The organism is Xenorhabdus thailandensis (assembly GCF_037996785.1).
GTDB classification, from domain to species: domain Bacteria; phylum Pseudomonadota; class Gammaproteobacteria; order Enterobacterales; family Enterobacteriaceae; genus Xenorhabdus; species Xenorhabdus griffiniae.
The window spans coordinates 173,014-230,052 of record NZ_JBBMXF010000004.1 but is presented as its reverse complement, the minus strand read 5'-3'; the positions used below and the strand labels follow the sequence as shown (position 1 = coordinate 230,052).

57 protein-coding genes and 10 pseudogenes (1 of these 67 only partly in view) are annotated in these 57,039 nt (G+C 42.8%); 27 read left to right on the top strand and 40 right to left on the bottom strand.

Features of this window, described 5'->3' with window-relative positions:
• Positions 1 to 329, bottom strand: a 329-nt coding sequence (locus AAC853_RS02105; RefSeq protein ID WP_340613550.1) for an MFS transporter, incomplete at its 3' end; no start/stop codon positions are given.
• A gap of 2 nt (positions 330 to 331) precedes the next feature.
• Here AAC853_RS02105 and AAC853_RS02100 point away from each other — a divergent pair.
• The gene (locus tag AAC853_RS02100) at positions 332 to 865 is read left to right on the top strand and encodes a TetR/AcrR family transcriptional regulator (RefSeq protein ID WP_340613549.1); all 534 of its coding nucleotides are present in this window, start codon (positions 332 to 334) and stop codon (positions 863 to 865) included.
• Between the two features lie 56 nt (positions 866 to 921).
• Here the strand turns inward: AAC853_RS02100 and AAC853_RS02095 are convergent.
• Positions 922 to 1,116, bottom strand: a pseudogene (locus AAC853_RS02095) (ATP-dependent Clp protease proteolytic subunit); the annotation flags it as partial.
• A gap of 95 nt (positions 1,117 to 1,211) precedes the next feature.
• On the opposite strand from AAC853_RS02095, the pseudogene AAC853_RS02090 reads away from it, so the two are divergent.
• The 3 genes and pseudogenes from AAC853_RS02090 to AAC853_RS02085 all read left to right on the top strand — a co-directional run.
• Positions 1,212 to 1,690, top strand: a pseudogene (locus AAC853_RS02090) (ISAs1 family transposase); the annotation flags it as partial.
• Between the two features lie 45 nt (positions 1,691 to 1,735).
• Positions 1,736 to 2,026 (top strand): gp53-like domain-containing protein, encoded by a 291-nt coding sequence (locus tag AAC853_RS17755; protein WP_422824167.1) that lies wholly within the window; start codon positions 1,736 to 1,738, stop codon positions 2,024 to 2,026.
• Between the two features lies 1 nt (position 2,027).
• Positions 2,028 to 2,450, top strand: a complete 423-nt coding sequence (locus AAC853_RS02085; protein WP_340613548.1) for a tail fiber assembly protein — start codon at positions 2,028 to 2,030, stop codon at positions 2,448 to 2,450.
• A gap of 26 nt (positions 2,451 to 2,476) precedes the next feature.
• Here AAC853_RS02085 and AAC853_RS02080 read toward each other — a convergent pair whose 3' ends face one another.
• The 10 genes from AAC853_RS02080 to AAC853_RS02035 all read right to left on the bottom strand — a co-directional run bounded on the left by AAC853_RS02080 (position 2,477) and on the right by AAC853_RS02035 (position 8,380).
• Positions 2,477 to 3,073, bottom strand: a complete 597-nt coding sequence (locus tag AAC853_RS02080) for a tail fiber assembly protein (protein WP_422824166.1) — start codon at positions 3,071 to 3,073, stop codon at positions 2,477 to 2,479.
• A complete protein-coding gene (locus AAC853_RS02075; protein ID WP_340613546.1) occupies positions 3,070 to 4,269 on the bottom strand; it encodes a phage tail-collar fiber domain-containing protein in 1,200 nt (399 codons plus the stop codon). Before AAC853_RS02075 ends, AAC853_RS02080 begins: the two co-directional genes overlap by 4 nt.
• Positions 4,266 to 4,874: a phage tail protein I gene (locus tag AAC853_RS02070; RefSeq protein WP_338884833.1), complete on the bottom strand. Its 609-nt coding sequence runs from the start codon at positions 4,872 to 4,874 to the stop codon at positions 4,266 to 4,268. The genes AAC853_RS02075 and AAC853_RS02070 overlap by 4 nt, the downstream gene beginning before the upstream one ends.
• Positions 4,867 to 5,775 (bottom strand): baseplate assembly protein, encoded by a 909-nt coding sequence (locus AAC853_RS02065; RefSeq protein ID WP_340613545.1) that lies wholly within the window; start codon positions 5,773 to 5,775, stop codon positions 4,867 to 4,869. The genes AAC853_RS02070 and AAC853_RS02065 overlap by 8 nt, the downstream gene beginning before the upstream one ends.
• A gap of 11 nt (positions 5,776 to 5,786) precedes the next feature.
• Positions 5,787 to 6,137: a GPW/gp25 family protein gene (locus AAC853_RS02060; RefSeq protein ID WP_338884831.1), complete on the bottom strand. Its 351-nt coding sequence runs from the start codon at positions 6,135 to 6,137 to the stop codon at positions 5,787 to 5,789.
• A complete protein-coding gene (locus AAC853_RS02055) occupies positions 6,134 to 6,769 on the bottom strand; it encodes a phage baseplate assembly protein V (protein WP_338884830.1) in 636 nt (211 codons plus the stop codon). The genes AAC853_RS02060 and AAC853_RS02055 overlap by 4 nt, the downstream gene beginning before the upstream one ends.
• Before the next feature lie 154 nt (positions 6,770 to 6,923).
• Entirely contained in the window at positions 6,924 to 7,406 is a 483-nt protein-coding gene (locus tag AAC853_RS02050; RefSeq protein ID WP_340613544.1) for a lysis system i-spanin subunit Rz, read from the bottom strand.
• Positions 7,407 to 7,463: 57 nt separating this feature from the next.
• Positions 7,464 to 7,667 carry a tail protein X gene (locus tag AAC853_RS02045; RefSeq protein ID WP_340613543.1) on the bottom strand — a complete coding sequence of 68 codons (204 nt, stop codon included), beginning with the start codon at positions 7,665 to 7,667 and terminating at the stop codon, positions 7,464 to 7,466.
• Between the two features lie 219 nt (positions 7,668 to 7,886).
• Complete coding sequence (locus tag AAC853_RS02040) at positions 7,887 to 8,123, bottom strand: DinI-like family protein (RefSeq protein WP_338884826.1); 237 nt, start codon at positions 8,121 to 8,123, stop codon at positions 7,887 to 7,889.
• Positions 8,124 to 8,140: 17 nt separating this feature from the next.
• Entirely contained in the window at positions 8,141 to 8,380 is a 240-nt protein-coding gene (locus AAC853_RS02035; protein WP_338884824.1) for a hypothetical protein, read from the bottom strand.
• 685 nt (positions 8,381 to 9,065) lie between these two features.
• Here AAC853_RS02035 and AAC853_RS02030 point away from each other — a divergent pair.
• Positions 9,066 to 9,686: a phage repressor protein CI gene (locus AAC853_RS02030; protein WP_422824163.1), complete on the top strand. Its 621-nt coding sequence runs from the start codon at positions 9,066 to 9,068 to the stop codon at positions 9,684 to 9,686.
• Positions 9,687 to 9,757: 71 nt separating this feature from the next.
• On the opposite strand, the gene AAC853_RS02025 is transcribed toward AAC853_RS02030, so the two are convergent.
• Positions 9,758 to 10,306, bottom strand: coding sequence for a GNAT family N-acetyltransferase (locus AAC853_RS02025; protein WP_340613542.1), 549 nt, complete (start codon positions 10,304 to 10,306; stop codon positions 9,758 to 9,760).
• A 16-nt stretch (positions 10,307 to 10,322) separates the two neighbouring features.
• Complete coding sequence (locus tag AAC853_RS02020; RefSeq protein WP_340613541.1) at positions 10,323 to 10,817, bottom strand: bactofilin family protein; 495 nt, start codon at positions 10,815 to 10,817, stop codon at positions 10,323 to 10,325.
• Between the two features lie 1,050 nt (positions 10,818 to 11,867).
• On the opposite strand from AAC853_RS02020, the gene AAC853_RS02015 reads away from it, so the two are divergent.
• Positions 11,868 to 12,683: an AraC family transcriptional regulator gene (locus AAC853_RS02015; protein ID WP_338884819.1), complete on the top strand. Its 816-nt coding sequence runs from the start codon at positions 11,868 to 11,870 to the stop codon at positions 12,681 to 12,683.
• A 300-nt stretch (positions 12,684 to 12,983) separates the two neighbouring features.
• Here the strand turns inward: AAC853_RS02015 and AAC853_RS02010 are convergent, their stop codons facing one another.
• Together AAC853_RS02010 and AAC853_RS02005 are read right to left on the bottom strand one after the other, a co-directional pair.
• Positions 12,984 to 13,652, bottom strand: a complete 669-nt coding sequence (locus AAC853_RS02010) for an epoxyqueuosine reductase QueH (RefSeq protein WP_340613540.1) — start codon at positions 13,650 to 13,652, stop codon at positions 12,984 to 12,986.
• 120 nt (positions 13,653 to 13,772) lie between these two features.
• Positions 13,773 to 14,522: an SDR family oxidoreductase gene (locus AAC853_RS02005; protein ID WP_340613539.1), complete on the bottom strand. Its 750-nt coding sequence runs from the start codon at positions 14,520 to 14,522 to the stop codon at positions 13,773 to 13,775.
• A 457-nt stretch (positions 14,523 to 14,979) separates the two neighbouring features.
• Between AAC853_RS02005 and AAC853_RS02000 the strand changes: the two genes are divergently transcribed.
• Positions 14,980 to 16,584: an AMP-binding protein gene (locus tag AAC853_RS02000; protein WP_340613556.1), complete on the top strand. Its 1,605-nt coding sequence runs from the start codon at positions 14,980 to 14,982 to the stop codon at positions 16,582 to 16,584.
• A 49-nt stretch (positions 16,585 to 16,633) separates the two neighbouring features.
• Here AAC853_RS02000 and cobT read toward each other — a convergent pair whose 3' ends face one another.
• The 16 genes and pseudogenes from cobT to AAC853_RS01920 all read right to left on the bottom strand — a co-directional run bounded on the left by cobT (position 16,634) and on the right by AAC853_RS01920 (position 31,042).
• Positions 16,634 to 17,707 (bottom strand): nicotinate-nucleotide--dimethylbenzimidazole phosphoribosyltransferase, encoded by a 1,074-nt coding sequence (gene cobT / locus AAC853_RS01995; protein WP_340613538.1) that lies wholly within the window; start codon positions 17,705 to 17,707, stop codon positions 16,634 to 16,636.
• A 115-nt stretch (positions 17,708 to 17,822) separates the two neighbouring features.
• On the bottom strand, positions 17,823 to 18,581 hold the full coding sequence (cobS, locus tag AAC853_RS01990; RefSeq protein ID WP_273570466.1) for an adenosylcobinamide-GDP ribazoletransferase: 759 nt from the start codon (positions 18,579 to 18,581) through the stop codon (positions 17,823 to 17,825).
• Complete coding sequence (gene cobU, locus AAC853_RS01985; protein ID WP_340613537.1) at positions 18,578 to 19,123, bottom strand: bifunctional adenosylcobinamide kinase/adenosylcobinamide-phosphate guanylyltransferase; 546 nt, start codon at positions 19,121 to 19,123, stop codon at positions 18,578 to 18,580. The genes cobS and cobU overlap by 4 nt, the downstream gene beginning before the upstream one ends.
• Positions 19,120 to 20,670 carry a cobyric acid synthase gene (locus AAC853_RS01980; protein ID WP_273570464.1) on the bottom strand — a complete coding sequence of 517 codons (1,551 nt, stop codon included), beginning with the start codon at positions 20,668 to 20,670 and terminating at the stop codon, positions 19,120 to 19,122. Before AAC853_RS01980 ends, cobU begins: the two co-directional genes overlap by 4 nt.
• 36 nt (positions 20,671 to 20,706) lie before the next feature.
• Positions 20,707 to 21,465 (bottom strand): cobalt-factor II C(20)-methyltransferase, encoded by a 759-nt coding sequence (locus AAC853_RS01975; protein WP_340613536.1) that lies wholly within the window; start codon positions 21,463 to 21,465, stop codon positions 20,707 to 20,709.
• Complete coding sequence (gene cbiK, locus AAC853_RS01970) at positions 21,462 to 22,253, bottom strand: sirohydrochlorin cobaltochelatase (protein ID WP_273570462.1); 792 nt, start codon at positions 22,251 to 22,253, stop codon at positions 21,462 to 21,464. The genes AAC853_RS01975 and cbiK overlap by 4 nt, the downstream gene beginning before the upstream one ends.
• Before the next feature lie 23 nt (positions 22,254 to 22,276).
• Positions 22,277 to 23,062: a cobalt-precorrin-6A reductase gene (locus AAC853_RS01965; protein WP_340613535.1), complete on the bottom strand. Its 786-nt coding sequence runs from the start codon at positions 23,060 to 23,062 to the stop codon at positions 22,277 to 22,279.
• Complete coding sequence (locus AAC853_RS01960) at positions 23,059 to 23,784, bottom strand: precorrin-3B C(17)-methyltransferase (RefSeq protein ID WP_189759941.1); 726 nt, start codon at positions 23,782 to 23,784, stop codon at positions 23,059 to 23,061. The genes AAC853_RS01965 and AAC853_RS01960 overlap by 4 nt, the downstream gene beginning before the upstream one ends.
• Positions 23,778 to 24,908 (bottom strand): cobalt-precorrin 5A hydrolase, encoded by a 1,131-nt coding sequence (gene cbiG / locus AAC853_RS01955; protein ID WP_422824165.1) that lies wholly within the window; start codon positions 24,906 to 24,908, stop codon positions 23,778 to 23,780. The genes AAC853_RS01960 and cbiG overlap by 7 nt, the downstream gene beginning before the upstream one ends.
• Positions 24,889 to 25,695 carry a cobalt-precorrin-4 methyltransferase gene (locus tag AAC853_RS01950; protein WP_422824162.1) on the bottom strand — a complete coding sequence of 269 codons (807 nt, stop codon included), beginning with the start codon at positions 25,693 to 25,695 and terminating at the stop codon, positions 24,889 to 24,891. The genes cbiG and AAC853_RS01950 overlap by 20 nt, the downstream gene beginning before the upstream one ends.
• Entirely contained in the window at positions 25,685 to 26,269 is a 585-nt protein-coding gene (locus AAC853_RS01945; RefSeq protein WP_340613534.1) for a decarboxylating cobalt-precorrin-6B (C(15))-methyltransferase, read from the bottom strand. Before AAC853_RS01945 ends, AAC853_RS01950 begins: the two co-directional genes overlap by 11 nt.
• Positions 26,266 to 26,886 carry a cobalt-precorrin-7 (C(5))-methyltransferase gene (locus tag AAC853_RS01940; RefSeq protein WP_340613533.1) on the bottom strand — a complete coding sequence of 207 codons (621 nt, stop codon included), beginning with the start codon at positions 26,884 to 26,886 and terminating at the stop codon, positions 26,266 to 26,268. The genes AAC853_RS01945 and AAC853_RS01940 overlap by 4 nt, the downstream gene beginning before the upstream one ends.
• Entirely contained in the window at positions 26,883 to 28,046 is a 1,164-nt protein-coding gene (cbiD, locus tag AAC853_RS01935; protein ID WP_340613532.1) for a cobalt-precorrin-5B (C(1))-methyltransferase CbiD, read from the bottom strand. The genes AAC853_RS01940 and cbiD overlap by 4 nt, the downstream gene beginning before the upstream one ends.
• A pseudogene (locus AAC853_RS01930) lies at positions 28,039 to 28,679 on the bottom strand (cobalt-precorrin-8 methylmutase). Before AAC853_RS01930 ends, cbiD begins: the two are co-directional and overlap by 8 nt.
• 12 nt (positions 28,680 to 28,691) lie before the next feature.
• A complete protein-coding gene (gene cbiB / locus AAC853_RS01925; protein ID WP_340613531.1) occupies positions 28,692 to 29,651 on the bottom strand; it encodes an adenosylcobinamide-phosphate synthase CbiB in 960 nt (319 codons plus the stop codon).
• Complete coding sequence (locus AAC853_RS01920) at positions 29,648 to 31,042, bottom strand: cobyrinic acid a,c-diamide synthase CobB (protein WP_340613530.1); 1,395 nt, start codon at positions 31,040 to 31,042, stop codon at positions 29,648 to 29,650. The genes cbiB and AAC853_RS01920 overlap by 4 nt, the downstream gene beginning before the upstream one ends.
• Before the next feature lie 747 nt (positions 31,043 to 31,789).
• On the opposite strand from AAC853_RS01920, the gene cobA reads away from it, so the two are divergent.
• The 5 genes and pseudogenes from cobA to AAC853_RS01895 form a co-directional block, all read left to right on the top strand.
• Positions 31,790 to 32,551 (top strand): uroporphyrinogen-III C-methyltransferase, encoded by a 762-nt coding sequence (gene cobA / locus AAC853_RS01915; protein ID WP_340613529.1) that lies wholly within the window; start codon positions 31,790 to 31,792, stop codon positions 32,549 to 32,551.
• Complete coding sequence (gene cobD, locus AAC853_RS01910; RefSeq protein ID WP_340613528.1) at positions 32,544 to 33,617, top strand: threonine-phosphate decarboxylase CobD; 1,074 nt, start codon at positions 32,544 to 32,546, stop codon at positions 33,615 to 33,617. Before cobA ends, cobD begins: the two co-directional genes overlap by 8 nt.
• Positions 33,610 to 34,470, top strand: coding sequence for a GHMP family kinase ATP-binding protein (locus AAC853_RS01905; protein WP_273570450.1), 861 nt, complete (start codon positions 33,610 to 33,612; stop codon positions 34,468 to 34,470). The genes cobD and AAC853_RS01905 overlap by 8 nt, the downstream gene beginning before the upstream one ends.
• Positions 34,471 to 34,536: 66 nt before the next feature.
• Positions 34,537 to 34,890, top strand: a complete 354-nt coding sequence (locus tag AAC853_RS01900; protein WP_340613527.1) for a tRNA-binding protein — start codon at positions 34,537 to 34,539, stop codon at positions 34,888 to 34,890.
• Positions 34,891 to 34,920: 30 nt separating this feature from the next.
• Positions 34,921 to 35,010 (top strand): annotated as a pseudogene (locus AAC853_RS01895) (VOC family protein); the annotation flags it as partial.
• On the opposite strand, the gene AAC853_RS01890 reads toward AAC853_RS01895, so the two are convergent.
• The 3 genes and pseudogenes from AAC853_RS01890 to AAC853_RS17955 all read right to left on the bottom strand — a co-directional run.
• Positions 34,982 to 35,776, bottom strand: coding sequence for a ShlB/FhaC/HecB family hemolysin secretion/activation protein (locus AAC853_RS01890; protein WP_422824161.1), 795 nt, complete (start codon positions 35,774 to 35,776; stop codon positions 34,982 to 34,984). The pseudogene AAC853_RS01895 and the gene AAC853_RS01890 sit on opposite strands and share 29 nt — an antisense overlap.
• 283 nt (positions 35,777 to 36,059) lie before the next feature.
• Complete coding sequence (locus AAC853_RS01885; protein WP_340613526.1) at positions 36,060 to 36,254, bottom strand: hypothetical protein; 195 nt, start codon at positions 36,252 to 36,254, stop codon at positions 36,060 to 36,062.
• A gap of 808 nt (positions 36,255 to 37,062) precedes the next feature.
• Positions 37,063 to 37,161 (bottom strand): annotated as a pseudogene (locus AAC853_RS17955) (DUF1281 domain-containing protein); the annotation flags it as partial.
• A 612-nt stretch (positions 37,162 to 37,773) separates the two neighbouring features.
• Here AAC853_RS17955 and AAC853_RS01875 point away from each other — a divergent pair.
• From AAC853_RS01875 to AAC853_RS01855, 4 genes and pseudogenes are all read left to right on the top strand, one after another.
• The gene (locus AAC853_RS01875) at positions 37,774 to 38,319 is read left to right on the top strand and encodes a hypothetical protein (RefSeq protein ID WP_340613525.1); all 546 of its coding nucleotides are present in this window, start codon (positions 37,774 to 37,776) and stop codon (positions 38,317 to 38,319) included.
• A gap of 388 nt (positions 38,320 to 38,707) precedes the next feature.
• Positions 38,708 to 38,851, top strand: a pseudogene (locus AAC853_RS17745) (IS3 family transposase); the annotation flags it as partial.
• Between the two features lie 632 nt (positions 38,852 to 39,483).
• A pseudogene (locus tag AAC853_RS01860) lies at positions 39,484 to 40,143 on the top strand (IS630 family transposase).
• A 272-nt stretch (positions 40,144 to 40,415) separates the two neighbouring features.
• Positions 40,416 to 40,751, top strand: coding sequence for a hypothetical protein (locus tag AAC853_RS01855; protein WP_338883097.1), 336 nt, complete (start codon positions 40,416 to 40,418; stop codon positions 40,749 to 40,751).
• Positions 40,752 to 40,830: 79 nt separating this feature from the next.
• On the opposite strand, the pseudogene AAC853_RS01850 reads toward AAC853_RS01855, so the two are convergent.
• From AAC853_RS01850 to AAC853_RS01840, 3 genes and pseudogenes are all read right to left on the bottom strand, one after another.
• Positions 40,831 to 41,324, bottom strand: a pseudogene (locus AAC853_RS01850) (conjugative transfer ATPase); the annotation flags it as partial.
• A gap of 369 nt (positions 41,325 to 41,693) precedes the next feature.
• On the bottom strand, positions 41,694 to 42,167 hold the full coding sequence (locus AAC853_RS01845) for a hypothetical protein (protein WP_340613523.1): 474 nt from the start codon (positions 42,165 to 42,167) through the stop codon (positions 41,694 to 41,696).
• A 332-nt stretch (positions 42,168 to 42,499) separates the two neighbouring features.
• Positions 42,500 to 42,689 (bottom strand): annotated as a pseudogene (locus AAC853_RS01840) (IS1 family transposase); the annotation flags it as partial.
• Positions 42,690 to 42,994: 305 nt separating this feature from the next.
• On the opposite strand from AAC853_RS01840, the gene AAC853_RS01835 reads away from it, so the two are divergent.
• The 8 genes and pseudogenes from AAC853_RS01835 (at position 42,995) to AAC853_RS01800 (ending at position 51,110) form a co-directional block, all read left to right on the top strand.
• The gene (locus tag AAC853_RS01835) at positions 42,995 to 43,906 is read left to right on the top strand and encodes a LysR family transcriptional regulator (RefSeq protein WP_340613521.1); all 912 of its coding nucleotides are present in this window, start codon (positions 42,995 to 42,997) and stop codon (positions 43,904 to 43,906) included.
• Between the two features lie 445 nt (positions 43,907 to 44,351).
• Positions 44,352 to 45,089 (top strand): class I SAM-dependent DNA methyltransferase, encoded by a 738-nt coding sequence (locus AAC853_RS01830; protein ID WP_340613520.1) that lies wholly within the window; start codon positions 44,352 to 44,354, stop codon positions 45,087 to 45,089.
• 54 nt (positions 45,090 to 45,143) lie between these two features.
• The gene (locus AAC853_RS01825; protein ID WP_340613519.1) at positions 45,144 to 46,142 is read left to right on the top strand and encodes a formylglycine-generating enzyme family protein; all 999 of its coding nucleotides are present in this window, start codon (positions 45,144 to 45,146) and stop codon (positions 46,140 to 46,142) included.
• A 38-nt stretch (positions 46,143 to 46,180) separates the two neighbouring features.
• Positions 46,181 to 46,786: a GTP cyclohydrolase II gene (ribA, locus tag AAC853_RS01820; RefSeq protein ID WP_340613518.1), complete on the top strand. Its 606-nt coding sequence runs from the start codon at positions 46,181 to 46,183 to the stop codon at positions 46,784 to 46,786.
• 17 nt (positions 46,787 to 46,803) lie between these two features.
• Entirely contained in the window at positions 46,804 to 48,489 is a 1,686-nt protein-coding gene (locus tag AAC853_RS01815) for a WD40 repeat domain-containing protein (protein ID WP_340613517.1), read from the top strand.
• Positions 48,490 to 48,556: 67 nt separating this feature from the next.
• Positions 48,557 to 49,645 (top strand): bifunctional diaminohydroxyphosphoribosylaminopyrimidine deaminase/5-amino-6-(5-phosphoribosylamino)uracil reductase RibD, encoded by a 1,089-nt coding sequence (ribD, locus tag AAC853_RS01810; RefSeq protein WP_340613516.1) that lies wholly within the window; start codon positions 48,557 to 48,559, stop codon positions 49,643 to 49,645.
• A 318-nt stretch (positions 49,646 to 49,963) separates the two neighbouring features.
• Positions 49,964 to 50,446 (top strand): DMT family transporter, encoded by a 483-nt coding sequence (locus AAC853_RS01805; protein WP_340613515.1) that lies wholly within the window; start codon positions 49,964 to 49,966, stop codon positions 50,444 to 50,446.
• 61 nt (positions 50,447 to 50,507) lie between these two features.
• Positions 50,508 to 51,110: pseudogene (locus tag AAC853_RS01800) on the top strand (NAD(P)H-dependent oxidoreductase).
• A 290-nt stretch (positions 51,111 to 51,400) separates the two neighbouring features.
• On the opposite strand, the gene AAC853_RS01795 reads toward AAC853_RS01800, so the two are convergent.
• Positions 51,401 to 51,583 carry a hypothetical protein gene (locus AAC853_RS01795; protein WP_340613514.1) on the bottom strand — a complete coding sequence of 61 codons (183 nt, stop codon included), beginning with the start codon at positions 51,581 to 51,583 and terminating at the stop codon, positions 51,401 to 51,403.
• A gap of 441 nt (positions 51,584 to 52,024) precedes the next feature.
• Here AAC853_RS01795 and AAC853_RS01790 point away from each other — a divergent pair, with 441 nt between their 5' ends.
• Genes AAC853_RS01790 through queF form a run of 3 tightly spaced genes read left to right on the top strand, consistent with a single transcriptional unit; the run spans position 52,025 to position 54,361 of the window.
• Positions 52,025 to 52,636 (top strand): helix-turn-helix domain-containing protein, encoded by a 612-nt coding sequence (locus tag AAC853_RS01790; protein WP_340613513.1) that lies wholly within the window; start codon positions 52,025 to 52,027, stop codon positions 52,634 to 52,636.
• Between the two features lie 17 nt (positions 52,637 to 52,653).
• The gene (locus AAC853_RS01785; protein WP_340613512.1) at positions 52,654 to 53,511 is read left to right on the top strand and encodes a queuosine precursor transporter; all 858 of its coding nucleotides are present in this window, start codon (positions 52,654 to 52,656) and stop codon (positions 53,509 to 53,511) included.
• A 13-nt stretch (positions 53,512 to 53,524) separates the two neighbouring features.
• Positions 53,525 to 54,361 carry an NADPH-dependent 7-cyano-7-deazaguanine reductase QueF gene (queF, locus tag AAC853_RS01780; RefSeq protein ID WP_340613511.1) on the top strand — a complete coding sequence of 279 codons (837 nt, stop codon included), beginning with the start codon at positions 53,525 to 53,527 and terminating at the stop codon, positions 54,359 to 54,361.
• 152 nt (positions 54,362 to 54,513) lie between these two features.
• Here queF and AAC853_RS01775 read toward each other — a convergent pair whose 3' ends face one another.
• Positions 54,514 to 57,039, bottom strand: partial view of a TcdA/TcdB pore-forming domain-containing protein gene (locus AAC853_RS01775; protein ID WP_340613510.1) — the end only. The gene runs 3,756 nt beyond the window's last position; 2,526 of the gene's 6,282 nt are visible here — the last part of the coding sequence; its start codon lies beyond the right edge, outside the window; its stop codon occupies positions 54,514 to 54,516.

Genomic DNA, 57,039 nt, shown 5'->3' with positions numbered 1-57,039 from the left:
CCAACCCATAATGGAGCTCGTAATCCCCAGCCTAAATCAATACACAATCCACCAAGAAAAGAGCCGATGACCACACCAAGTGTTATCACGGAGGTGTGAATTGTATTAACCAGTGGGCGACCATTAGCTGTTCGCATAACTCGAGTGACCATAGCCGGGTTCATCGTTACTCCAACTAATCCGATACCAATTAGGGATAAGGCTGCAAGTGATTTGTTATCAGCAAACAAGCCAAAGAGCAGGAGAAATAGGGTAAGAGAAATTAAGCCGATGGTTAAGACTGCGATGGTATGGCGATCTGTGAGTTTACCTACTACGATATTGCCCACTATTGGAGCTGTTTTGGAATAAAGGTTATGAAGGTACACAACTTGTTGATCTCACGGTTGCGATGAATATCAATCCACCGAGTTTCTATTCGGCGTTTGGCAGTAAGAAAAAAGCCTTTTATGCAGCGGTTGAACTCTACATTAAAACAGTCGGGGCTAAAGTGATGGACAGTCTTAATGAGGCTGTTGATGTAAGGGAAGGTGTGCGAGTAATGTTAGAACGCTCTATCGATGTGGCGACTTCGAACCGAGCTGGTGGATGTTTGCTTATTTTAGGAGTTATTAACAATTCTCAAGAAAATGAGGATGTTCATGCTTATCTTAAAACTGTGCGTAAAAACACACTAGCGTTGATTCATAGTCGGATAGAAAAAGGGGTAAAGGATGGTGAGTTACCCAATGATACCAATGCTGGAAAATTGGCATCATATTTTTTTGGGATTATGCAGGCTATTTCATTGCAGTCACGTGATGGTGTGTCAAAAGAAGAACTTATGAGTTTGATTGAGCCGGCAATGGCTGCAATACCTTCTTGAATTAATTGATACCAGAAATATTGCAACCTGATAAAAGTAAACCCAAAGAGTCGTTATTATAATTCATCCCAATGATGAATGATCTGCCCAACAATACCGTAATCACGGGCTTCTTCTGGCTCCATCCAGTAATTCTGATCGGTATCTTTTGCGACCTTATCAAAGGATTGATAGGTTGCTTTACTGATCAGCCGGTTTATCCGGTTACGAATTTTTATTATTTCTTTGGCTTCGATTTCGATGTCTGAGGCGCAGGGTGAGAGCGTGAATTTTTTGTTAACAAAATTTAGGGTTGACGGATAAGAAAAAACATCATCTCATCCTTCTTTTTTTAGGAAGTATTCTCATGAGCATCAATGCCTTTTCTCAATATTTCAGTACGTTAACAGACCCTCGCCAGTCGTCTAAGATCAGTTATCCTTTGTTTGATATCCTTTTTCTGGCAATTACATCCATCATCGCCGGCGCGGAAGGATGGGAAGATATTGAAGATTTCGGCGAAACGTATCTGGACTGGTATCAAAAAAAATCACTTTTCCCGAATGGAATACCGGGACATGATTCTATCGCTCGACTTATTTCTCGTCTCAATCCTGTTGAGTTTCAGCACTGTTTTATCCAGTGGGTTCAAGGGATTAATGAACGTTCTGAAGGGGAAATTATCGCCATTGACGGGAAAACATTGCGGGGAACTTATCACGGCAAGGATCGGCAGTCGATGTAAGTGCGTTTGCCACCCAGAATGGCGTTGTGATGGGGCAATTGAAGACAGACAAAAAGTCCAATGAAATCACTGCGATCCCTAAATTACTCGGTTTGGCGGATGCGGTCTATCGAACCATCGGGAACAGAATCAACCAAATTCCTGATATGTCGTTTTTTGAATCAGGTAACAATTATCAAAAATTCCCCAACGGTATGGTTTTGCAGTGGGGTATCGCGGTAGCGGGGAGTTCTACATCAACGGGAATTAAAACATTATTTCCGTATCAATTCCCAACCGGCGTTATTGCGATCGCAACAGGACAGCGCGAACCCGCATTTACACCCACAAAAATTCCGCACGCAGTTGGTTTTGCTGATATGTCCCGTTTGGGATTTACAGCCAAATCTGCCGCAGGTGCCGACGATACGTTTGACTACATAGCGATTGGATATTGATATGAAAAAATATTTGTTTAGTCGTTCCACACTGAGTTTTTATCCGGTTTCATGGTTAGCGGAATATAACGCGGCGGGTACACTGCCAGACGATGTGATCCCCGTTGCTGATGAATTAGTTTTTGAATTCAGTCAATCTGTTGCCGGAAAACAGCGGGGTGTCGATACTCGCGGTCTGCCATGCTGGGTTGATATTCCACCGCCAACACAGGCAGAATTGCAGCAACAGGCAGAACGGCAAAAACAATACCTAATGTCTCAGGCCGCAAACTCAATCGCTCCACTACAATATGCTGTCGATCTCAACATGGCAACGGACACAGAGCTATCGGCACTGACCGAATGGAAAAAATATACCGTATTATTAAACCGTGTAGACTGTTCGGCTGCACCCAACATTGACTGGCCTAAAGCGCCAGAATAACAATCAGGGGCACGTAGCCCCTATACTCATTTCGGCTGTTCCGGCCATACGATATCGGGTGCAGTAGCGCAATCCACCCGATTGAGCAGCACCCGATATTTGCGCCAGGCAGTTAATGCGGATTTTTCGGTGTCGGTGGCCATATCGAGATCGACGGCGTCCTGATAAATATCAATTTTGGCGATGGCTGTATCTAACAATTGTCGTTTCCGGGATCCCGCCTGTTGCTGTTCATGCTGGTGTTGCGCCTGAGTATCTGTCACCCACTGTTTGCCATTCCAGTTGTCAAATGGTGTTGCGGGTGCCTCTGGTGTTGTTTTCGACGGATAATCACCGAGTGCTGTAATCACCTGTGCGGCACCTGTTTCAATACTGTAAACAGTTTCGCCGCGGTGATCTGCGACGTACTCCCACGCGGACAAATCCTGTGAGCGGCAAATAGCATAACCCTGTTTGGGGGCATCCGGTGCATCAATACAGGAATGCGCGGGGACACCAACACCTATAGGTAAAAATTCAACCGATGAGGAAATATATTCCCGCGTCTCGCTGTGATAGTTGAAAACAGTAATATTACCCGCGACAGTGGCAATATTATTTTTGTCTAATTTTGCAGTCATTATGCGGCTCTCACAATGTAGTTAAATGCGACATTACGTGGGCGAGTTTCGTTCGCAGTAGAAAAACCACCGTGAACGCTCGCACTATATGTTCGGAATGTGTTCATATTCCACAACCCAAAATTATTGCCCACTGACGCATCAACAGGGATGGCAAAATTATTCGATTTGGAATCGTTAAATGCTGTTGTAATCCCACGTTCAGCCACATCTACAGCGGAACCTGTGGTTGTCGGTAGCGCGTGGTAATGGTCTTGCATCGCAAAATTTTGCGCGCTGAGGAGGGCGCGTCTGATATCAACATTTCTGCCATCATCCCACCCACGAATAAATTCCCCGCGTAAATCCGGTAATCGTAGTGCGGGGTATACCCGTGCCAGTTCGGGGTATTGAGCAGCCGTAAACGTAGCGCCATTACATTTCATCCACCCAGCCGGCGGCGTTGCTAACGGCCACGGAATCGGCACACCAACGGGTACGGCTGAGCCTGACGCTAAACCGAGGTTTTTCACAAACGCCTGTTTATCTGGAATATCCGCACCGTTCTTGTTTTTTTCCAGACGAGTATTGGCATTATTATTCGCCACATTAGCCAAATCATAAGCTGTCTTTACCGATTTTGGTGTTGCCGCATGAATTTCGCTATTGCTATCCACCGCGCTACTTAGGATCACAAATCCCTTTTCTTTCAGCGTCGCATCAGGATGGTTACGGCTGTTTGCATGTTTCTTAATAGAATCGTCCACATACTCACGCGTAGCCAAAATCACAGACGGGTCAACTTTCAGAGTCACTGCATCAGCGCTGCTGACAATCAAGATCATACGGATAGTCTGTGTACGACCGGAGCCTTCCTGTAATTGTGGTTTATAGGTTTCTGCACAGTTACCTACAGCAATCAGAATGCCATCTTTGTCATACAAGCCGATTTCACGGATCCACCAACCGCCTTCGTTTTCAGGAATAACCTGTTCCGCAATGATTTGGTTAGTGTTTTTCGGATCAATGCTCAGCGTATTAATCGCTGCACGACGTTTTTCATTAATCAATTTGGTTTGTTTAGTATCTGGCGTCGGCAAGCTGCCATCACCATCACCAACAGCCATATGGGTAATTTCAATTTTAGTACCCAAGGCCGCAGCATTTGCTAACTTATCTGCACCTAATTGCGTCAGTAGCGCAAAATATTTGGTACTCATGCTCTAATCCTCATGTCATCAATAATATGTACACCCGCGCCCACAACTTCTGAGCTGGATATTGTTATTTGTTCCGGGAAATAAGGGTAAATCGTCAGTTCGTCACCACTGTAAGTCGCCGCTGAGTAGTGATATTCACCACGTGTATCTAGGTTGATGTCCAATCCAATCAAATGTCGGCTCACTGGCTTAGCATCGAAAATCAGGTTTTCCAACTCTTCGAACATTTCATGGGTAATTCCATTTTCCAATACACCGATATCCAGCCGGAAAGTGCCCGGAGCATCGTTGGTTTGCCACCACTCTTTTACGCGGATGAGATAACCCAATGGCTCGACAACTCGCCGAATCGCACCAATCGTTCCTTTATGTTTATGCAAGAATAGGGAGCTTTTTATCACTTCCCTTTTGATACTTTCAGGCCAACGTTCATCCCAGCGATCAACTGACCACGCCCAAGCCAGATAAGGCAGTAGTGATGCCGGACAAGTATCCGGATCCCACAACTCGCGTAACGGAACCTTGACCTTCTGCAATTCAGCGCAGGCTTTGGCCGCTGCAAGTTCTAACTGAGTCGAGCCTATCGGCAGAAGGCGATCACTCATCCGAACCTCCCATCGTCAGGGTAGTTTTAGTGCAGTAAGATGCCTGCGTTTTATCCAGTACTACGTCTTTTAACGGTGCCTTCAATTCCACGCGCTGGACACCTTCCACATGCAGTGCGGCATAAATCGCTGACAAACGAATGTCACGCCCCAAACGATGCTGTGCTTCAACATAATGTTTCAGTCGCTGTTTTGCTGCCTTGTAGATAGGTTCTGATTCTGGTGTAGGGAAAATGTACAACACCGCATCAATTTCATATTCCACAATGTTTGCTGACTGGACTTTCAGACGATCCGCCACTGGACGCACGTTTTCATCGTTTAGCGTTTTTTCGACTATTTCCAGCAACTCTTTGGAAGCAATACCCTTGTCTTCCCGCGACATAATAGTCACAGTGACATTCGCTGGCGACGGGCTGATTGCCGAAGCGTCAGCGACACGACCATCCGCACTGCGTGCATGGTATTCATACGCGCCGACTGGACCGGCAACACTCAAACCTTCAAAAGCTTGTGGGATACGCACGCGGTAATCGTTGTCAGATTCCATCACTGCTGGTGTCGGTGGCACGGTAGAATTATCCGCAGGATGCAGAACCATACGGGATACGTTGTTGTTCGCCCCCAACTGATCCAAATCGCTGCCTGTTGAATAGGCCACCATCACCGCCCGCGCTGCTTCGTTAACCCGTTGACGCAAGAGCAGCTCACGATAAACGTTCTCTTCCAACAACTTGACCAAAGGTTCAGATTCCAGTTGCAAAGTACGTGCAATGGCGTCTTGCTGATCTTCTGGATAGAGCGAGATCAAGCCTTTTTTACGCTCTTCCAGCAGTTGTTCGTAATCCAGTGGCTCCACCACATCCGGTGGTGGCAACTGGCTTAAATCGATTGTTGGCATGATTTATTACCTCACCGGGAATGGCTCACCGGAATAGAAAGTGAAAATTCCTTGGCGGATTGATGATAACTACCTGTAATATCCACCACCATTTTGCCGTCCTGTCTGGTTTCCATCGTAATGGAGGTCAGTATCACGCGTGGCTCCCAACGGCTGATTGCGGTATAGCTGGCCGCCATAACCTGAAGCCGGAGCGCTGCATTTTGCGGCCAGTCAATCAGCTCTGACAGCAAAGAGCCGTAAGTACGACGTGCGATACGGCTGCCCACAGGGGTTAATAAAATATCGCTGACGGATTGCCGGATATGTGCCAAATCTGTCAGCTCTCGTCCCGTCTGCCGATTCATTCCCAAGTACATCATACGGGGCCTCCTGATGTGTCACCGCCTGACCTGATGCCGGTGTGTTTATGGGAATCCACGACCACGCCATTGGAACTGAAAGTGCCTCCGGTGTGTTCAATATTGCCTGCCATTTTGCCGCCGTTGCGCACAATCAAATTGCCTGTGCTCATTAGCTGCGTACAGATGACCTCCGGTGTATCCAGCGTAATTCGGGTGCTGGCGACACAGGTGATTTCCGGCGCGGTAATATGGACGGAATCCAACGCAGTCACTGTTGCGGTTTTGATGCCAATCACAGTCAATGCACCAGATTGCGGTTCATACTCCATCACAGCACCATCCGGAAACTTGATATACGTCGCTTCAGGTGATGTTGATGGCGCCGGAAATTCATCTGAAAAAATCGCTGGCAATACAAAGGCGGTGGTCAGATCTCCGCCTATGGACAGTAATAAAACCTGCTCACCAACACTGGGCGCCCACCATGTGCGGGAGTTTCCCGCTCTAGATGTCAACCAGTGCAGCCAGTTGGTTTCAAGATTACCTGTCGCGACGCGGCACATTCCCTTTGCGGTATCCACTTGGGTAATAACGCCGGTTCGGATCAGGTTGCGCAATAAGCGCATCAGTTCAGTGAGTTGTGTGTTCATGACGTAAGAATGCCATGAAATAGCAGGTTGGACATTAAACTGAATTTGTAGGAAACAGCATACAAATCCAGTATAAAAACCTTTTTAAATCAATTAAATAAAAAGACCTCCTTTGGAAAAAGAAGGCCTTAAAAACAGCATTGCTAAGGTGTAATCATTCTGATTTACATTGTTGAACAACATCCCGTACATACTGTTGTAAATAGTCTAATTTGGCTTGATCTTTGATGATGCCGGTTCGGATATCGTAAATAGCACGTCCAGCTTTTGCAGTGAGTTCGACTTGGGTTCCATCGCCCATGCTGCGGGGGCTGGTATCTCGGTTTTGGGTGAGCTGACAGGTAGCAAGGTTAGCGGCGGCGATTTGCACCCGCCGATGACCAGCAACAATGTCAGCACGCAAAGCCGCATTTTCTTCGGAAGCATGAGCTAATTTTCCTGAATAATATTCATCCAATTGTGCAGCCCGATTTTGTGCATCTTTCATTTGCTGAATAGCTGCCAACGTTTCTGAATGGGCTTGTTGGTTGATAGCAACAAGCTGCTCAGCCTGTTGCTGTTTTAAATCCGCCACTTCGCTGAGAAACAGGGTGCGATGTCCCCACCAGCCAAGACTCCCACCAATAACCAAGCTCATAATTAACGGCACCTTTTTTATTGTATTAATTCCCAACAAACCAGTTCAGTCTCCTCTTCAATCCCAAAGCTGGATAATAGGTTTACTGGCAGCAGGTATAAATTCCGGCATTTCAACTTTCGTTCCATGCGGCAGTACTGCCCCACAATCCGCTAATCCAGGATTTGCCTGTAACACACGCTCAGTCATCCCCAATGTGTGACCATAATGACGCCAGCAAATGGCATCTACGGTCTCATTTTGCTGTGCGATAACTTGCATACACTCTCCTTTTTCTTTGCAGAAACCAGTTAGTAAATCGGAGAGTTATGATCAAATAATTAGCGAAATGCTTCAATGCGGTGGGATTGTTAGGTAAGTAGTACAAATAAAGGAAATTCAATCCAAATAAATCAAGAGTAGAAAAGGGTTTCCTGCCCTTGATTTATTTCTTATTACAATGAATTTCTCTTCGTAGGACGGAGTTGATCCTTATCAGTGCTAATCAGATAACCAACTATCATCCTCCCAAACCTCTTGAATGAGTTCCATCATGTGATCGTGTTCACTGCTTTTTTTAGTCCCTGTCACTCTTACGGAGGTGCTGCTGCTAATTCCAATTCTAAAATTTGTATCAGGATAGTGTGGTAATATTCTTTTTTTTAGTTCACTTTCTAATGAAGATATGACTGGCTCAGAAATATTAGTTCGTTTATCGAAAAGTATTTCTATTCGCATTTTTTTCTCCTCCAAATCTATTCTTCTATGTGCTCATAATTCCTTAACGTTTTATTACCGTTCTCTTCATTACCTAACAGATTGTTTTCCTGTTTACCCTGGTAACTGTTAAACCTTTTTTCATAAGGTGCAGATAGCTCTGCTATCCAAACCAGTGCCAGCTCTTTGTCTTCCGCATGATTACATTCGCAACTTGTTGCCATTCTAGCAATGAAATTGATACGTTGCGCTACCAATGATTCTATAAGAGATTCCACTGATCTACCTGCCTCCACATAAGAAACTGTATATACATACAGTACATGCAATAAATCTAAATTTGAAGTAATTTTTAACTGTTTTAATAATTAAATTTGATAGTTAATAACTATTATCTGTTGTTTTAACAGAAACATTTACTAATTTAATTTATTTTTCTACTATGATAATTCTATGATTTATCGAATACTTTATCTTTCTACTTACCCTGTTCATTCGTACACTTATTGACCTAACTCGAACTCAAAATTTGACAACTACACCATTGTGATGAGCAATATCTGAGCAAGATTCGCGTTGCCATAAACAACTCCATTTTTCATTTTCCAAATCAGAGTACTTGAAAAATGTACGTATGATTAATCGTTTGTTTTTCCTCTTAGGTAAGATGTTGAATTCATTATCATGGAGAGGACACCGTATATTCGCCATATTTTCCATCAATATTTTTCTACAAGACTTTCCTCAAAATTCCCCGCTATTTCCAACATTCTCTTCATTTCAAACTCTCAATCTATCCTCAATGGCATTTCCGAAATACTTCGATATAGGCATAAAGATTGAAATTTGGGCGTTCATGATGCAATATCTCTCAATGGTTTTCATCTTAACCAATCTGGGCTCACCGAAGATCTTGTATCGAGAAATTAGGCGGGATATCAATAGCTCTTATCTGTACTATCAATGAAAAATACCAATATTGAGATAAAAATGGGGACCGATAGTGGGGGAAGACCTGCTATTGAACGTCTTGTCCGCGCATATGGATTTAAATCACGTCAGGCCCTAAGTGACCATTTGGGCGTTTCCAAAAGCACGATGGCAAACCGCTACCTTCGTGATAGTTTCCCTGCGGATTGGATCATCCAGTGCAATCTCGAAACTGGCGCTTCACTGCTGTGGCTGAGCACGGGTCAAGGAGAAATGTTCCCAGATGGAGAAAGCGGCAAAAAAGCGGAACGGTTGGAAAATATCATTGCCCCATCCATCTCTCGTGTAAAATTATCGGGCGGTAAACTCAATGAAATTAGCCCTGTGATCTTGGACAGCGAGTTGATTTCCAAGGAACTCAAAAATCCACTGGTTGTTGATGATGGTGCCTCATGGTATCTGCTAGATACGCAAGAAGGCAATATTCAAGATGGTTTATGGCTGGTGGATATTGAAGGTATGCACAGTATCAAAAAGATTGTCAAAATCCCAATCAGCAAGATTCGGGTCAGCGATAGCAACGTTACTTTTGATTGTGCAATCAGCGATATCAAATTTATTGGCCGCGTCGCTCTGGTCATATCCAGACAATAAATAATCTGACATAAAACAGTTGCCATCAAGGTTATAGTCATGAGGATAACCTTGATGGCATTCAACCATTTTCATACAAAATCTGAACGCTGAAACCGATACAGAACATGCTCCCTTAATGGATGGTTTTCTTCTAACCCAGGGTGAAGAAATGTTTTTTCATCCCTAACCATACCCAATTTTTTCATGACATTTTCCGAGCGATAATTAGAAACTGTCGTAAAAGCAACAACTTCCTCCAATCCGATTTCTGTAAATGCAAAGTCAAAAATTCTGCGGGCGGCTTCACACGTATAGCCTTTTCCCCAAAATGGCTTGTCCAGACGCCAGCCGATTTCAACAAAAGGTGAGAATGGAAATTTGATGTTCGGGACATTCAGTCCTACAGAGCCGATAAATTCACCATTCTGTTTTAATTCAACCGCCCATAATCCCCAACCACCCTGCGTTTCAAACTTGTGGATACAATTATCAATAAAAATATTGCTCTGCGCTTTAGTCAGTATGTCAGGAAAAAATTCCATTACGTCGGGGTTGCTACTTAAGCGAAAGAAGGGTTCTCTGTCCTCGGCTTTCCAGGCACGGAGCCGCAATCTTTCTGTTTCCAATTCGACAACCACAACGCCTCCTTGATTATCAAGCGTTATTTTTCGCTTTTGGCTTGTCACCTTGATTTTCTCTAATGGAAATCACTCGTTCCATTTCTGGTTTTTTCTTATTATCAACCTGTTCAGATTGACCAAAAAACAACCCGTCGCGTCGAATTGACATACTGCCGCAACGGCTAATGCCCCGTAACTCGCCATGTTCAAGAATATCTAATGTTTCCGCACAGCACGTGCCTTCAACATGACCATCAATGATAATTTCGGGTGCATTCAGCTCACCTTCTACTTTGCCGGCATGCATAATCCGAATGGCACCACCTTTTACACGAATATTGCCAACCACTTTACCCCAGATCTGGATATCTCCTTCCATTTCGACATCCCCTTTGAAAACAGTGTCTTTTGCAATAATGGTATTAGGGCGGATCTCGGCTTCAGGTAATTTTTTCTCTTCAGGCTTGATGCCCATAGCAGGTGTCGCAGAACTGGCAGTTGCTGCCTCGGTTGTTTTTTTTCCAAACATAGCGTTTATTCTCAATTTCATTTTCATAAAGTAAAACACTAAGGCTAAAAAAGATAAAATTGCTGTCATAGTGCAACTAAAATGCGCACCATACAGATATAGTCCCAATGCAATTCCCCAAAGGAGCCATACACTGCATAAAAAAGCATTATCTGAAAAACGATACATTGTCATATTGTTCTCGTTTTTGTGGTTTTTTCTTATATTTCATCAGCAAAATATATCTATACATATGCCTTAGCAGGTAACAGAAACAGGCTGTGGAAGAACATCCTACCATTGTATAAGTATAAAAAACAATCTACGAAGCTATAACAGAGGGATTTATAGCGTTATTACACGGATAAAACTTCTATTTTAGTTTAATCCTCTGATTTTCTATAATTTTTTCACATTTATTAAATAATAACAATCCATAAATATAAATTTAATTTCTTATTTCATATATATAAACCATATATACCAATCTAACTTCAAGATGCGTGTGATATCTCCCAGCTTCGCTGGAGGGATATCAAGTTTCATATAGTGTCGTAAATGGCAACTTGAAGTTTAATGCGTATAAATTCACAACTTATCAACAACACATAAAAAGTATTAATAATGATGCATCATATTTGAGTTCATAAAAACACGCTATACTCAATAGCTATTTGGTTTATATTTACTTAATATATAAATATGCAATTATAACTAAATGGGTTAACATTCCATTTTCAAACTAAATAGATCAACAATAATTTATATTTTTTAAATATTAATTTTTATTTCAATATCAATGTCTATTTGAATAATGAATCAGATTACGTTTTTAAAATCATCTATCGATTAATTATCTACATTAACAAAACCTTAAAAAAACCACAAAAGCATTAATAAAAACAAGGTAAAAAATCGAAAAATTATTTTTGACCACAAAAAAATCACATTTAAATCTAACACAAAAATTCATTTAGTTATATAATGACAGTAGATATTTAATAATAAAAAAATACTTCATGCACTCATCAAAAAATGATTACTCACGATACGGAAAATTAGGAGTATTAGATGAAAAGGACGACGGGCTTAAATCAAAAGAATATTTGCACGATCCAATTAACTATGCCAGATTTCAATATCCTGGAACATAAACAAAGAGGGCTATATATTTTACTTGATGGCGAAATGGTATGGAAAGATTGTATAAACACTTATCACATTAAAGCAAATGAAATCCTTTTTACCCACCCCGGAAGTTATGCAGCTAAAACCAATACAGAAAGTTGCCAACTATTATGGTTACCGTTACACATGGAGTTTTTACGTAGTTTTTTACAACGTTTCGGATCATTATTAAGTCAGTTAGGGCGACAGGAGTTTCCTGCTTCTAGGTTGATTCCTTTTAACCAATCCCCCTTGTTAACGGAAAGTATTCGCGGGCTGACGAACTTACTGACGCATGATTCCCCTCCAGCTTTGGTTCAACTGAGAGTTGAAGAGTTATTGTTACTGCTTTCCTTGGGTAAGCAGGGGACACTACTCATGTCTATTCTACGGAAATTAAGCAACCGTCAGGTAGAACGCCTGCAAACATTTATGAAAGCTCACTATCTCAAAGAATGGAAATTAAATGACTTCGCACGTGAATTTGGTATGGGGTTAACTTCTTTTAAGGAGCTTTTTAACAGTGTCTATGGCACTTCCCCCAAGGCCTGGATTAGTGAACAACGCATTCTTTATGCACATCAATTATTACTCAATAGCGAAATGAGTATCGCCGATATTTCACTGGAATCGGGTTTTTCCAGTCAGTCCTATTTCACTCAAAGCTATCGCCGACGTTTTGGTTGTACACCTAATCGCTCCAGATACGGCAAAGATTAGCGATTCATTTAATAACGAATCGTTAGTGTGATATTCCATAAATCAAGGCCTTCCAGTTTGATATAAACTTGTTTAGATCAAACTGAAAAGCCGCAATCCCAACTAGGCGAAGAGATTATGATCGTTTTTATCGATCAATCTCCTCTAATTGATCTGTGCAATCCATTGGACGGCGGTATCTCATATCACATATAGTCATGGTGACTCATTACTGTTTAGGGCTAATCCGACTAAGCTCTAAGTCACCACCAGGGATTTTTATATTTGCCGTATCTTTGGCCTGCTTCCGCGCAGGCTTTTTTATTCTTTTTTCTTGCTATCCGCACTATAAAAGACCGTACCTAATTTAATTCTTTCACGGCCGATAGCCAGGCGATGACGATTAGTATCCCGCAACGAGTAAATACAGCCACAATATTCCTGCTGATAGAACTCTTCTCGTTTACTGATTTCTATCATACGGGCAGATCCGCCCCCTTTGCGCCAATTATATTCCCAATACATTAAGTCAGGGTAACGGGAAGCGGCACGAACTCCACATTCATTGATTTGCTGCATATTTTTCCAGCGTGAAATCCCGAGTGAGCTGGTAATCACTGGAAAACCATGTTCGTGGGCATAAAGCGCTGTTCGTTCGAAACGCATATCGAAACACATTGTACAACGAATACCGCGTTCAGGTTCATTTTCCATTCCTTTCGCGCGTTCAAACCAATTATCACGATCGTAATCGGCGTCGATAAAAGGAATACCCATCTCCTGCGCAAAACGGATATTTTCATCTTTGCGCAACTCGTATTCTTTCAGGGGATGAATATTCGGGTTATAGAAAAATATTGTGAAATCAATCCCTGAAGCCAACATTGCTTCCATCACTTCCCCAGAACATGGTGCACAACATGAGTGCAGCAGCACTTTCTTGTTCCCATTTGGCAATGGAAGAGGTTTACGCTCATAATTCAGTGACATAATATTTCTTACCTGATTCAGACAATAAAAAATCAGGAAGAGAACAAATCCCCTTCCTTGTGTTTACTGGGTAGACATTTTACCTTCTTCTACTGGCTTACGACAATCTTTGTAAAAGGATCAAGCCTCCGGTACTTCTGGTAAAACTTGCCCACCATCAACGACTATCGTTTGTCCGGTAATATATTTCGCTTCATCGGAAGCCAGGAAACAGGCAGCATAGCCAATATCTTCTGGCGAACCCAAAGCCCGCATTGGCGTGATCTCTTTCGCATAACTGAGGAACTCATCACCAAATGACTTTAAACCTTCCGTCATGATCATGCCTGGCATAACCGCATTAATAGTGATGCCTTGTCCCGCGTATTCCAACGCGGCACTGCGCATAAACCCGAGTTGCCCCGCCTTACTGGCACCATAGTGGCTGTAACCCTGAATGCCTGTTATTTCTCCCGTTATTGATGACGTGATAACAACGCGCCCGTAACGCTGCTTTTCCATGACATTCAATGCCGCCTGTACCAGGAAAAATGTCCCTTTAAGGTTGACCGTGTGCACTAAATCCCAATCCGCCGCAGTCATATCTTTCAGATAATGCTGTGGAAAAATACCTGCATTGGAACAAAGAATATCGAGCCTACCGTACTTTTCAACAATCTGGGAAATCACGTTTTTACATGCTGCTTGATCAGTCACATCAAGGGGAATGAAATCCACCTCCAGCGCTTTGGCAATAGCTTTTCCTCTCAGCTCATCAGTGCCGGAAATAATAGTAACAGCTCCCGCTTGCTTCAATACCTTGGCAATGCCCGTGCCAATACCTTTGGTGCCGCCTGAAATGAAAGCAATTTTTCCCGCTAAATCGAACATAGCTTTTCCTTTTATATTTAGTAGTGAGCGTTTTTTTATTATCTATACCTATTTCACTTCAAGATGCACATTGTTTCTCCCCGCTTCGCGGGGAGAAACAATGAGTTATGTTGTCTTATAATGAGTAAATTGAAAGGTAACGCGTATATACGCATTACAATTGACAACATTATATTAAACCTGATATTTCCCCGCGAAGCGGGGAGATATCACACGCACCTTGAAGTTAGATTGGTATAAAATAGAATTATTCAATTTATTTTTAAACCGTAACTTTATCAGGTTTAATTAATGAAAGCTGCATATTAAAAAACATAAAATAAGGCCGCATTATTTACATGAAAAATTGAAATAAAACCCCCTCCTTAAATTTTTCCGATATTGCTTATTCTTCTGCCAGAGATTACTTTTAAAGTACGTAACATTTTATTAACGATAATGAGATGGGGTGAAAAGTATGATTCTCAATAATTCATTCTTACATGAATATACCGGTACAGCATTATCACCGATTTTATTTCTTAAAAGGGCTGTATTAAGCAATGGTAGTGATATTGCCATTATTGATGGCAAACAACGTTGGACCTGGCACCAATATGCCAATCGCTGTGAAAGGATTGCTATCTCTCTCCAACAATTGGGAGTAGATAAAGGGAGCGTAGTCTCGGCTATTTTACCCAATATCCATGAATTGCTTGAGTTACATTTTGCTGTTCCTTTATCCGGCGGTATTCTTAATGCCTTGAGCACCCGAACAGATGCAGCCACATTAAATTTTGTTTTTGAAAAATTGCATCCCAAGATATTATTTATCGACAAAAACTATCTTTCGCTATTAAATAATGTCTCTTTCAATAATCCAATTAAGATAATTATTGTTGGTGAAAATAATTTAGCGATTCCTATATCCCCTGCCGGCCATGAATTTATCGCTTACGAATCACTGGTAACCGAACACTCATCAAAGTCACTCTCATTTATCCAAATTGACGAACAAGCCACTATTAGTATCAATTGCACTTCGGGCACCAGCGGGCAACCAAAACTGGTTGTGTATTCTCACCGTGGGGCATTTTTAAATGCTATTTCCAATATCCTGGATTGGGACATGCCTAAACGTCCCATCTTTTTATGGACTCTTCCCATGTTTCACTGTAATGGTTGGTGTTTCCCCTGGACAGTTGCGGCACGGGCGGGCACACACATCTGTATCAGAAAATTTGATGCAGAAGAAGCAATGCAACTGATCCAGGAACATCACGTTACCCATTATTGTGGTGCCCCGATTATTCACTACTCTTTAGGCAAGATAACGCAAAAGCATAAAAAGCATTTTAATGGTCGTGTTTATGGCCTGATTGCTGGTGCCCCACCGACAGAAATGATGTTTTCATTGCTGGACGAAGTCGGTATCAATGCAACGCATGTTTATGGATTAACCGAAACTTATGGCCCTGTGGTTGTTTGTGAAAACAAGCATGAATGGCAATCACTGCCAAAATCAGAAAAAGTCTTAAAACGGATGCGTCAGGGAATTGTCTCTAATTTGCAAGGTCAGGTGAGCGTTATTGACGAAAATAACTTAGCAGTGCCTTTTGATGGCAAAACCATCGGTGAGATCGCAATCCGCGGTAATATCGTAGCAGCTTATGATCCTGTACGCCATGTTACACCGGAGGTCACTAACCAATGGTTTTATACGGGTGATTTAGCCGTCGTCGATCCTGATGGCTATATCAAAATCATCGATAGGAAAAAAGATATCATTATTTCCGGTGGTGAGAATATTTCCAGCCTTGAACTGGAAAATGCCTTATCCAGTTACCCAAGTGTATTAGCGGTTGCTGTTGTGGCAAAACCCGATCCCTTTTGGGGAGAAGTCCCCCATGCTTTTATTGAACTCGATGAAAATACAACAATCACGGAGCAAGAATTAGACGATTATATTTGTACGGTAATAGCACGCTATAAACGCCCTAAAGGATATACTTTTTTAACTTTACCGCGAAATGCCAATGGCAAAGTGGTAAAAGATCAATTGAGGAAACGTGTCAAAGACTAATATAGCCAGCATAAAGAGAATAACGATAAATTAATCCCTTGGGCTTAATTTACGGCGCTATTACGTGCGGCCTTTCTAACGCCGGTAAATTGATCCCACTGCTTGCCAATTTCCCCATATGGCAATACATCGAGCAGGCTGCATCAATCAGCGACATCGCCATGGCCGCACCACTCCCCTCACCAAGGCGTAAATCTAAATGCAAGTAGGGTTGCAAATTCAAATATCGTAGCGCCAATACCGCACCTTTTTCTGCCGACAGATGGGAAGGGATGCAATACTCCCGTGCGATGGGAGATAGTTGACATGCGGCTAATGCTGATGCGTAGGACAAAAAACCATCAAGTACCACAGGTACACCAGAAGCCGCTGCCCCCAGAATCACACCAGCCATGCCGACAAGTTCAAATCCTCCCACTTTTGCCAACACATCAATGGCGTTATTGTGATCTGGCTGATTGATGGCAATAGCCTGCCGCACAATGGATTGTTTATACGCCAGCCGCTCAGAAGGAAAGTTAGCGCCTAACCCAACCACATCACAGGGATCATTGCCTGTCAGGACACTGATAACCGCGGCTGCCGCAGTCGTATTGGCAATTCCCAGCTCACCAATACCAAATACCGTTATTCCTGCTGCAATACGCTGTTGCACCAATTGTGCGCTTGCCAGCAACAACATTTCAGCGTGTCCATAATCCATCGCAGCCCCCTTGGCAATATTACCGCAGCCCCGTGCGATTTTAAGGGACAACATATGTTCGATAGGATCACAATCTATGCCAATATCCACCGGCAAAACATGTGTTCCACTGTTTTTCGCCAGCACACAAACACCTGTTAATCCTTTCAACATATTGCGTGCCTGTATGGCCGTAACGTTTTTAGGTGAAATAGCCACACCTTCGTCATATACACCATGATCAGCACACATGACGATAATCTCTTTTTGCAGATTTTGTAGGCCAACAATACCTGGCATACCCGATAATTGTATCGCCAACGTTTCAAGACGCCCCAAACTTCCCAATGGCTTGACTAGGCTGTCAATGTGCTGTGCCGCTTTTTCCATATTTCCCCGATCCAAGGGTTGGATCGCATCAATCAATGATTGTAGTGTCATGTTTATCCATCCAACCGACATTCTGTCGAATCGTTGAATACGTACAAAGTGGTAAATTCCGCATGGTGATGGCTCCTTGCTGGAAGGCAAAAGACCACACAGCATTGATAGGTCGTTATTGCCAAATCATTGCCAGCAAAAAAACAACTTCCCCTACCTCAATGGAAGCTCCCAGCGTATCGCCCGTTTGTCCACCAAGACGATAATTGAAATAGAGAGCCAGCCCGTAAACCACAAGTAATGACACCATCATTGCCGACAAAGTTTGCCAATTCCCCAGCACCATCACCAATACAATACCAGCCAACAAAGTCAGCGTAGTTGCAGAGAAGCTAATTTGGCCAACGTAACTGCTTCCCATTCCCTCGCCTTCACGGGCGTCACGTTGCGCATACATTAAAAGCACCACGGCTGTTCGTCCGACAATCGATGCACAGGTCAACAAGGCAAGTAAATAAAAGGGAGGATGATAAGATAATTCAACAACAGCGAATGTTTTGAGGGCAAGACAGAAAATTAACCCAACACCACCATACGTTCCAAGTCGGCTATCGCGCATAATTTCCAGCATTTCTTTACGCTGGCGGGAGGAAAAAAGCCCATCACATGTGTCTGCCAGTCCATCTACATGTAAGCCTCCCGTCAATAACACCAAAGCCAACACATAACCCATCGCACCAATATACATTCCCCCACCCGACTGGCTGATCGAAAGTGATACCAGCCCAGCCAGACCACCAACAATGAACCCAATCAACGGAAAATAAGGCACACCACGCCAATATTGACGAAAATCGACACCTGTCGCCCACTTTTTGGGGATCGGAAGCCGTGTCATAAACTGTAGTGTGGCCCAAAAAAGATGCAGTTTCATTTGATCTTGACTCCAATGCCCGAAACTATCAGCCAGACTTCTTTAGCCGCTTGAGCCAACTTTTGGTTGGCACGTCCAGCAATATCGACAAAATGGCGTGCCAATCGATTTTCAGGTGTAATGCCCATCCCCAACTCGTTGGTCACCAAATATACTGGCATCGGACACATCAAGCTAGCATCAATCAGGTCATCAATCTGATGATGGATAATCACCTCTAATGAGGTGAAATCAAGTTCATCAGGTGATACACCACCCGATAAGTCAAACAACAAGTTAGCAATTAGTGTGGTAACACACTCTAGTATAACGCCCTCTTGGGGTTGGCGGTGCTGGCGGATAACAGAGCCTAAATTTTGATGACCTTCCCAGGTTCGCCAATGTGCTGGACGTTCCTGTTTATGTCGCTTAATACGCGCCGCCATCTCTTCATCTGTGACCTGTGCCGTCGCGATATATAACACTTGCTCGCACTGTTTAGTGAGCAAGCGTTCAGCATAGCTACTCTTGCCACTGCGAGCACCGCCAGTCACCAAAATCATGGCATCACTCCGCCAGAGGTGTGTTCATGCATTAATTGATAAATCCGCGCGATATCCAGATGCTCACGCATACTGGCAGCCAATCTATTGAATTGTTTTTCTTTGTGCTGGAAGTAATTAAACGCTCCATTTTCCAGTGGAACGTCGCCTTTTCTGATACGCAATTGATTTAATAGTGGGCGGGTAAACGTGTTTTGATCAAACAGGCCATGCAGATAACTGCCCATTACCAACCCATCTTGAGCAACTGCACCCTCAAATCCATTTTTTTCCCCACTATTGCGCCAATGTATTTGAGCAAAAGGTGTTGCCTGCTGGCCAAGCCGAGTGGTTCCCATATGGATTTCATAGCCCGCAATGGGTTGTTCGCTGCATAGTTTCAGCATACCCGACAATGCAGGCATAACTACTCCCTCAACCTGCGCGGTCTGTTTTTCATTGGCAAAGTGGGTTTGTGTATCCAATAAACCTAATCCGGCCATTTGAGTTAAGCCGGATTCCACGCCATCCACAATCTGCTTACCTAACATTTGATAACCACCGCAGATCCCGATAATCGGCACATTTTTCTGACGGGCTATGATAATTGCCTGCTCAAAACCCTGGCTTTTCAACCATGCCAAATCTGCCAATGTATTCTTGCTGCCAGGAAGAATAATAAGGTCGGCTTCCTGAAGTTCAGAAGGTTCGGAGACATAATGCAAAAACACATCCGGTTGAGCAGCCAGCGCATTGAAATCGGTGAAATTGGCAATATGAGGGTATTGGATGACAGCAATATCCAGACAGTCTTCTGTTTTTTGTTGCTGTCGATCATATTTACCTACCTGTAACGCGACACTGTCTTCATCTTCCAGATCAAGCTCCAACCACGGCAACACCCCCAATATCGGTACTTGTGTCAAGGCTTCGATCTGATCGATGCCTGATTGCAACAAGGCGATATCACCGCGAAATTTATTGATGATCACCCCCTTGATACGCGCTTTTTCCGCAGGTTTAAGCAAGGCTAATGTGCCGTAGATGGATGCAAATACACCACCCCGATCAATATCTGCTACCAAAATGACTGGAGCATCCACTAATTCAGCCATCCCCATATTAACAATATCGCGATCACGCAAATTGATCTCAGCCGGACTGCCCGCCCCTTCTAACACCATGATATCCGTTTCTGCCGCTAACCCGTTATATGCCATCAAAATCTGCTGGAGCAATTGCGGCTTATATTCGTGATATTCCACCGCATTCATGCTGCACATCACTTTCCCCATAAAAACCACCTGGGCCTTGCGATCGCTGGTGGGTTTTAACAATACAGGATTCATCCGTACATCCGGCGCAATCCCTGCTGCTTCCGCCTGAAATATCTGCGCTCGTCCCATCTCTTTACCGTCTGCGGTAACCCCAGAATTAAGCGCCATATTCTGTGATTTAAAGGGAGTGCAGCGATAGCCATCTTGGGCAAATATCCGACAAAATCCCGCTACCAGCACACTTTTGCCTGCATCAGATGCCGTTCCCTGAACCATCAGCGATAATGTCATTCTATTTTCTCCTGTATTTTAACCCACCCTCACTACTTACCTTGATAACTGCCCGTTTTTATTAACCAAAATCGTTGAAAAATATGATAATTCCTGCATCCTCTCTTTTTCGCTGAAGGACAGTGTGGCGAGATTATGCCAACATTGCTCAGTCGGCAAAGTCGCATCAGCCATCATCAACGCATGTTCTAACAGATTATGACGTTGCAGCAGGTCACTGATCTGGGGAAAACGCGAGTAGACTTTCATCAGGACAATGCAATCGTAATTGAGTAATGCTTGCTCTAAGACAGCTTCAGAAGCGGTACAGGCAATCACAGCCAATGTCTGATCCTCCATCGCCAGTGGCATCGCACTGGCGGCAGCAATAGCGGAAAATGAGGTGATCCCTGGCACAATTTCCAGCCATGAGGGAGAAGTCATCTGTTTCGGCACCAACCGCTGCAAAAGAAATACCCATGTACTAAACAGCATGGGATCGCCCAAAGTGATAAAACCGACTTTCCTGCCATTCGCGACTTCCTCTTTCAAATTTTGCGCCACTTCATCCCACACTGCTTGTTTTGCTGACATGTCGGCTTTCATTAAAAAGTGATAAGTGCAAACGTGAGTGTTCGGCGAAAGGTATTCTTCAATGATGGAGTGGGCGAGACTTTTGGTGCCTTTTTTTCCCGTCGGGGTATAGATCACATCAAGCTCAGAAAGAATACGCGCAGCCCGTACAGTCACCAGATCACTGGCTCCTGGGCCAACACCCATAACATACAGTTTTCCTGCTGTTGCTGTTTCGTTCATAAGGCTTTCTCCTGATCATTAAGCGCATAGGCAAGGTGATCGACGAACATCTGCCGAATCATTGGGTTTTCTCCCAATCCCTGTAACCAGGGGATCGCAACAATTCCCGCATCCTCCAACTGTGATTTCCAGGAGTCGTCTTCATTGGAAGCCATATCATTAGTGGCATGATCGCCTGCCACCAGCATCAATGGCATCAAATAAGCCTTGCGGATTTTTTGCTCTTTTAATCCTTTGATGATCAGAGGAAGTTCGGGGTAACTTTCGACCGCGCCTACCCGTGCCGGAAAATGGGAGTGGCTCATCAGGTGATCTAAACAGGCGTAGGCAGAAAAAGCCGGGTGGGTTGTACCGTGTCCCATAAAAACGACACATTCATTCTCTGCCAACCGCGGAAGCTGGTGGCGCAGTGCCCGCATCAATTGCAGATAGTCATCAAAGTGGCTAAGCAGAGGCGTACCCAGCACCAACCGCTTAAAACGAGGGCGAAATTTCTCAACCTCACGCCGCACTTTTTCATATTCATCGCCATTAATGATATGCAGGCATTGAACAGCAACATCGTGATAACCTGCGTGATGCAATCTGGTCAGTGCATCGTGGGGAGTATCAATGTGAATGCCATCGCGCTGACGCAATTTGCGAATGATCATGCCAGAGGTAAAGGCCCGAAATAGTTCCCTATCTGGAAACACTGAGGCTAATTGCTGCTCACAGGCTTCAATATTGTTTTTCAGCGTTTCGGGATAACTGGTTCCGAAACTTATCACCAATAATGCTTTTTTCATTTCGCTTTTCCTTATTGGTTTATTTACGTACCAAAATTCGCCAATAACTGTGCCATCTCTTCCAATCCATTGGCCTGCGTGATCCCTTCTCCGGCAAATTTCTGCCCTGGGCGACAGAGCACAATGCAGGGCAACCCAAGGGAAAGGCAAGGCTCCACTTTTTCCCTGAATCCTCCTTGCTCACCAGACTCTTTGGTAATTACAACCTCTGCCTGACAAAATTGGTAAAATGCCCGATTGAAATCGGCACTGAATGGGCCTTTCAGGGCAAAAATCTGATCAACTGACAAACCACAAGATTCACACAGCGCCAAAACTTCTGCGGTGGGCAATACACGGGCCAGTACGGTTTTTCCTGGCAGGTGCGTCACGTAATCGGCCAATTGCTTACTGCCGGTTGTCAGCAAAATACGGGTTGCCAAACTGGTTGCTATTTCACACGCTTGCTTAATAGTTGCCACTTTATAGATAAGGGGATGTTCAATAGCATCAATATCGCTGGGACGAATATAACGAATAAGAGGGATGCCTAGCGTTTGGCAAGCATCGACAATGTTTTGGCTCAGCCGTTCAGCATAAGGATGGGACGCATCAATGACCATTTTCGTCCCTCGCTTTCGCAAATATTCGGCCATCTCTTCGGCTTCCATCCTGCCGGTAACAATTTCACCGCGAACCCCCATCGCCTGCTGTGCCCCCGTCGGCGTTGCCACTGATAAGCCATAATCTATTCCGGCAACATCCATCATCACACAAATCTGGCGGGCATCGCTCGTACCGCCAAAAATGTGAATCAATGGTTGTCTCATAGCTTGTATCCTCTCGGCGTGATCATCAGGCCATCACGTATATACGTTGACTGGTTACCCACTATTACCAGACTGCGCATATCAACACGGGAAAAATCCATTGAGCCAAAAGTCGTCAGCCATTTATCTTCCTGTTTGCGCCCTGCCGCTTTCACCACACCAACGGGCGTTTCTGGTGATTTCCACGGCGCCATCAAGGAAAATGCCCGTGCCAAATGCTCTTCCCGTCCGCGACTGCGCGGATTATAGAAACAGACCACAAAATCGGCTTCTGCCGCAGCCTGAACCCGCTTTTCAATGACCTCCCACGGGGTGAGCAGATCACTTAGGCTGATATGACAAAAATCATGCATCAATGGTGCACCAAGCAAGGCAGCGCAAGCCGTACTTGCCGTCACTCCCGCCACCAACCGAACGTCTACATTGCGCTTTTGCTGGCTGACCAATTCCAAAATCAAGCCTGCCATGCCATAAATACCCGCATCACCACTACAAACTACCGCCACATTTTTACCTTGCTCAGCCAACTCAATGGCTGTCTGGCAACGTTCAATCTCTTTGCACATGCCAGTTTTGATAACTTCTTTATCACCGACCAGTGGTTTCACCAGATGGGTATAGGTTTTGTAACCCACCACGATGTCAGCCGCTTTCAATGCCGCAATCGCCTCCTGCGTCATCATGGCTTCACTGCCGGGACCAATTCCAATGACTGTTAACATAGATGCAATACTCCTAATGTGATGGTGACGCCCTGCTCACGCAGGGTATGGCCAACCAGATGCCCCTGACTCATTAGCCAGGCCACAGGTTGGGAGACACAGCCTATGCCCACCGTTTTTCGGACAAATTCAGAAACCGGAAATGTCTGTTCACACTGAGCAAGCTGATTAACAGAGAAGATTTGGTATGGAATTTGGCGCTCTTGTGCCAATTGAATTAACGCCGGTTCATTTTTTTTCAGTTCAACACTGCCGACGGCTTTTAACGCCAAAGATTCAAGGTTATGTTCCGCCAGATGGCGATCTAATAATTCGGCGAGCCGCTCCGCTTCCACACCCCGCCGGCAACCAATGCCTGCAACAATACGGCAGGGGATTAATTTAAAAGTCGGGATTGCCAGTGCCAGATTTGTCCGTTCATAGCTGATGTATACCAGAGCATCCAGCTCAGGCCGTTCTTCCAGAGAGTCAACGGGAATAAACCCACGTGTGTCATAGTGATCTTTTTCATCACTCAAGTTCGGGTGCCACCATATTCCTACCCGCTTGCCATTAACCAGCATTTGGTTAACGGTTTTGACATTCGTCCGGAAATTCTCCATTGTTCCATCAATTTCTTGCGATAACAGATCCAATGCGGCAACTTGGTTAACATCGGTGGCAGTGGTGATCACCGCCTGACCATCGAGAATATCTGCAATCTGTTGTGCCAGTTTATTCGCGCCTCCCATATGTCCCGATAATAAACTGATAGCAAACTGCCCTTTTTCATCCAATACGACGACCGCTGGATCAGTCATTTTGTCCTTGAGCAGAGGCGCGATAATCCGAATGGCAATCCCCGTCGCGCCAACCATGATCAACGCACCATATTGGGTGAATACCTTGCGTACCGTATTGGCAAAACCGCCTTCAAATGCCTTGAACCCGTTACCACCATCTATAACGTCACTTGCCACCAATTCCGGGGAAGTGAAACAATCCACCGCTAAGTGGGTTCGCAAACGACGAGCCAATGCCATTCCCCCTTCTGTCAGGCAAAACAAGGCATATTCTTTGTTAGGTGACATTATTTTAGGTAACTCAGTCTTAGATAAGATTAAGTTAGGCGCTACGGTATTCATGGCTGAACCTCGCATCGTACAATTTCGAGTAGTGATACTCTTCGCCAAGAAAAGCCCCTACCAAGATCAAGGCCGTTTTACGGATGCCGGCGCTGCGTACCTGTTCAACAATCGTCGCCAATGTTCCCCGCACTATCTGGCAATCCGGCCAGGTTGCCTTGTAAACCACCGCAACCGGGGTTTCCTGTCCATATCCTCCCTGAATCAACCGAGCCACAACCTCTGTTATGTTTTGTACCGAAAGGAAGATCGCCATTGAAGTTTGGTGAGCAGCGAAGGCTTCCAACGTTTCCCGTGGCGGCATTGGCGTTCTGCCTTCCATACGAGTGATAATCAAACTTTGCGCGATTTCGGGCACGGTGTACTCCACGCCCAACTGTGCAGCAGCCCCAAGAAACGAACTCACTCCGGGCACAGAAACAAAACCAATAGCATGATTTGCCAGTTCTTCGGCCTGTTCACGTATGGAGCCAAACAGCGATAAATCCCCCGTTTGCAGGCGAACCACCAATTTGCCCGCTTTCACGCCATTTACCATCAATGCCGTGATTTCCGCTAACGTCAATCTCGCGCTGTCATGGCATTCGGCATCTGCACGGCAATAATCCAGTAACTCCCGATTAACCAACGAGCCGGCATAAATCACCACGTGCGCCTGACGTAATAATTGATAGCCTTTCAGGGTAATCAAGCTCTTATCCCCTGGCCCCGCACCAACAAACCAGACTTTTTCAGGATCAAAACTGACGTTATCTATCGGTTCAGAATTAATATATTCAGGCATCATCCCCCTCCTTTTGCTCAGACTCTTTCTGGCAGGACAGTAAATAAGTGGGATTGTTGGGTTTGAAATAATGTCCTTGCCCTAGTGCCGTCAGTTCTCCCACCTGAATTTCACGCCCATCAAGCGCTATCACCCGACAAGATTTCAGGTGCGATAATGCTTGCGTGAAGTTTTCCAGCAGGATAAAAGTCATGACTAAACGTCCACCTGAGTTCAGGTGCAATAATGCCCAATCAATGATTTCTGTCAGATACCCTCCCGTTCCGCCAATGAAAATAGCATCCACGGTGTTGTCCAATGGAATAGGGGCAATACCAGACTGGATACGAACCCGATGGCAGCCAAAATGCCGAATATTTTCAGCAAGCAATAACAGGGCCTCTTCCTTGCGTTCGATGGCAAGGATATCCAATGCAGGATAGCGCAAGGCCGCTTCAATACTGACGCTACCTGTACCTGCACCAACATCGATAAAACGGTGGGCTTTTTCCAGTTCCAATCGTTCCAATGCCAGCGCCCTAACGGCTTCTTTGGTCATGGGGATGCGATGACCGCGCAAAAACAGTTCATCTTTCATTCAGGTTCACCATTTAAAATCACCACTGCATTCAGGCCATAATCAATGTCGCCGCGTTGCACAACCTGTTCCGCCTGCAAACAAATAATTTGTTCATGTTCATGGGATAAATTTTTACCAATCACCATGCGCCGCTGCTGCCCGCGTGCCAGAATTTCTTGCGCAATCTGGTAAGGGCCAATGGCGTCATCCGTTACCATGGCGATTTTTTCGTGTTGCAGGAGCCAATCAAAATCCGGTTTGCGCCCGTGGCTGCTGGTGAGATAAATGTCGTTCATATCCAGCAAAATTTGGGCGCATAAATATTGGATTGAACTGATGCCAGAGATAATGCGGATATTTTGTCCAAAAAAATGCTCAGTGATCCGTTTGCCAATGCCATAAAAGAGAGGATCACCCGATGCCAGCACAATAATTTGCCGATGCTGATTCTGTTCAAGCCATTGCATCAATCCATCTACATCAGCATCCAAACGGCGGGTTTCCCCGTTGAAATGAGGAAATTCGGCAAGATGGCGTTTTCCTCCGACCAATACTTCCGCCTGTCTGATAGCGTCCAACGCCGCCAGTGTTTGGTTTGCAGTGGCGCCGGGGCCAATACCAACAACGGTGATCATCGGCAATCCTCCATAAAATCCTTCACTATCGAATCCACAGGCCGGTTGCAGCCTAAGATCTGGTTATCAAAAGAGAAGAGAATGGCATCACACTGCGGCTTACCACTGGCGAAACGTAGCATTTGGTCAATACGCCCGCAGATTTTCCGGGCAATCTGTTGGTATACAGCCTGCCAGCCCCGTTCTGCAATCAACTCAATGGCCGCTTCGGTGGTATCACATTGATCCACGGCCTGAATCAGTTCGAAAGGTGCTCCTATCAAGGCCAGATTGGCAATCAGAGTTTCCATGCGACCATCAGCAATATGGCTGTGGGTATGAAAAATACCGGCAGCGATTTTCACCAACTTGCCGACATGTCCTACCAGAACGATATGGCGGAACTCCAGTCGCACAGCTTCCTGCAACATATAACCGACAAAATTACTCATTGTGACGACATAATTCGCATCAATACCCAACTGCTGACTGACAAAACGCTCACCGTGATTTCCCGGTACAAAAATAATGTGATCCAACCCAGCGGCTCGTTTGGCTTCTAATTCCAGTGCCAGAGAACGTTTCCAGCTCTCTTCCGACATCGGTGTCACAATACCTGTCGTGCCAATAACCGAAATTCCCCCCTTAATTCCCAATCTGTCGTTATAGGTTTTCTTCGCCCGTTCCTCGCCTTCTGGAGCAAAGATGACGATATCTGCCCCACGGTGCGGACCGATGACCTCCCGTACCGCTTCTTCGATGGTATGGCGAGGGGTTTTATTAATGGCTGCCCAGCCTATCGGCAAACCCACCCCCACTCGCGTTACCCTGCCAATGCCTTCACCGCCATCCAGTGTGATCACACCGCTGTCATTCAGGGAAACACGGGCAAAAATCAACATACCGTGGGTTGCATCCACATCATCGCCACCATCTTTACGGATAGCGGCAACCGCCTGCTGTCCCTCAATCAAGGGTTGTTCGACATTCAAAGCCAAGGTGACACCAGAAGGCGTGACAATCGAAACCTGGTGAATAATCTGCTGGCGCAAGATCATCAATGCAGCAACCCGGGCAGCGGCTGTGGCACAAGATCCCGTGGTGTAGCCCTTGCGATACTGCTTGCCCCGATGCCAAACCATTCCGAGGTCATTGGCCTGCGTATCACTGATTTCATTCATGCCTGACCTCCGGCATCCGATACAGAATGGCGTTGATAATGGCGGCAGCAATATTACTGCCCCCTTACGCCCTTTTGCTGCAATGCAATTTAACCCGCTATTGATCAGGACATTTTTTGACTCTTCTGCGCCGACAAACCCAACTGGCACACCAACGACAGCAATCGGGGCAACTTGATGTTCCATCAAACGAAACAGCGCAGTCGGGGCGTTGCCGAAGACAAAAATCTTCTCCCCCGCTTCTTGTAAGGCCAGATCGACTGCTGCCATTGAACGTGTGATTTGCTGGGCTTTTGCCATTTGTATGGCACGGGGATCACTGACATAACAACGGCATTCGCTGCCATACTGAGCCAGACGCGTTTTATTGATGCCTGATAGCGCCATTGTCGTATCGGTATATAACGTACAACCACGCAAGATACCGTCGCGAATATGGCGCAAAACATCAGGGGAAAAATAGAGAATATCAAGCCAGTCAAAATCAGCCGTGGTATGGATCACCCGTTTGATCACCGCTTCTTGATCCGCATCCACAAAACGATAATCAGGCCACGATTCGAAAATAATCTGGCTGATAATGGCAAAGCTATTACTTTCGATCTGTTGGGGTTGACGGATGTAATCATTCATGCTGTTCCCTCCTTACACCATTACACTGACCAGACTATGCAGCAGCGCAAACAGCAGGAGTGCTATCACGGATGCCACCACCATCATCTGAACAGACTGTGGGATATCATTAGGCGTGACTTCACACCTTGCATCACCAATCCACGGCTTTTCGACAAGCTGATTAAAGTAGACATTCGACCCGCCAAGACGGATACCCAATGCCCCTGCTACAGTTGCTTCCGGCCAGCCACTATTGGGGCTACTGTGTTGGTAACGATCACGCCAGCCAATGCGTAACGCCTGCCTAAAATTCAATCCCTGCCATTTCGCGGCCATTGCCAGCAGAAGCCAGCCCAAACGGGCAGGCAGCCAATTCGCCACATCATCCATACGTGCCGAAAACATCCCCAATGCCCGATAGTGGGGTGTTTTATAGCCCACCATTGAATCAAGGGTATTGATTGCCTTATAAGCCATGGCAAGTGGAACACCACCAAGCATTAAGAAGAACAATGGAGCAATCACGCCATCCACGCTGTTTTCTGCCACGGTTTCAATCGCGGCACGGCTGATTTGTGGTGTTTGCAATTGGCCAGTGTCTCGACCGACAATTTTGCCAAGCTGTTGACGGCTGGCCGCTAAATCTCCCTGACGCAATGCCTGATAAACAGCGTTTGCCGCATCGCCTAAGCCACGCCCGGCCAACACGGTATAAATCAGCCAAACTTCAACCAAACATCCCAGCCAGAACGTCACGCCATAGGCCAATTGCAAAACCCAATAGCTCGCCAGCCAGACACTCCCTACAACCACCAGCCATAACAGTACACCGCCCCATTTCAAGTCGGTTTCAGTTTGGCAAATCCGGCGAATAAGTTGCTCAATTTGGTTGGTAAGTTGCCCCATCCAGCGTACTGGATGGGGCCAATGGGGAGGATCACCCAATTTCATATCCAGAATAAAAGCCGCAAACCACAATAAGACGGTCATAACAGCCTCCGTGCCATCATCAGCCAACGCCGGAGCAAATGGGGGCGTTGAGCAAAATGAATATGCAGATAGCTCGCCAGGGTATTGCCATTCTGATAGCCTCCCAGCCAGCTTTTCTGCACTGTTTTTAAGGTTTCTTTTGGATCACTCCATTTAATACACTGAAAAACGGGTGATTGGGCCGTGATAAAATCCGAATAATGGAATTCATGCCCGCGTAATGTTTCCCCTTTCGCCACTAAAGGCGTATCACACAGCGCCATGGCTTCACAGTAACCAAAGCGTTTCAGGTGATCTCCCATCTGGCTTTCACCGGCAATCAACCCTACCATGCCATGCCGAACACCATCTGCATCAATCAGGGTATCGCCGAGATACATCAAACCGCCGCATTCCGCATAAATGGGAATGCCTTTTTGCTGCGCCTGACGTAATGCCGTATGCATGGCGTGATTGCAAGACAGGGCCTGAGCATAAATCTCAGGGTATCCGCCCCCCAAATAGATCATCTGGCATTCAGGTAACCGATGATCATGCAGGGGACTAAACCGTTTGATAGTCACACCCGCTTTTTCCAACAACAACAGGTTATCAGGATAATAGAAGTAGAATGCCTCATCTTCTGCCAGAGCCAGCGTTAAGCCTTGCCCCATCACAGGATCAACAAGGGAATCAATATTGCCTTTTGGCAAGGAAGATAGCTGGGTTAATGTCAGCAACTTATCTAAATCCACTGAGGCTTCGATCTGCTGAGCCAGGCGAATCCAGCATTCTTCGCGTTGACTGACTTGCTCTTGCGCAGAGATCAGACCGAGATGGCGGGAAGGAAGGGTAACCTCTGGCATCACCGGCAACCGCCCCAAAACAGGAATACAGCAATAGCCCTCAATTGCCTGCTTTAATAACTGAAAATGGCTATCGCGATTGACGCGATTGATCAGCACGCCCACAATATTGACCGCTGGATCAAATTGCTGAAATCCCATCACTGTAGCGGCTATTGAGGTGGAAACCGCCTTCCCGTCCACCAATAAAACCACTGGACAGCCAAGTTGCTTTGCCATTGCCGCACTACTGCAATAATTGGGATCAGTACCATAGCCATCATATAACCCCATCACCCCTTCAATTACGGCAATATCTTGTTCAGCCATAACTTGGTTAAACAAACCATTCAGGATGAGTTCGGGTAGCATGAAAGCATCAAGATTACGTGAAGCAACGCCCGTCACAGCATGATGCCAGCCACCATCCAGATAATCAGGCCCAATTTTAAACGGCTGTACCCGCAGTGAACGGTTCATCAAGGCTCGCATGATGCCGAGAGCAACGGTGGTTTTACCACACCCGCTGCCTGTACCTGCAATGACAAAAGCATGTTTCTGTTGCATATGCTTACCCCAAAACATTTAAATCCTGTATTGGTGTTAAAATCGGTATTAGTTTTAAATCTGCAACGCAGATTCTCATTCATTGATATTTATCAAATAAACGTCGTTTAGTTCGTTTTCGACAAAACAATTAATATTCCATGAATAATGCCACCTTTTATCTCGTAACAAATAAGCAACTTAACAAAAAGAGTTGTCACAATATCAATTGCACATAAAAATAAAACAAAGAAATAAATTTATTTTAAAAATACACATTTTTCATTTTTATAAAAACACCCTCTATTATTTTTGTGATCTTGTTCATGATTATAAATCCTTAAAAACAATTTTTATTTTTAATACAATAAAAACTAATACACAACCGCAAGCCCAGCAATCAAAACACAATGGCAACACATTGAATTAATTAAAAATAAATTCATTGGTGATATAAATAAATATTCATATAGAAAAATGTTAACAACAGACAAAAATTCGACTTTAAAATAATTAAAACTTAATAATACGAATATTGATATAAATCAAATTCACTTACACCGCATTAAAGTAATAATTATAAAAAACTGAAATCGACATAACACTGCTCATAAGAACAAGAAGAAATCATCCATAAAGCAATAAATAAAAAAATATAAGGCAGAATAAACAAACTTTTATAAAAACAAAAAACAGAGCCTCACTATCCTGATGAAAATATATTTTTCTCTTTGATGATTTATATTTTAATTCCATAGAGGTAATTCAATGAATAAAGGCAATGTATGGTTAGTGGGAGCAGGCCCTGGTGATGCAGGTTTAATTACAGTCAAAGGATTACGCTGTATTCAATCTGCGGATGTCATTGTTCATGACCGTCTCGTCAATCCTGAACTTATTGCCCAGGTATCCGACCACTGTGAAATTATTAATGTTGGGAAAGAACATGATTACCATCCCATCCCACAAGACGAGATTAATCAAATTCTGGTCAGACATGCGCAGGCGGGAAAACGGGTTGTGCGCTTAAAAGGCGGCGATCCTTATGTTTTCGGCCGTGGAGGGGAAGAAGCGGAAGTACTGGCACAACATGGCATCAAATTTGAAGTCATTCCGGGGATCAGTTCCTCAATTGGTGGATTAACCTATGCCGGTATTCCCATTACCCACCGCAATTATGCATCGAGTTTCCACGTTGTGACTGGACACACTTCTCAAGGAAATGAACAACAGAATTGGCAGATACTCGCCCAATTGGAAGGCACATTGGTTATTCTAATGGGGATGACCCGCCTGATGGAGATCTGCCAACAATTGATGCTATATGGTAAATCCCCCACAACACCTGCTGCGGTGATCATGTATGCCAGCCATCCCACACAAGAGAGCGTGATAGGCACACTGGAAACCCTGGTTGCAAAAGCGGAAGAGAAGAACTTACATGCACCCGCATTGATTGTGGTTGGTGATGTCGTCAATTTAGGAACAAGGCTTTCCTTCCTCCCCACTTACGGAGCAATCCATGAGTGAACATGGCGGCAATATCATCGGCATTGCCCAACAATATGGCCTTCCAGCCAATGAGCTGATTGATTTCAGTGCCAATATCAATCCATTAGGTGCGCCAGAACAGGTTAAGGTGTTGATCAAAAACAGTCTTGCCGACATCGAAAAGTACCCAGATGTGGAATATCGCCACTTGCATCAGGCGATAGCAAAAGCCCATCAATGCGATTACAACTCAGTAATCGCAGGCAATGGTGCAACAGAACTGATCTATGCTGTCACCCGTTATCTCAATCCTAAGCGCGCCTTGCTCCTTATCCCAGGATTTGCTGAATATCGACGAGCTTTGCAGCAAATTGGCACAGAAATTATCGACTATCCATTAAAAGAGGAAGCCGGATTTCAACCTGATTTACGCCTGCTTAATACGCTTTCCACAATTCAACCCGATTGCGTTTTTATCGCCACACCCAATAATCCTACCGGATTAATGCCGGACAATCCGTTTATGCAATCGCTAGTGGAATATTGTGAACGACAAGGGATTGCATTGATTGTCGATGAATCCTTTATTGATTTTCTCCCTGAGAATCGAGGGTTGATTCCGCAAGTGACAGTCACTAAGCATCTTTATGTATTACGTTCAATGACCAAATTCTTTGCCATTCCTGGATTACGTTTGGGCTATTTAATTAGCGGAAATATTGCAGGGATTACAGAGATGAAAAACCGGCGTGAACCGTGGTCAATGAATGCCTTTGCTGCGCGGGTGGGAGAAATTTTGTTTGATGAACATGACTATATTGCTGCAACACATCAATGGCTAACATCACAGCAACATTATCTATGGAACCAGCTTTTAACTTTCCCAGAACTGACTGTCTGGCCGCCATCGGCTAATTTTCTGTTCTTCCGTTGTCATAAACCCAATGTTGATTTATGGTATGCTTTACTTAAATATCGGTTGTTAATTCGCCATTGTAAAAATTATGTCGGGTTAGACGAACGTTACTATCGCATAGCCGTGCGCAGTGAGTGGGAAAATCAGCGCCTAATTGCAGCAATGCAACAGGTTTTTGCCTATGGCTGAAGCCTCTTGTCCCGCTTCCTGCGGAGAACTGCTACAAGGATGGCTGTTTGGGGGAGAAAAGTTAATCTCCTGCCCAATCAATTGGTTCAGTTGTGTTTCCGTGAGTGAAGGCATTCCTATACCACATGAACGGCCACGTATGCGCCAAATGGTAAATTTACTGCTGAATTACTGGCAGGAACCACCAGAATTGACTGCTGGCTTGCGTATTGAATATCAATCGACAATTCCAATCGCCAAAGGCATGGCCAGTAGCACAGCGGATATTGCTGCTACCGCCCAAGCCACCGCCAGATTATTGGGTAAGTCACTGGAAAGCACGGAGCTAGCACAACTTTGTGTCAAACTGGAGCCTACTGACAGTACAATATTCAAACGATTGACCTTGTTTGACCATCTCACCGCCCAGACCCAAATTCCCTTCGATTGGCAACCTGATATCGATATTTTGCTGTTGGAAAGCCCACAAACCATTTTGACAGAAGAATATCACCAACAGGATCATCACGCACAATGGCGGGATAACGCCCTTTTATTCCAACATGCCTGGTGGCAATTTCATACCGCGAACCAACGTCATGACTATGACCGCCTTGGGGAGGCTTGCACGTTAAGCGCCATCGCCAGCCAATCGATACTACCGAAACCCTGTTTTGATCAACTACGGGATTTGGTCGAGCAAACGGGTATCTATGGCCTAAACGTTGCCCATAGTGGCAGTGTCGTCGGCCTGTTGTTCGACTCACATCGCCATGACGTCAATTACCTACGCTGGTGGCTGCATCAAAAGAAGATTTCTGAGCACTACCCAAAAACTCACCAGGTTAAACTCATTGCGGGGGGTGTTCGCTGAAATCTATACATATCTTCACATTTTCCTTATTATGAATAACATAATTTAAACAATGAATTAAACCCTATGGAAAATACAACTCTGACACCCGCTACAATTGACGCTTTCATGTCACTCGACATTCGCATTGGCAAAATTATCAAAGCAGAAAAAAACGAAAAAGCTATCAAACCCGCTTATAAACTTTATATCGATTTTGGCAGTGACATCGGCGAGAAACAAAGCTCTGCCCAGATATGCCAAAACTACACAGCAGAACAATTAATCGGTAAGCAGATACTGGCAGTAGTGAATTTTCCCCCAAGGCGCGTGGCGGGGTTTAAATCTGAAGTTTTGGTTTTAGCCGCAGTTTGTGACGAACAAGGAACCGTCCTTATCCAGCCAGAAAAAAACGTAAAATTAGGCACCCGAATGTTGTAATTTTTTGAGTCGTAAAATAATAGGAATACCATGAGAACACAGAAAAGATGTATGGGTTACGTCGCTATTGTTGTAGATGATTATGATAGGGCTATCGATTATTACACCAATAAAACAGGTCACTGAGCGACGTCGGGTTATCCAGCGCAAACATCAGCCCGCCCTGCGTGCGTCCGGTGGTTTTGGTGCCACTGTTATCCACCCAGGCCCCGACATGCCAGAAACGCGACTGCTGGCGTTTAATCACGAGATCACTTTCCCCCGGCTGCTCACCCGGCACCAGCTCCATGGAGGCCTGGACATTGGGGATGCGCTGGAGATTCTCCAGGCCTTGTTCGATATCACGCAGATCTAATAAATGACCATCATGGGTCGGCATCGCGGTATACAGCGTCGCGTATGTATCCGATTCATCGGTATAGCGCACCCGCCGGATTTTGCCGGCGACAATATGGAGTTTCAGTTCGCCCTGGCTTAAGTCCTGCTCCGGTGCCAGAATGCGGGTGGTCACCCAGCCGTGGGAAATCAATCGGTTTTGCATATTGCTCATCAAGATGCTAATCCCCTGTGCACCCAAACAATGTCCGTTGGCCTGATCTGCCAGCCGTTGCAATGGCACCCAGTGCGGCAACGCTTTCTGACCGGACAGCGTCACGTGGTGGATCACAAAACAGGGCGATTCGGTGGGAAATTTCAAGGCAGACGTGGATACCGTTTCAGCCGAAAGCCGCACCGTCGGTGCCCTGGCCTCCAGACGCTGTTCCAATGCCTGTTGCTGCTGTTTTTGATGAATAAAGGATTGGTCATCTGCCTGCACAGGCAGAGAAGCCAATACTGCCCACCCGGCCAACCCGGCGAGCAGGTTGCTGCGTGTTACCGTTGCCATCATTAAACTCGTCAAAGACTTAATTATTATTGAATGATTTTGGGAGAAATACGTGAGCGGGTATTATGGGTGAAATTGTTTTATTTTCAATCAGACCCATTAATGAACACTTACAAAGACAAATATTTAGACTTATCAACTGAAATTATGCAACAAAACGGCAATTAATTCGAATCTATTTAACACAATGCGTATACTATTAAGCATATTCGTCTGCATTTTGCCCGCTTAAAAAGCAAAAGTGAGGTGAATATAATTAGAAAAAATAACAAATAATGTGTTTTCAGAGTATTCTGACGGGATAGCGCACTTCGCTGGATGGCAAAAAAACGGGGCGCGCTATTTCCCCTTCGACAACAGCTTCTGCATCGCCATCTGCCCGAACATGCCGGCAGACTGCCTGACCTGCCCAACGCCCTGACTCATCATACCGGCCATATCGCCTATTCGCCCCCCTGCCCAGGCCTGTCTGAGCCATATAGAACATCCAGTAGTCAGGGTGAAGGAAAGTACCATGATTTTTTTGATGGAAATCATTTTACCTTTTCCCATGATCACAATGAGCTTGTGAGGTATTCATTTTATGAACGTCTACAACTAGTTGACATGACTTTTCATTTCAGATGCGATGAAATGAATTTGTTATGTATTTCATTATCCTCATATACTTCGTAGCATAAATAGGATAGAAGTCAATTATTCTGCCATCTTACGCAGACACTCAAGCTTTCATTACTACCTCTGGCGACATGATACGACTTGTCAATGCAATGACACGGGTTTCTCCCTGCTATGAGAGCGTTTCCAGACTGTACACGAGGGGAAAACCGATACTTTCCATTTCTCCTTCAGCAGGCAAAGAGGGGAATTTGAAATAAGGCAGGTGCCTGACGCCTTTTGCTGCGTTCAGCATTGCCGAGGAAAGATCTTTATTTTGCACGCAGAACAATGTGTTTCCGTGACGTTCCTGAAAGATTTCTACCTACGCAAAAAACGACGTATGACATAACGACTGGATAGATTATGCCGAGCGTCATTCCGTATGGTATTGCTCCACTAAAAGCGCCCTGAAAGACGCCAAAGTGAAAAGGGAATTTATGCCGCTTGTAGCTAATGATGGGGTAAACAACGCGTTATTGCCCAACAGCGATGGCCGGCACGGGCAGGTTCATATCCTGCTTTTCCTCGTTGACCAGATAAAGCGTCGGCTAGCTCTCCCAGCGGACATGGTGACCCAACAGCCATTCCATACCGTATTGCGCGTCGTAAAACTGCGCCGATCCCAGGTAAGTGTTCAGCTTATCCCAGCACACACCGATATCGGGCGTCTCAGACCAATTCGCCATCCCAAACCAGTCGGTATACTGGCGGGTCAGGAGACGGGAGTGTGGGTGTCGCTACCCGAAGGTGATCCTGACAAGCGACTGGATCATCAATAAACTTTTCTACGCTAATCAATCGAAATAATAAGGTTAATGCGTCATTCATTTTCCGAGACAAAGAAATAATGTCAGAAGCGTGATGGTATTATTTGCATTGATTCGGATGCAATCTACCCGTTCCAATTTTATGGTGTGACCAAATCAGGTAACTTGCTCTAACTCACTTCTGGATAAAAACGAGTTAGTTGTACCTACTAAAACTCGATCTGACACTATTGATGATTTGATCGAGACCTAATCAAACAGTCGGCTTTGTGCCAGATATAGTCATTTACACCACGGTGACAGGGAGCAAGCCAGCGGTATTGATACTTAGAAAAAACATAGTGAATAGCTTCAACTCAAAAGTGTCTGAACTCCCCGTAGCAATTCAGGTTGCTTTTTAATAAAGTCAACTTGAAACCATATTTATAAAACAGAATGCATTGTTTATCGCAAATACCAATAAAAATAATCGATTAGTCCCATAACTTACATGGAAGCAATAATGGATTTGAAGTAATCTGGTTTTTAATTTATTTATTTTATTAATAATTTTTTACAAGGAGCCCAGAAATGCCTCTTCCGGAACGCATGAGACCCACTAAAGTTAGCCATAAAAAGATAAAAGAGCTGGCAGAAAAAGCTGAGGATATTCTTTCAAGAATTGATGAAGGTATAAGTGAAGAAGACGACACATTAAAAACGATGATTTCGGAATGGAACAGTCAGGTTGTATGCCCCTGTAAGTTTTCAGATTTTAGGGACTACTCTTCCTGGACCAGCGCTAAGGAATTTACTCGAATGGCTTTCAACCAAGAAAAATTCTATAAAGATTTTACCTGGGAAGAGCTTGTTCAAACGATCAATTGTTTGTATAACGCGGAAGGGAAAGAATCAGAACAAAATTTTGCTCTTGCACTCCTTGAAAAAAATTTCGATGGCAATCCATCAGATCTTATCTTTTGGCCAGACGAGTGGTTCCAGGACCCTGATATGTTTCATATCGAGCTGACAGCTGAAGAAATCGCTGGGTATTTAATGGTTAGATCAGGCAGGCAATTGGCTGATGCACCGGAGATAGAGCTGAAATACCCAATCCCCGTAACTGATCCTGAGTAATAGAGGGCATTATACTGTCTCAAAATATTGTTCCATTCTTTCTCCCCTCACCCTGTCTCTCCCCAAAGGGACGAGGGGATCGGTACAGTGCGGCCTTTGGTCTTCCAGGTCGGGTTAGCACAACGCCACCCGCCATTGTAACATGCTGAGCGGAATACCTTTTACCAATAATTCAGTGCAGGAAGTCCTTCTTTTCAGTGAAAGATTTAAGAGGCTCTAGCACCCTGCACTGCGGCAAGCCTGCATTATACACTGTAAAATTATCGTAGCCTGTTTGAGGATAAAGATTACTGCTGAGCAAAATAACACCTACGCACACAACAAATTCAGTTGTAGTGGCTAACACTTAACCTGGTAGTCGGTTTGCCAGAAACGGACAGCCAGCCAGACCACCGCAATGAATCTGGCGCTGAGTTCAGCCATGACTAATGAGCAGCATCCGCACAGCACACTGGGATACCGTTCGCCACGGGAATACCTGTTGCGTCGAACCAGTAATGGGGTAAGTAATAAAAGGTGTATGTCAATATAGGGGCAAATCCATTTCGATTCAGCCAGACATGGCTGAATCATTTTTGTACCAAACTGTCGTGAGATTAACAAACAATGATTATCTGGCTAGATGTTAACACATTGTATTTTTAATAGTTTTCTATAACGTCGTTTTATTCATGTGTACGCAGTATGCTGGGAGTCTTCTTTCAAACTTCAAGCTAGATAGCGAACTAACATCAAACTGCTCAAAATCGAACTCCTCATATAACTGAGTAACAATTTTCTTTCCTTGTTCATCATTACCAGTAAAAGGTAAAGCTCGTCGATTATTTTCACCCCTAGGTAAACCATCTTGCTCTAATTGCGTCATCGGAATAGCATTAAATGCCTTTGTTATATGTGAAGTTGGTATTAACCAGGCGGCTATTTATATCTGATATACTGTGTCAATGAAAATAGATGCACGCAAGCTCACGATTGAGCAACAAGAACTCCTCAGACAGTAAGTTATCCGGCTTCGTTTGGAAAAGAAAACCTTTCGCGAAATCGGTCAACTACTGAGTCTTCATCCCGATACTGCCGGGCGCTTGTACAAACGTTATCTGGTTGAAGGCCATGCTGCCATTGTCGCCAAAAAACGCGGCCCCAAAAATAAAGTGGGGCGCCTGAATGCCATTCAGCAACAGAAAGTCATTGAGGTCATCCGAGATCATATGCCGGAGCACTATCACCTGGGCTTTTCCCTTTGGACATGCCGTGCGGTTGGGGGCTTTGATCAAGCTGTTCTGGCGCCTCGATATTCCCGTTCGCACGCTGGGCGATTATCTGAAACGCTGGGGATTTACCCCGCAAAAACCGTTGAAAAAGGCATGGGAACAAGACCCGGTTCGAGTGCAAATGTGGCTGAAGGAGGAATACCCTCGCATTCAGGAACGGACTAAAAAGGAAAAGGCACACATTTTTTGGGGCGATGAAACCGGTATCCGAAATACAGAGCAACATGGCCGGAGCTATGCGCCAAAAGGCAAAACACCAACTCAGCCCATCCCCGTTAAACGCCATAGCCTGAACATGATATCCGCCCTCTCTCATCAGGGAACAGTTCGCTTTATGCTGTATGAAACCCCGCTGACGGCAGACACCTTGCTGAAATTTATGCGGGCACTGCTCGCGTCCAGCGAGGGTAAGACCTTTTAAATTCTGGATAATCTGCGGGTTCATCATGCCCAAAAAGTTAAAGACTGGCTGGAACAAGCGTCAGTGAAGCATTGCCTGGAAGTCTTTTATCTTCCCGCTTATTCGCCGGAACTGAATCCAGACGAATTGTAATATCAAAGGGATGATACATAACGGCCCGGCCATGCGCAGTGCCGAAGAGATAAAAAAAGAACACGTTCTTGTATGTGAAAATTACAACGTCGACCAGAGTATTTCAAATCACGGTTTATTAAATATGCATAACAGATGTATTTTTCCACCGGGTTAATAGATATTTCTTACAAAGATAATGGTGTTAGACCAGACCGTTTTTCGGTAACCTATCAGATAGGCAATGAAAAGCCGATAAGAGAAAGATTTGAGAATACACCAGGAGGTAAATAATGGTGAGTGATGATGAACTTTATTCAGAAATTGGTCGTATATTGTATGAATCTGCGCCTGATAATGCACAGAAAATTTTACTGGATGTAGAATTATCTCCTGAAAATGATCATGCTAAGTTTTTATATGACTATATTGATGAAGACGGAAGTAAAAAATGGTTTTTACCCCCATCTCCAAAAACATATGATGATGTTATCGAAAATTTAATTATGCTGCGTAAATACTACGCAGAAAATAATCTGACCAATGGTCAACCTGTATGGTATGGATGCCTAGTCACTGTTGATCTTGAAAAAATGAAAATCAATATAGACTTCAAGTACGAAGAATAGCAATAAAACGATCCCATCCCAGCCATAGCACTGGGATCTCCCGTCTTTATTACCAGTTCTCAATGATATGAATTATCATTTAGTTTCGCTTATAGTATGATGTTCCAAAGAAGCCAGTCTTCAACCCTCTCACCTCATTCATTCTCCTTGCCACAAAACCGCCACTTCCAGTTCACTGCACTGATGCTCGCGCATTAACACCCGCCGTTCGATCTTTTCTTCTTTTTCCGTCATACCCAGCGTCAGATACAGGCTGGGGGGCACCACCCGAAACAACGCTTCGATTTTTTTCGCCAGCACCACTCCTTCGGTATAACAGTGGAGTAATTTACTGGCGGAGAGCAACACAGCTTTTTATTCTTCCGTCAGTTTCTTAAAGCCGGCGATTTGTTCGACTTCATCCGACGGCATGGTCAGGCATAACCACCATTCGGCCATATGCAACATTTTTTCAGCGGTATCCGGGTAGTCAACGAGGTTTTACAGCCAGGAACCCAATTTACGCCACATTTTCACGACATTGGTCATATAGGGGAAAAGCAGCGGGTTGGGGTGAATATGGCCTTCGTCGATCACCAGTTGCCATACACTGGTGATAGCCAGCGACCAGATAAATTCAATGTTAAGTACTCGCATTATTTTTTACCGCTTCGCTGGGTAACTGCGATTGAATAAGTTACCCCCATTGGGTGGTGATTTCGGCCAGTTTTTGTACCTGCGGGTCTTGGGTTTACTCTTCTGGCAGAGCCTGATCAGAAAAACTGGGCGACAAGCTTAACAGGCCGATAATCGAAGATTTCGCCCTGCTGAACCGACGGGATTGGATTTTTTGCACCACGAATTATTACCCTTTTCATTAATGCTGAAAGGGGTAACATGCAGAAAAAGCGTTTTAAATACTGCACTTAACTCTTTTTTTCCCCATGGGGAAAATTACCTGAATCAGCGGTGAATAGGAACCCCGTTAAACGTATGCGTACAGCACTGACACAGGACAGGAATATCATTGGCTGACAGATTTGGGTTCACCTTCCTTAAAAAACCTAATTCATCGACGAACAGACCGTTGTAATAACTGGATTCACCACAGCGGATATAATCTTTTTGTTCATGCTCATATAACGCCACTATCCAAAATAAAGGTTCTGGACTGTCCAGTCGCTGGACAGCTTCACTGTGAACCCCATCCCATTTTTCACCGACTTTACTCAATAAAAACATAAAAAGTGGCGTGTAATCTAAGCCGCGTCTTTGCTTACCTTTCATAGACAGAAAGTAGGGTATATCCTCCCTGATTAATTTTTGTCTGGCTCGCTCCCATCGATATTCACCGCCATGATGAAAAACGAAATGGGCTGTCGTATTGACCCGGCGATAAAGTTTCTTTTTTCCATAATTGGATTGATGTTTTTTCATTCTTTTATTCATCTCAATTTTTTTAGGCAAGAGGGTTAACGTTCTCTCACAATATACCCGATAATAAAATTGTTATGATTAATTACGGAAATTTTTTTTACCAACTGGCGATTGCAAAATATACTAATTCTGTTTTTATTCTTACACATGAAAGAGTAAACCCACTGATTTTAGTTAATGATTACTGAATGGTCAATGAGCGTTTTAATTCGTTAAATAACGTGATATCTAATTAATTTTAAGTTACAAATAACTCGGTTCAAAACTTGCTGGTTAGCACTACAGAAGTGTAAAAGAAAATATTAAATTTGAAGTATCACGAGTATAAATTTATTATTCATAGCTATATCAACAATTCGTTCTTTCATTCCAGAATGATAGGCTTGATAGGTATAATTGAGTTGGAGAGTTTCGCGGCAGGCATAGCAGTGATAGCGGGGGATGACCATTGCTTTCTTTGCCATGCCCTTTAACATCCTCTGTTTTGTGAAAGTAAAAACGAACCACATCAACTTTAGCCATATCTCAGCAATCATAAAAAGTGTGAAGTTTATCATGACATCTAATTATTGGGAGAATGACCAAAAATCAGATCTAAGTACCCCGCAGTTAGTATATACCAATCTAATTTCAAGATGCATGTGATTTCTCCCCCGCTTCGCGGGGAGAAATCAGGTTTCATATCGTGTTGTAAATTGCAATTTGAAGTTTAATCCGTATAGTGACATTAATTTTTGTGATCTATATACCAGTTACTTTTAAGAAAAATCACAAAAGAATGAAATTTCATGTAATTTATTAAAAAAACAAATTACATTATAAAATTCATGAATAATTTAAGAAAGATTGACCTTAACCTTTTAGTCACTTTGCAAGTATTATTACTAGAAAAACATATTACCCGTACAGCAAATAGGTTGCATAAAAGTCAACCAGCAATAAGCCACGCACTTGCAAACTTGCGTAATATGTTTGATGACCCTTTACTTGTTCGTCGTTTTGGAAGGCTTGAACTCACTGCTCGAGCACAAGAATTACTAATACCACTTCGTGAGGTTTTGGGACAAATCAATACACTCATTGAGCCTCAAGTATTCGATCCTACTCAAACAAAAAGAACGTTCCGTTTATCTATGTCAGATTATGGTGCTCGCGTTCTATTGCCCACTTTAGTTCGAACATTTCGTACTATCGCTCCAAATGCAAAATTATCTATAAGCCAAGCCAGCCGAGAGTCAATGCTTATTGATGTTATTGATAATGAAATCGACCTTGCACTTGGTGTATTTCCTCAAAAAATACCCGAGGATTTGCGTGCACATGCGTTGTTTGTCGAAAACTTTTCTTGTCTAGCTGATTCTTCAACGATTCCAGAAAATGGATATTTAGACCAAAACTCTTGGTTAACACGTCCCCATGTTTCTGTTGCTATGCGAGCAGGCGCAGAAGATGATATTGATCGCATTTTATTAAAAGAAGGTTTACATAGAAAAATTACTGTGCAGCTACCTCATTGGGGAATAGCTAACGATATTATTTCTGGTACTGATTTAATTCTTACAGTTGCTCGACGTAGTTTGCTTAGTATGGAAAACAACCATAATTTACAGATATTTTCTCCTCCTTTTGATATTCCTCCTTTTGATTTTAAAATGGTTTGGCATAAAAGACAGGAAACAGATGCAGCTCATTGTTGGTTGAGGAAAATTATTATGCGTTTCTTGAATAATAATCAGTAATATTTTTAATACTATATTTTGTGCCATTTCAATTATGAGATGGCAGCACGTTATTCTATAATCCGACATTCCACATCGCATTCGTAATTTATTGTTTTACTTATGAATTAATAAACGTATAAAATTTATGCAATAGTTTAAAAATCAGTATCATAATTGGATATAATGAATTGATCTAAATTCAATCTAGTTATGTATTATTTTTATACCGATTTGCTTATAAAACGTTCACATTCTCGTCCTGTATATGGAATATAGCAAAAGCATCATAGATATTAATTATATTTATTAAGTAAGAGTATTTAATAAACTAATTTGAAATTTATTTCATAAAAACTATCATATCACCGGCGCATTTTTTCTTAGCTAGAATGAACATAATTTATTAGTGTAATTAATTTAATTTAAATATTTTTAAAAAAATATCTTATTTTAGGAGTAAATAATGAAAAAAAAAGTAATCTATGACTCTATTGGCGAATCTTTCGAAGAATTTACAGATACCGTTGCTCAACGTAAAATAGAAATCAGAACAATATTCGATATGATTGGTGATATAAATGGAAAATCTGTTCTAGATTTAGCTTGTGGGTATGGATATTACGGTCGAGAATTATTGCATCGTGGTGCATCCAAAGTCGTTGGTGTAGATATTTCAGAAAAAATGATAGAACTCGCAAGAGAAAAATCAAATCAGTATGGTGATGATATCGAATTTCATGTTAGTAATGTTTGTACTATGGAATCATTAGGTAAATTCGATATTGTTGTTGCTGCCTGGTTATTCAATAATGCTGAGTCATTAGATGATCTCGAAGCAATGTTCCGTGTTATCGCAGATAATATAAAACCATCTGGCAAATTAATTGCTTACACTGTTGATCCTGATTTCCAATTAAGAATGGGAAATTTTGATATTTATGGTGTCAATATTCTTAGCGAAGAAAGCTGGAACGGAGGTTTTCGCCATTCTGCCGAATTTGTTACTAATCCACCTAGCCCTCTTACATTTTATCGATGGAGCCGTGAACATTATCAATGTGCACTGAAAAAAGCTGGGTTTAAAAATTTTGAGTGGAGAAAACCATTACTTTTAGAGAGTGATATAAAATCTTTTCCAGAAGGATTCTGGAATATTTTTCAAAATAATTGCCTGCAAACAGGTCTTATTTGCGAATACTAAATTTAATATTTTTTATCGTCCAATGTGACAATTATAAATTTAAGATTAATTGATATGAAACATTTTCATTCACCATCTTACTTAGAAAAAGCATCCCCATCTTTAAGTGATAGAGAATTATTGGGATTACAAGAAAATTATCTCCCAACAAGAAATTTAAAATTAAGTTTTGATGAGTTCAAAAAATTATCAGAAGAAAATGTAAATCATTGGTTAAACGTTATTGAAAGTACAGACTTTCCATTAGAATTTAGGTACACAGCAGGACAATTACTTTCATATGTAGGAGATCCAAGGTTAAATCCATTTATACCGGAAATGGTAGAAATTCCGGAAGGGGATATTAATATAGGATTATCTCCTGAAGAATTAGATTCTACTATGGCTGCTCTATCTGATTTAAATTTAGATCGTGATTGGATAATTAAAGAAATTCCTCGCCATCGCGTACATTTAAATTCTTATAGGATTGGCAAATACCCTGTTACTCATTTTGAATATATGACTTTTTTACAAGATAGCGGGGAGAACCGTTTACCAGATACTTGGTTTTTAGGGCGATATCCTTTTGAACTTGCTAATCATCCGGTTAATGGTATTACCGCTGAAGATGCTGATTGCTACTGTCTATGGCTAACAGAAAAAACAGGAAGAAATTTCCGATTACCTCATGAAGCTGAATGGGAATATGCGGCAGCAGGTCCTAATAATCTGCAATTTCCTTGGGGAAATGTATTTCTACCAGACCATGCCAATACAGCAGAAAGTGGAATATTTACTACAACACCAGTAGGTATGTTTTCTTGTGGTGCTTCACCTTTCGGTTGTTTAGATATGGCAGGTAATGTCGAAGAGTATGTTTCTGAGGACTACGAAGCTTATCCCGGAGGGATTACCGTACAAGACGATTTAGTTAATGCCCAAAGTAAGCATCGGGTAGCACGAGGCGGAAGTTATTCTCGTTTTCGAGATCTTGCCAGAAATACACGCCGTCATGGAAAATTCCCCAGAAATATTTATGTTATGGGTTTTCGTTTAGCCGAAAGCCTTTAAAAATAACCAAATTAAACAACAAGAAAGAAATATAAAATATGATTACATGCCATGTAAAAAACTCTGTCGATATTCCTATCCTTCCAGAAGGACACATTGCTTCTTTTATCTCATTTGATGGTTTTACCTCACCAAATGAACATATCGCAATAGTTATGGGAGAATATAAAAATAAATCTCCTCTTGTCCGAATCCACTCAGAATGTTTAACCGGAGATATTTTCGGTTCACATCGTTGTGACTGTGGTGCTCAATTGCAGGAAGCACTACAGAGAATGAGTAAAGAAGGTGGTGTATTACTATACTTACGTCAGGAAGGACGTGGTATTGGTCTGTACTCTAAACTGGATGCTTATCGCCTACAAGATAAAGGGTTAGACACTTTCGAAGCTAATACACAACTTAATTTTCCTGAAGATGGACGAGATTTTTCTATTGCAGCAAGTATGTTGCATGCACTTGGTATAACACATTGTAAATTAATAACGAATAATCCAGAAAAAGTCATGTCATTGCAGAAGGATGGTATACAGGTAGACGAAGTCATTCCTACTGGTATTTATATAACCAAACATAATCAACACTACCTTATGGCTAAGGCCAATAAAAAAAACCACTCTATTAAACTAAAATTATCTGCCTAAATAAGGTTATAACAACAATGAAACACTTCTCACCAATAAGTAGTATTGCTTCTTTTCAAGAACGTTATTTGGCTACTGCCGGTTACGATAATCAAGTTATCCTCTGGGATGCCCAAAATAAACAAGCATTGCATCGTGTTTACCACGACCATTTAGCTAACCAGTGTTCGTTCAGCCCTGATGGTCGTTGGTTAGTGAGTGCAAGTAGTGATTATAGCGCTCGAATTTGGGAGGTACCGACTATGCGGTTAAAGGCAGCATTATTAGGTCATGAAGATGACGTAGAAATGGCCGCTTTTAATCCAGCTGGTGATCTTGTTGCTACCTGCTCACGAGATAAAAGCATTCGAATATTCAGGGTAGATAATGGCCAATGTCAACATGTTTTACAAGGACACAACGCTGATGTTATTTCTGTTAGCTGGAGCACAGATGGTACTACCTTAATCTCAAGCAGTGATGATGGAACCATCCGCCGCTGGGATACTATTAAAGGTATTGAGATTGAATGTATTGACCTTAATGGTGTGGAAACCGACACAATTGCTTTAACTCATGGCGGAATAATCTTTGCAGGTGATGATAATGGCAAATTGATTGTTATCGATAATACCAACAAACATAGCATACAAGCCCACTTAGCAGGTATTAAACGGATTGTCTGGAATGAACAAACACAACATTTAATTAGCCTCAGTTATGATCGCTCAGTCGTTTTATGGAAATTTATTGATGGAGAACTTAAAAGGATTGCTGAAAGTTCTTTGCCTAGCTTGATATGGCCTAGAAGTTGTGCTTTTCTTGGTGAAGAACGTGTTGCTTTTGTCACTTTTGGTTCGACATATGCGGTTTGGAATCATCGCGTAAACACTTGGGATATTGATGGTATTGAACAATCTATTAGTCTTAATTCGGTAGCAATATCCGACAATATTATCTATTCAATCGGTGATGCCGGTACTTTATTTATTAATGGTAAACCCAGTAGTGCCATTGGTAGCCTCTGTAATTTTCTTCTGCCGTGTGGTCAAAAATTACTTACAGGTGGTCAAATGGGACAGCTCTTTGATGCGATTAGTGGGGAATTGATTTACCAACATCGTTCTCCACTTAACTGCGGGACTACTTTTACCCGTAATGGGCATCAGCATGCAGCTATAGGTACTTACACCGGTGAAGCTCTAATTTTTGGTATTGATGAACGTGGTTCATTCCAATTTTTGGAGGAGATACATTTACATGACAATGCAATCAAAGGGGTATCTGCTAACGATAAATACTTATTCAGTGTGTGTGCAACAGCAGCGGTAGCATTCCATCGCATTGATAATTTTGAATTGCATTCTTATATCGAAAAAGCCCATGATCGCATTTCAAATGACTGTTCAGCTATTAATGGGGGGTTTGCTAGTGTGGGGCGAGATCTAAAACTTAAGATATGGCAATCAGATAAAATCGAAACCTACCAAACACCGCATCATCATTCAGTAAAATGCATATCAACTTCTGATGACCAACAAATTATTGCAACTGGAAGTTATGGTGGAACTGTAGCTCTATTTGACTTACGGAAGCGTGAATGGATTTCAAAAAGTAAACCGACAACAAGTGGTATTTCTTGTATTACTTACTCACCAAAAGAACAAAAGTTTATCGCTAGTTCTTATGATGGAAATCTGTATTCAATTGAAATTAGAGTCTAACTAATAAAAATGTCTGCGTGATTTATATATCACGCAGAACTTTCTTATAACAAGAGAATAATGAAGTATGTTTAGTCCCTTTTATGATGAATTATTTATGCGTCGTGCATTGGAATTAGCAGAAAAAGGTTGTTATACCGCTCGCCCTAATCCAAAAGTCGGCTGTGTTATAGTTCGAGAAAATACCATCGTTGGAGAAGGTTGGCATGTCCGAGCAGGAACAGCACATGCCGAAATCAACGCACTTCATCAAGCTGGTTCACTTGCTTATGGCTCAACCGCTTATGTGACTTTGGAACCATGTGCACATCATGGTAAAACACCTCCTTGTTGTAATGCTCTCATCAATGCTGGTGTTAATCGTGTTGTTATTGCATGTGAAGATCCCTATCCACAAGTTAACGGAAAAGGAATTGAATACTTACGTAAAGCAGGCATTAATGTAGAAGTTGGTCTTCTACAAAAAGAAGCAGAAGAACTTAACTGCGGTTTTCTATCAAAAGTCCGTAGAGGACGCCCTTGGGTAAGAGCTAAAATTGGAATGAGCTTAGATGGTAGAACAGCATTAGCTGATGGTCGCTCAAAATGGATTACATCTGAAAAATCAAGAGAAGATGTTCAACAGTGGAGATTAAGTAGTTGTGCAATACTGACAGATGTCGGGACTATATTGGCCGATGATCCCCAGTTGACAGCACGTATCCCTCATGAGATTGGTCTATCACCCCTTCGCATTGTCTTGGATAGCCAACTTCGCATACCTCTCAAAGCTAACGTGCTTGATGAAACAGCTCGCACGCTCATTATTCATCACCCAGCAGCAGCAGAGATAAAATTTCCTCCCCATATTGATAAAATGAGTATTGATACATGTAATGATAAAATTAATCTCAAAAAAACATTAGAGTACTTAGGCAAGCGAGGACTAAACGATGTTCTTGTCGAAGCGGGCCCAACCTTGACGGGTTCTCTGCTAAAGAAAGGGCTAATTGATGAGCTACTTGTTTATATATCACCAAGATTACTTGGAGAACAAGCTAGACCAATGATGGCTGGTATCTCTACAGAATCTCTAGATCTTCCGCAATCTCTCAAATTAGTTGATCTCGTTCAAATTGACACTGATATTCGTTTACGTTTTCTTTCCGTATCCTGATTGAAGTAGTCTGGAGTCATCAGTAATTGTCACTGTGTCAATAGTATTCATTATTTGAATAACTATGTATCAAAAAAATAATTTCAATTTATTTCATGAATGTTCGATAATCATTGTGTAGTTAATATGTTTCTTCCCATTAGAGAATGTCGATATTTTCATTCAGATTGGGAGAAACATATATTTTACCTCGGTAAAGCACAAGGAAATAAAAGTGCATTTTCTAACTGAATGAGTATTATTGATACTTTTTGGTTAACTAATTATTAGTTAAACATAATATTTATGTTTTAATATTAATTTGAGGTAATATCAAAGATGTCATCTATTTCAATATCAAGCATTATTTTTGCATTTAGTGCAATTTTTGCCGGTGCAGTAGTACCATTGCAAGCTAGTGCTAACGCTGCGTTAGGTCGTGGTTTGGGGCATCCTCTATGGGGAACTTTAGTATCACTTTTAGTTAGTTTGATAGCCGTTATTCCAATTTTGTTAACTATGCGAGTACCACCTCCCCAAATATCTCAGGTAGTAAATTTGCCAATATGGTCTTGGGTTGGTGGTATTGCTGGAATTATATATATCACTGCTGCTCTTCTATTAGTACCGAAACTAGGAGCAACTAATTTTATTATTTGTGTTATAGCAGGCCAAATCATAATATCTGTATTGATTGATCATTTTGGTTTGATGGGATTACCTATTAAAGAAATAAAGTTAGGCAAAACCTTCGGAATAATATTTATCTTTTTAGGGATTTTTATGGTTCAATATTTCACCACAAACACTGATAAAATTTAATTGACTGTTATCTAATATATTTAAATGGATTACAATCCAAAATCAATATAAGGAAATAAAATTGAAAAAGGTTCTTATACTTAAATCCAGTATTTTAGATAAATATTCCAATAGTAATAAAATGGTAGGTCATTTCATCGAGAAGTGGTTGGATAAAAATTCATAAATCGAAATTACCATTAGGAATCTAGCTAAAAACCAAGCTCCAATTCTTGATAATTAATTATTGAATGTATTATGTAAAAGTGATATTAAATTAACAGAACGACAAGAAAATGCATTAAATCTATCTAACTAGTTGATGGCAGAACTAAAAGAACATAATTTAATTGTTATTGCTGCACCTATGTATAATTTTCATATTACAACCCAGTTGAAAAATTATTTTGACTTCGTCATTCGTGCTGGAATTATGTTTTGCTATACTGAATCAGGTTCTCAAGGATTAATAAAAGATAAAAAATCCATAATATTAACAACACGCGGTGGGATTTATAAAGATACTTCATCAGATTTTTTAGATCCATATATAAATATGATTCTTAATTTCATTGGAATTAAAAACATTGAGTTTATTTTCTCCGAAGGACTAGCACTAGGAAATGAATCTATTATTCGATCACAAAAGAATGCATATCAAATGATAGATAATTTATCATTATAACTAACTTTAATCATTTTATTTTTAAATAAAAAACCACTAACACGGTGAGGAAAAAGCTAATTTATTTCTATTTCGTAATTCCATTTATAGTAAGAATTCCATAGATATTTTTCGAATAATTTCATCATGTATTTATTATCAATGTTGATAGCTATCAGATAATTAATGACTTGAGGTTCAATTTCACCTGGTACATTTGTTATATTTGGTACCACTATACTCCCTGTGGCGCTTTTTTATTTATTTGCAACCCTAACCATCCATAGGCTCTACTTATTACCAGTAAGACATTATCCAACGCCATACAGAAGACTGAGCAACACAACGTGCTTCGGCAACGTGGAAAACTGGCTGACCTCGATAAAGCATGAGAATGGATAGAATACGGATGGCATACTTCTTATCGTGCGTTTTTTGCGCCATTTTTTCATCAGGTGTCGTTCATTACGGGGAATGGGTGGTAGGATAACCATAACTCAGCCCTCCTTTTTGCTTTTTTGTTTCTGGAAAATCCAAATTCGCAAAAATGGGACTAAGTTTCTTTGATATGCCTACCATTTTGAAAAGTTATATAGAACTTCTCCCTTTTTTGAAGAATAACCCTGGTGTGGCTTAAAAAAATATTTCATATAGAAATTATTGTTATTGTTATTATTGTTTAATATAACTAATGCATTTACGTATTTGGTAACACTATAACCAATTAAGCACTCATAATGAAATAAGGTCAACATAAAAGTAATCAAAAATAACATTAATTTGTATACATTTTTGTATCTTACTGTTTTTTAATTAAAAAATTACATTTACTAATTATACTAATATGACGACAGATTGAAAAATATTGTGGCAACAAACGGATTAATCGGGTATTGTTTGGAGGAAAAATTCGACAAAACATATCATGTTACGAGATGAAAACATCAGGAATAAAAAGAAAATATAATATTATTAATAATATTGAGTATATGATGAGAAAAAATGGTGAGAATAAATCCTCACTTGCTATGCGTTCTGGTGTTACAAGAACAACGCTCTATAAAATTCTTGATGGTAAAATCAACAGAGTCCAGCACTCAACTATCACTCGAATTGCAAATTTTTTCGGTGTCAGATGTGATGTTATTGAGCATTGTAATCTGGAAGAATTAGATCGAATAGACAATATGCTTTCCGTTGAGGGTAACAAAAACCCCTCTGCTATCCCGCTTATCCCTCAATCAGAGGTGTTATCCAGCATGGATGCCCGTATTGGCCAACTTATTATGAAATATCCGGTAACATGGGTTTTCGAAGAAGGAGCAAACCTGATAGGGCTAACGGTTGAATCTGAAATTGATAAAATATTTTTCCCCGGTGATACATTAATTATTAAGCGATATGCAACACCTGTCAAAAATCAGCCATCATTAATATACGAACCTAAAAGAGGATTTTATCTCCATAATTTATCTGATTACAAAAAAAAAGATCAAACAATAAACGAAAAATTAATTGGAACGATAATTGAAGAACGCATTTCGTAAGAAAAGGAGTATTAGTGGTGTCAGATAATCAAAAATATAAACTTCTAGGTTTCAGCCGTTCTTCTGATTCAATTAGAGCGAACATAATGATTCTGTCTACAGGAAAGAGTATTAGCATACCTCTGCGGGAATTAGAAAGCAGTCAGATTTCAGAAGATCTCAATAGGAACGAACTCAGAGAGATTTACCGTCGTATTTATGGTGATGCTGATACTGTAACGGCCTATGATCTCACCGATAGACACGAACGTTCCTGGTTTGCCTATTTGGTCATTGCCCTATCTCTTGCCGCTATCTATATTTTTTGCACAATTACAGGAATAAAGCCGATAAGCATTCCCTATATTAATATGATCATACCATCAGCAATATTCTTTTACCCTTTCACATTTATCTTAGTTGATATATTAAATGAATTCTATGGTCTTCGTCTGGCCAGAAAAGCGATCCTTTTTTCATTTATTGCCAATATCCTATTCGTCCTCTGTCTCATATTAACCGCAGCCCTTCCAGGTCTTAAAGAATGGGAATTAGAAGGAGCGTATACTGAAATTGTACACAGCATAGCTGCTGTCCTCGTTGCATCCTCAATTGCTTATATTGTTTCTGAGAATGTTAATTCATGGTTATTATGTAAAATAAAAGAACTCACCAATTCTCGTTATCTTTTTATTCGTATTATTACCAGTACAACAGTCGCTTCCGCTCTGGACAGTATTATATTTTGCACACTTGCATTTTATAATACGCTTGATTCCGATACGATTAAATCAATCATTTTTTCTCAGTTTATTGTCAAAATGGCTTACGCTATTGTAGGAGTCGGACCTATTTATGGTGTCCGAGCATTGTTCAGAAAATATATAAATGCATAGCAGAGAAACAACAATGAATATTAAAGAATCACTGACACTACTTGGAACGAAAACAGATTATATACAAAGTTATTCTCCAGAGTTACTTGAAACTCTCCCACGATCACTCGGCCGAAATGATATCGGCATCGATTCTGATTCACTGCCATTCCAGGGGTTTGATCTTTGGACAGCCTGGGAGCTTTCATGGCTAAATGGAAAAGGGAAACCGGTAGTCGCAATCGGTGAATTTATCATTCCGGCGACCAGTTCAGGATTGATTGAATCAAAATCATTCAAACTTTATCTCAATAGCTTCAATCAGACTCAGTTTGAAACAACGGATGACGTAGTTCGCGCCATGAAAAAAGATCTGTCTCTGACAGCCGGCCAACCTGTAGAAGTTAAACTCTATCCCCACTTTGATGGATACTATCATGAAATCAGCCCACTCTCTGGTCAATCACTTGATGATTTGGATATAGAAATAAGAAGTTATGACTTTGATGCTACAATACTGGCAGATGCCACTTCAGCGGAAAATGATGTTGTCTATGAAACACTGTATTCAAATCTCTTAAAATCTAATTGCCTGGTAACAAACCAACCTGATTGGGGAAGCGTTATTATTCGGTATGAGGGAGTACAGATTGATCATGAGAAATTGCTACGTTACCTCATATCATTCAGAACACACAACGAATTTCATGAACAATGTGTAGAGCGTATCTATAGCGACATTATGCGTTACTGCAAACCTGAGAAATTAACTGTATTTGCACGCTATACAAGACGTGGAGGTTTAGATATAAATCCTTTCAGAAGTAATTATGAAAATATTCCTCTAACAGGGCGGCTTATCCGCCAGTAGAGGAAGTGATTGATGCAGATTCCGTACATAAAGCGGCGATGGCTGCTTTAAATGATCGATATGCAACGCTGATCAATTGTTCTGATGTGATCAGCTAAAGACACTGATAGAAGACAGGAGAGGCTAAATACCTCTCCTGTTATTTCTCGTTCTTATCCTATGACAGAGTTGGAGTTAGGCAACAAAAGCGGTTGTTCGGCCTTAGCCGGTTGTATATTTTGCCGTAAATGCTCGTAAGCCCCTCCCATATCAGGGAATGAAGCCATAGCTTCGCTCAACTTCACCAGACTCGGGCTTTCTATCGCTGAAACAGTAGTGACGGCATGAGCGGCAATATTGGGTTGCCTGCTGGCCCAGGATAGCTCCATCAACATATCTCCTTGCTTACTCATGTTCTCGACTAGATGGGCCACATTAATCGCCGACGAAGTTCCCTCCAAATTAATATGCAAATGTTGATGAGATTTGGCCTGATTACCAAATACCTGACGTACCACCAATGCTGTTCCTGTGCCAGAGTCGGTCAACATCAAGTCATCATCATGTCGGTTCACAAGAACACTTTTCAGATTGGCTATCGGTAAGATCAGACGATCTAAAGACTGTCTCGGATCGTTATTGTCGATGATCACTGTACGGTAGTGAGTCCACATCTCTTTACTGAATCGATAGGTATCGTGATTGGCTCCACCATACAGCACCAGACTATCGACACCATCGATGATCGGCAGCATTAGATTATCACTGGCTTCGCCTCCTTGAAGTAATAAGGATGACTGGATCCGCTCCATTCCAATGGATTTATTGAGTATTTTTACCCCACTGCTATCGCTCTGGTATAACTCCTGCGTCACCTGGTTATACACATATGCCGCCTTATTTTTGGCATTGATTCCCAGAAAGCGCAGATTGCCTGAAACGGGAATGCCATTACCTGAAAAGACCTGACCGCTGCCAATATCAAACCAGTCTTGCATATTGTTATTTTGCAAGGTCAGTACCCCCTTGGCGTGCCATTGGATAGCAAGTTCAGTGAGTGCCTGTGATAAATTAGCCGCATTGTTCTGGTGCCAATCTTTATCAACGCCAACTAACCGCAATTCACCCGTATTAGCTCGTACCAGGATCTCACCCTTGGCTGTGATCAGACGTATTCCCGTATCAACCTGTTGTGCCGCCTTAAGAGACAAATCAGGTGTCAATTCACTGGCAACGGGAAGTTGTACCGAAGCATTAAGTACAAGATCAGAACCAAAGGCAGTAGCCAATGCATTCGTGGTCATAGCGGGTTGGCGATATAATTTACCACTTTCAGGTGCAAAGAGCCGCGCAGAGGTGCCATCAGCTTCGAATCCCAGGAATTGCAGCGGCTTATCCTGTAGTGTTGCTGAAGCCACGACCACTTGTCCATTGTGATACCACACGGGCAACACGCTTTTGCCATCGCTGCCCTTGACGCCAAATACCGCCAGAGTGGTTCCCACATTTGTGACACTCGCCAGATCCTGCCACCAGTGGGTACGCCCCTTGAGCCAATGCTCGTTAACTGCTTCGTAGTTAAGCTGCCCCAATGCATCAAGTTGCGCTACGCGCCCATCCTCAGTGATGGCAAGCAGGCTACCATTCAGGTTGACTACATTGGCTAACGGCGGTGTGTTGATACGCAAGGCAGTGGGTTGATTAGCGTCAAGAACAGCCTGACCTGGGCCTTCCTGACGGAACAAAGCATTCTGCTCTTTACTGTAGAAGAAGAACACTTCCGTACCAGCGAGACGGGAAATGCTTCCCGCTAGCACAAGGTCAGCCGGGAGCTGCCAGGCACTGCGGATCTGTTCGTCCTCGTTAAAGTGTGAGGTCTGTTCCTTCGGGGGTGCCAGATTCGGTTTAATCAGTGTTCCATCGCTACGTATCCAGTAACGATGTGCCACACCGGCCGCATCCGTACCGAATAGAGTGACCAGCTCGGCACTGGTCGGTTGGATAAGCCGCGCACCCAGTGTATACACCGAAGTCTCACGTTGCGTGCTATTGCTCTCGTAACCTCGCAGTACAGTCTTAAGTGCATCACCGTGCCGATCTCTGTTTGCCGAAAGCTGGAGTAACTCATCATCACCCACCGCACTAACTAACTCCATGCGGTCACCGGTGATCCGGTAGCTCAACTCAGCTTCTCTCTCCTTCAACTGATAACGGCGCGCCAGGTAGACTGCATCACCTTCTTGCCATAACCGACTAATCTTGCCTGCATTTTGGTTGAACCATGGCTCAAACTGTGCGTTAACTTGTCCAGTGGCAATGTCTACCCGCCACGCTACCGCGTTATCGGCATCGTAGAAATAAGCATGGTCGTCCATTACTGCACCCAATTGGGCATGTTTAGCTTGTTCGTGAGTCGTATCGGTGAACAGCATTCGTTTGTTGGAGACATCATAGAAAGCCCGGCCAACATCATGCCCGTTGTGATTGTAGTTCTCCACTACCACATACTGCCCGTGCAACTGATGTGCCTTGGCCAGGTCATTTAAGTGTTGCTCAATTTGCTGGCCGGGCACTTGCCACTTGCTCGCATCTTCGCTTATCACCTGTGTTGTCAAATTGGAAAAATCGACTTCGCTCACTTCATTTTTGCCGTTGACTACCAATATCTGGCCGTTCTGAGCGGGATCGAGTTCGACCAC

Bases quoted from the DNA above. Each gene is read 5' to 3' on its own strand.
- AAC853_RS01920 (WP_340613530.1), bottom strand. From the start codon at position 31,042: ATGCAACAGAAACATGCTTTTGTCATTGCAGGTACAGGCAGCGGGTGT.
- AAC853_RS01940 (WP_340613533.1), bottom strand. From the start codon at position 26,886: ATGATCACCGTTGTTGGTATTGGCCCCGGCGCCACTGCAAACCAAACA.
- AAC853_RS01825 (WP_340613519.1), top strand. From the start codon at position 45,144: ATGAAACATTTTCATTCACCATCTTACTTAGAAAAAGCATCCCCATCT.
- AAC853_RS01835 (WP_340613521.1), top strand. From the start codon at position 42,995: ATGAATAATTTAAGAAAGATTGACCTTAACCTTTTAGTCACTTTGCAA.
- cobA (WP_340613529.1), top strand. From the start codon at position 31,790: ATGAATAAAGGCAATGTATGGTTAGTGGGAGCAGGCCCTGGTGATGCA.
- AAC853_RS01905 (WP_273570450.1), top strand. From the start codon at position 33,610: ATGGCTGAAGCCTCTTGTCCCGCTTCCTGCGGAGAACTGCTACAAGGA.
- AAC853_RS01830 (WP_340613520.1), top strand. From the start codon at position 44,352: ATGAAAAAAAAAGTAATCTATGACTCTATTGGCGAATCTTTCGAAGAA.
- cbiG (WP_422824165.1), bottom strand. From the start codon at position 24,908: ATGAATACCGTAGCGCCTAACTTAATCTTATCTAAGACTGAGTTACCT.
- AAC853_RS02050 (WP_340613544.1), bottom strand. From the start codon at position 7,406: ATGAGCTTGGTTATTGGTGGGAGTCTTGGCTGGTGGGGACATCGCACC.
- AAC853_RS02085 (WP_340613548.1), top strand. From the start codon at position 2,028: ATGAAAAAATATTTGTTTAGTCGTTCCACACTGAGTTTTTATCCGGTT.
- AAC853_RS01855 (WP_338883097.1), top strand. From the start codon at position 40,416: ATGGTGAGTGATGATGAACTTTATTCAGAAATTGGTCGTATATTGTAT.
- AAC853_RS01945 (WP_340613534.1), bottom strand. From the start codon at position 26,269: ATGAAAGATGAACTGTTTTTGCGCGGTCATCGCATCCCCATGACCAAA.
- cobT (WP_340613538.1), bottom strand. From the start codon at position 17,707: ATGACACTACAATCATTGATTGATGCGATCCAACCCTTGGATCGGGGA.
- AAC853_RS02065 (WP_340613545.1), bottom strand. From the start codon at position 5,775: ATGCCAACAATCGATTTAAGCCAGTTGCCACCACCGGATGTGGTGGAG.
- AAC853_RS02070 (WP_338884833.1), bottom strand. From the start codon at position 4,874: ATGAGTGATCGCCTTCTGCCGATAGGCTCGACTCAGTTAGAACTTGCA.
- cobD (WP_340613528.1), top strand. From the start codon at position 32,544: ATGAGTGAACATGGCGGCAATATCATCGGCATTGCCCAACAATATGGC.
- AAC853_RS01790 (WP_340613513.1), top strand. From the start codon at position 52,025: ATGAAAACATCAGGAATAAAAAGAAAATATAATATTATTAATAATATT.
- queF (WP_340613511.1), top strand. From the start codon at position 53,525: ATGAATATTAAAGAATCACTGACACTACTTGGAACGAAAACAGATTAT.
- AAC853_RS02060 (WP_338884831.1), bottom strand. From the start codon at position 6,137: ATGATGTACTTGGGAATGAATCGGCAGACGGGACGAGAGCTGACAGAT.
- AAC853_RS02020 (WP_340613541.1), bottom strand. From the start codon at position 10,817: ATGTTTGGAAAAAAAACAACCGAGGCAGCAACTGCCAGTTCTGCGACA.
- AAC853_RS01805 (WP_340613515.1), top strand. From the start codon at position 49,964: ATGTCATCTATTTCAATATCAAGCATTATTTTTGCATTTAGTGCAATT.
- AAC853_RS01815 (WP_340613517.1), top strand. From the start codon at position 46,804: ATGAAACACTTCTCACCAATAAGTAGTATTGCTTCTTTTCAAGAACGT.
- AAC853_RS02030 (WP_422824163.1), top strand. From the start codon at position 9,066: ATGAAAAATACCAATATTGAGATAAAAATGGGGACCGATAGTGGGGGA.
- AAC853_RS02055 (WP_338884830.1), bottom strand. From the start codon at position 6,769: ATGAACACACAACTCACTGAACTGATGCGCTTATTGCGCAACCTGATC.
- AAC853_RS01980 (WP_273570464.1), bottom strand. From the start codon at position 20,670: ATGACATTATCGCTGATGGTTCAGGGAACGGCATCTGATGCAGGCAAA.
- AAC853_RS02015 (WP_338884819.1), top strand. From the start codon at position 11,868: ATGAAAAGGACGACGGGCTTAAATCAAAAGAATATTTGCACGATCCAA.
- cobS (WP_273570466.1), bottom strand. From the start codon at position 18,581: ATGAAACTGCATCTTTTTTGGGCCACACTACAGTTTATGACACGGCTT.
- cbiB (WP_340613531.1), bottom strand. From the start codon at position 29,651: ATGACCGTCTTATTGTGGTTTGCGGCTTTTATTCTGGATATGAAATTG.
- AAC853_RS01845 (WP_340613523.1), bottom strand. From the start codon at position 42,167: ATGAAAAAACATCAATCCAATTATGGAAAAAAGAAACTTTATCGCCGG.
- ribA (WP_340613518.1), top strand. From the start codon at position 46,181: ATGATTACATGCCATGTAAAAAACTCTGTCGATATTCCTATCCTTCCA.
- AAC853_RS02075 (WP_340613546.1), bottom strand. From the start codon at position 4,269: ATGAGTACCAAATATTTTGCGCTACTGACGCAATTAGGTGCAGATAAG.
- AAC853_RS01890 (WP_422824161.1), bottom strand. From the start codon at position 35,776: ATGGCAACGGTAACACGCAGCAACCTGCTCGCCGGGTTGGCCGGGTGG.
- cbiK (WP_273570462.1), bottom strand. From the start codon at position 22,253: ATGAAAAAAGCATTATTGGTGATAAGTTTCGGAACCAGTTATCCCGAA.
- AAC853_RS01885 (WP_340613526.1), bottom strand. From the start codon at position 36,254: ATGGCTCAGACAGGCCTGGGCAGGGGGGCGAATAGGCGATATGGCCGG.
- AAC853_RS01950 (WP_422824162.1), bottom strand. From the start codon at position 25,695: ATGATGCCTGAATATATTAATTCTGAACCGATAGATAACGTCAGTTTT.
- AAC853_RS02005 (WP_340613539.1), bottom strand. From the start codon at position 14,522: ATGTTCGATTTAGCGGGAAAAATTGCTTTCATTTCAGGCGGCACCAAA.
- AAC853_RS01975 (WP_340613536.1), bottom strand. From the start codon at position 21,465: ATGAACGAAACAGCAACAGCAGGAAAACTGTATGTTATGGGTGTTGGC.
- AAC853_RS17755 (WP_422824167.1), top strand. From the start codon at position 1,736: ATGTCGTTTTTTGAATCAGGTAACAATTATCAAAAATTCCCCAACGGT.
- cobU (WP_340613537.1), bottom strand. From the start codon at position 19,123: ATGATTTTGGTGACTGGCGGTGCTCGCAGTGGCAAGAGTAGCTATGCT.
- AAC853_RS01875 (WP_340613525.1), top strand. From the start codon at position 37,774: ATGCCTCTTCCGGAACGCATGAGACCCACTAAAGTTAGCCATAAAAAG.
- AAC853_RS02040 (WP_338884826.1), bottom strand. From the start codon at position 8,123: ATGCGAATAGAAATACTTTTCGATAAACGAACTAATATTTCTGAGCCA.
- ribD (WP_340613516.1), top strand. From the start codon at position 48,557: ATGTTTAGTCCCTTTTATGATGAATTATTTATGCGTCGTGCATTGGAA.
- AAC853_RS02045 (WP_340613543.1), bottom strand. From the start codon at position 7,667: ATGCAAGTTATCGCACAGCAAAATGAGACCGTAGATGCCATTTGCTGG.
- cbiD (WP_340613532.1), bottom strand. From the start codon at position 28,046: ATGAATGAAATCAGTGATACGCAGGCCAATGACCTCGGAATGGTTTGG.
- AAC853_RS01965 (WP_340613535.1), bottom strand. From the start codon at position 23,062: ATGAGACAACCATTGATTCACATTTTTGGCGGTACGAGCGATGCCCGC.
- AAC853_RS01900 (WP_340613527.1), top strand. From the start codon at position 34,537: ATGGAAAATACAACTCTGACACCCGCTACAATTGACGCTTTCATGTCA.
- AAC853_RS02000 (WP_340613556.1), top strand. From the start codon at position 14,980: ATGATTCTCAATAATTCATTCTTACATGAATATACCGGTACAGCATTA.
- AAC853_RS02010 (WP_340613540.1), bottom strand. From the start codon at position 13,652: ATGTCACTGAATTATGAGCGTAAACCTCTTCCATTGCCAAATGGGAAC.
- AAC853_RS01795 (WP_340613514.1), bottom strand. From the start codon at position 51,583: ATGGTTATCCTACCACCCATTCCCCGTAATGAACGACACCTGATGAAA.
- AAC853_RS01960 (WP_189759941.1), bottom strand. From the start codon at position 23,784: ATGTTAACAGTCATTGGAATTGGTCCCGGCAGTGAAGCCATGATGACG.